Origin of the sequence: Caldicoprobacter faecalis (assembly GCF_900115765.1) — a bacterium.
GTDB lineage: Bacteria > Bacillota > Clostridia > Caldicoprobacterales > Caldicoprobacteraceae > Caldicoprobacter > Caldicoprobacter oshimai.
The window spans coordinates 1-52777 of the sequence record NZ_FOXR01000014.1; the positions used below are offsets into that span (position 1 = coordinate 1).

General features: G+C 44.1%; 42 protein-coding genes, 1 tRNA gene and 4 pseudogenes. 44 read left to right on the top strand and 3 right to left on the bottom strand.

Going from position 1 to position 52777, the window contains the following annotated elements; all coding sequences use genetic code 11:
- Positions 1–190: 190 nt before the first annotated feature.
- The 3 genes and pseudogenes from BM241_RS06800 to BM241_RS06815 all read left to right on the top strand — a co-directional run.
- A pseudogene (locus BM241_RS06800) lies at positions 191–382 on the top strand (ATP-binding protein); the annotation flags it as partial.
- Positions 383–822: 440 nt separating this feature from the next.
- Positions 823–1440, top strand: a complete 618-nt coding sequence (locus tag BM241_RS06810) for a hypothetical protein (RefSeq protein WP_025746771.1) — start codon at positions 823–825, stop codon at positions 1438–1440.
- A gap of 21 nt (positions 1441–1461) precedes the next feature.
- Positions 1462–1854, top strand: a complete 393-nt coding sequence (locus BM241_RS06815; RefSeq protein WP_025746770.1) for a hypothetical protein — start codon at positions 1462–1464, stop codon at positions 1852–1854.
- Positions 1855–1952: 98 nt separating this feature from the next.
- Here BM241_RS06815 and BM241_RS06820 read toward each other — a convergent pair.
- A tRNA-Arg gene (locus BM241_RS06820) sits at positions 1953–2028 on the bottom strand.
- A gap of 247 nt (positions 2029–2275) precedes the next feature.
- On the opposite strand from BM241_RS06820, the gene BM241_RS06825 reads away from it, so the two are divergent.
- The 26 genes from BM241_RS06825 (at position 2276) to BM241_RS06950 (ending at position 32054) form a co-directional block, all read left to right on the top strand.
- Positions 2276–5287, top strand: a complete 3012-nt coding sequence (locus tag BM241_RS06825) for a hypothetical protein (RefSeq protein WP_025746769.1) — start codon at positions 2276–2278, stop codon at positions 5285–5287.
- Positions 5288–5400: 113 nt separating this feature from the next.
- On the top strand, positions 5401–6792 hold the full coding sequence (locus BM241_RS06830) for an FtsW/RodA/SpoVE family cell cycle protein (protein ID WP_025746768.1): 1392 nt from the start codon (positions 5401–5403) through the stop codon (positions 6790–6792).
- On the top strand, positions 6773–8233 hold the full coding sequence (locus BM241_RS06835; RefSeq protein ID WP_025746767.1) for a peptidoglycan D,D-transpeptidase FtsI family protein: 1461 nt from the start codon (positions 6773–6775) through the stop codon (positions 8231–8233). The genes BM241_RS06830 and BM241_RS06835 overlap by 20 nt, the downstream gene beginning before the upstream one ends.
- A 187-nt stretch (positions 8234–8420) precedes the next feature.
- Complete coding sequence (locus BM241_RS06840) at positions 8421–8924, top strand: hypothetical protein (RefSeq protein ID WP_025746766.1); 504 nt, start codon at positions 8421–8423, stop codon at positions 8922–8924.
- A gap of 245 nt (positions 8925–9169) precedes the next feature.
- Positions 9170–11032 carry an excinuclease ABC subunit UvrC gene (uvrC, locus tag BM241_RS06845; protein WP_242948297.1) on the top strand — a complete coding sequence of 621 codons (1863 nt, stop codon included), beginning with the start codon at positions 9170–9172 and terminating at the stop codon, positions 11030–11032.
- Between the two features lie 59 nt (positions 11033–11091).
- Positions 11092–11292: a PspC domain-containing protein gene (locus BM241_RS06850; protein WP_025746764.1), complete on the top strand. Its 201-nt coding sequence runs from the start codon at positions 11092–11094 to the stop codon at positions 11290–11292.
- A gap of 81 nt (positions 11293–11373) precedes the next feature.
- Positions 11374–12213: a Cof-type HAD-IIB family hydrolase gene (locus tag BM241_RS06855; protein ID WP_025746763.1), complete on the top strand. Its 840-nt coding sequence runs from the start codon at positions 11374–11376 to the stop codon at positions 12211–12213.
- Positions 12182–13111: an HPr(Ser) kinase/phosphatase gene (gene hprK / locus BM241_RS06860; RefSeq protein ID WP_025746762.1), complete on the top strand. Its 930-nt coding sequence runs from the start codon at positions 12182–12184 to the stop codon at positions 13109–13111. Before BM241_RS06855 ends, hprK begins: the two co-directional genes overlap by 32 nt.
- A 204-nt stretch (positions 13112–13315) precedes the next feature.
- Complete coding sequence (locus tag BM241_RS06865; protein ID WP_025746761.1) at positions 13316–14566, top strand: ABC transporter substrate-binding protein; 1251 nt, start codon at positions 13316–13318, stop codon at positions 14564–14566.
- A gap of 106 nt (positions 14567–14672) precedes the next feature.
- Positions 14673–15581 (top strand): UDP-N-acetylmuramate dehydrogenase, encoded by a 909-nt coding sequence (gene murB / locus BM241_RS06870; protein WP_092282362.1) that lies wholly within the window; start codon positions 14673–14675, stop codon positions 15579–15581.
- 13 nt (positions 15582–15594) lie between these two features.
- The gene (locus BM241_RS06875) at positions 15595–16344 is read left to right on the top strand and encodes a PHP domain-containing protein (RefSeq protein ID WP_035145942.1); all 750 of its coding nucleotides are present in this window, start codon (positions 15595–15597) and stop codon (positions 16342–16344) included.
- 74 nt (positions 16345–16418) lie between these two features.
- Positions 16419–17282 (top strand): RNase adapter RapZ, encoded by an 864-nt coding sequence (gene rapZ, locus BM241_RS06880; RefSeq protein WP_025746758.1) that lies wholly within the window; start codon positions 16419–16421, stop codon positions 17280–17282.
- Positions 17239–18396, top strand: coding sequence for a gluconeogenesis factor YvcK family protein (locus BM241_RS06885; RefSeq protein ID WP_449240106.1), 1158 nt, complete (start codon positions 17239–17241; stop codon positions 18394–18396). Before rapZ ends, BM241_RS06885 begins: the two co-directional genes overlap by 44 nt.
- Before the next feature lie 25 nt (positions 18397–18421).
- Positions 18422–19387 (top strand): DNA-binding protein WhiA, encoded by a 966-nt coding sequence (whiA, locus tag BM241_RS06890; RefSeq protein ID WP_092282352.1) that lies wholly within the window; start codon positions 18422–18424, stop codon positions 19385–19387.
- Positions 19388–19681, top strand: coding sequence for an HPr family phosphocarrier protein (locus tag BM241_RS06895; protein ID WP_092282353.1), 294 nt, complete (start codon positions 19388–19390; stop codon positions 19679–19681). It begins immediately after the preceding gene.
- Between the two features lie 93 nt (positions 19682–19774).
- Positions 19775–21073, top strand: a complete 1299-nt coding sequence (locus BM241_RS06900; protein ID WP_025746755.1) for a DRTGG domain-containing protein — start codon at positions 19775–19777, stop codon at positions 21071–21073.
- A gap of 13 nt (positions 21074–21086) precedes the next feature.
- The gene (locus BM241_RS06905) at positions 21087–24578 is read left to right on the top strand and encodes a DNA polymerase III subunit alpha (protein WP_092282354.1); all 3492 of its coding nucleotides are present in this window, start codon (positions 21087–21089) and stop codon (positions 24576–24578) included.
- Positions 24579–24612: 34 nt separating this feature from the next.
- Positions 24613–24849 (top strand): trp RNA-binding attenuation protein MtrB, encoded by a 237-nt coding sequence (gene mtrB, locus BM241_RS06910; protein WP_025746753.1) that lies wholly within the window; start codon positions 24613–24615, stop codon positions 24847–24849.
- A 28-nt stretch (positions 24850–24877) separates the two neighbouring features.
- Complete coding sequence (locus BM241_RS06915; RefSeq protein ID WP_092282356.1) at positions 24878–25078, top strand: hypothetical protein; 201 nt, start codon at positions 24878–24880, stop codon at positions 25076–25078.
- A 74-nt stretch (positions 25079–25152) separates the two neighbouring features.
- Complete coding sequence (gene pfkA, locus BM241_RS06920; protein WP_177206115.1) at positions 25153–26112, top strand: 6-phosphofructokinase; 960 nt, start codon at positions 25153–25155, stop codon at positions 26110–26112.
- Between the two features lie 46 nt (positions 26113–26158).
- The gene (locus BM241_RS06925; RefSeq protein WP_025746749.1) at positions 26159–26578 is read left to right on the top strand and encodes an acyl-CoA thioesterase; all 420 of its coding nucleotides are present in this window, start codon (positions 26159–26161) and stop codon (positions 26576–26578) included.
- Positions 26575–27531, top strand: coding sequence for an asparaginase (locus BM241_RS06930; protein ID WP_394328175.1), 957 nt, complete (start codon positions 26575–26577; stop codon positions 27529–27531). The genes BM241_RS06925 and BM241_RS06930 overlap by 4 nt, the downstream gene beginning before the upstream one ends.
- A gap of 147 nt (positions 27532–27678) precedes the next feature.
- Complete coding sequence (locus BM241_RS06935) at positions 27679–28551, top strand: sugar phosphate isomerase/epimerase family protein (RefSeq protein ID WP_025746747.1); 873 nt, start codon at positions 27679–27681, stop codon at positions 28549–28551.
- A gap of 95 nt (positions 28552–28646) precedes the next feature.
- Positions 28647–29528: a LysM peptidoglycan-binding domain-containing protein gene (locus tag BM241_RS06940; RefSeq protein WP_242948299.1), complete on the top strand. Its 882-nt coding sequence runs from the start codon at positions 28647–28649 to the stop codon at positions 29526–29528.
- A 270-nt stretch (positions 29529–29798) separates the two neighbouring features.
- Positions 29799–31172: a 23S rRNA (uracil(1939)-C(5))-methyltransferase RlmD gene (rlmD, locus tag BM241_RS06945; protein ID WP_092282358.1), complete on the top strand. Its 1374-nt coding sequence runs from the start codon at positions 29799–29801 to the stop codon at positions 31170–31172.
- Positions 31173–31553: 381 nt separating this feature from the next.
- Entirely contained in the window at positions 31554–32054 is a 501-nt protein-coding gene (locus tag BM241_RS06950) for a hypothetical protein (RefSeq protein WP_025746744.1), read from the top strand.
- A 439-nt stretch (positions 32055–32493) separates the two neighbouring features.
- On the opposite strand, the gene BM241_RS06955 is transcribed toward BM241_RS06950, so the two are convergent.
- Positions 32494–34488: a right-handed parallel beta-helix repeat-containing protein gene (locus BM241_RS06955; protein WP_025746743.1), complete on the bottom strand. Its 1995-nt coding sequence runs from the start codon at positions 34486–34488 to the stop codon at positions 32494–32496.
- Between the two features lie 337 nt (positions 34489–34825).
- Between BM241_RS06955 and BM241_RS06960 the strand changes: the two genes are divergently transcribed.
- The 12 genes and pseudogenes from BM241_RS06960 to BM241_RS07005 all read left to right on the top strand — a co-directional run bounded on the left by BM241_RS06960 (position 34826) and on the right by BM241_RS07005 (position 48159).
- On the top strand, positions 34826–35584 hold the full coding sequence (locus tag BM241_RS06960; RefSeq protein ID WP_177206116.1) for an NADPH-dependent oxidoreductase: 759 nt from the start codon (positions 34826–34828) through the stop codon (positions 35582–35584).
- 282 nt (positions 35585–35866) lie between these two features.
- The gene (locus tag BM241_RS06965; protein WP_177206117.1) at positions 35867–37936 is read left to right on the top strand and encodes a methyl-accepting chemotaxis protein; all 2070 of its coding nucleotides are present in this window, start codon (positions 35867–35869) and stop codon (positions 37934–37936) included.
- A 101-nt stretch (positions 37937–38037) separates the two neighbouring features.
- Positions 38038–38763, top strand: coding sequence for a DUF554 domain-containing protein (locus BM241_RS06970; protein WP_025746740.1), 726 nt, complete (start codon positions 38038–38040; stop codon positions 38761–38763).
- Positions 38764–39002: 239 nt separating this feature from the next.
- Positions 39003–40463, top strand: a complete 1461-nt coding sequence (locus BM241_RS06975) for an MATE family efflux transporter (protein ID WP_025746739.1) — start codon at positions 39003–39005, stop codon at positions 40461–40463.
- Positions 40464–40807: 344 nt separating this feature from the next.
- Complete coding sequence (locus tag BM241_RS06980; RefSeq protein WP_025746738.1) at positions 40808–42160, top strand: MATE family efflux transporter; 1353 nt, start codon at positions 40808–40810, stop codon at positions 42158–42160.
- A 355-nt stretch (positions 42161–42515) separates the two neighbouring features.
- On the top strand, positions 42516–43634 hold the full coding sequence (locus BM241_RS06985) for a radical SAM protein (RefSeq protein WP_025746737.1): 1119 nt from the start codon (positions 42516–42518) through the stop codon (positions 43632–43634).
- Positions 43635–43749: 115 nt separating this feature from the next.
- Positions 43750–44408: pseudogene (locus tag BM241_RS13125) on the top strand (ABC transporter transmembrane domain-containing protein).
- A gap of 111 nt (positions 44409–44519) precedes the next feature.
- Positions 44520–45263 carry an ABC transporter ATP-binding protein gene (locus BM241_RS13005; RefSeq protein WP_340147907.1) on the top strand — a complete coding sequence of 248 codons (744 nt, stop codon included), beginning with the start codon at positions 44520–44522 and terminating at the stop codon, positions 45261–45263.
- Positions 45264–45813: 550 nt separating this feature from the next.
- Positions 45814–45906, top strand: a pseudogene (locus BM241_RS12210) (aminoglycoside 6-adenylyltransferase); the annotation flags it as partial.
- Positions 45907–45996: 90 nt separating this feature from the next.
- Positions 45997–46728, top strand: coding sequence for a class I SAM-dependent methyltransferase (locus BM241_RS06995; RefSeq protein WP_092282359.1), 732 nt, complete (start codon positions 45997–45999; stop codon positions 46726–46728).
- A 33-nt stretch (positions 46729–46761) separates the two neighbouring features.
- Positions 46762–47088 carry a nucleotidyltransferase domain-containing protein gene (locus BM241_RS07000; protein ID WP_092282360.1) on the top strand — a complete coding sequence of 109 codons (327 nt, stop codon included), beginning with the start codon at positions 46762–46764 and terminating at the stop codon, positions 47086–47088.
- A gap of 561 nt (positions 47089–47649) precedes the next feature.
- A complete protein-coding gene (locus BM241_RS07005) occupies positions 47650–48159 on the top strand; it encodes a hypothetical protein (protein WP_025746734.1) in 510 nt (169 codons plus the stop codon).
- A gap of 395 nt (positions 48160–48554) precedes the next feature.
- On the opposite strand, the gene BM241_RS07010 is transcribed toward BM241_RS07005, so the two are convergent.
- Positions 48555–50108: a multicopper oxidase family protein gene (locus tag BM241_RS07010; protein ID WP_278292386.1), complete on the bottom strand. Its 1554-nt coding sequence runs from the start codon at positions 50106–50108 to the stop codon at positions 48555–48557.
- 287 nt (positions 50109–50395) lie between these two features.
- Between BM241_RS07010 and BM241_RS07015 the strand changes: the two genes are divergently transcribed.
- The 3 genes and pseudogenes from BM241_RS07015 to BM241_RS07025 form a co-directional block, all read left to right on the top strand.
- Positions 50396–50785: a hypothetical protein gene (locus BM241_RS07015; protein WP_025746732.1), complete on the top strand. Its 390-nt coding sequence runs from the start codon at positions 50396–50398 to the stop codon at positions 50783–50785.
- A gap of 427 nt (positions 50786–51212) precedes the next feature.
- A complete protein-coding gene (locus BM241_RS07020) occupies positions 51213–52385 on the top strand; it encodes a two-component system regulatory protein YycI (protein WP_092282361.1) in 1173 nt (390 codons plus the stop codon).
- Between the two features lie 15 nt (positions 52386–52400).
- A pseudogene (locus tag BM241_RS07025) lies at positions 52401–52777 on the top strand (hypothetical protein); the annotation flags it as partial.

Here is a 52777-nt window from a genome sequence, read left to right on the forward strand (position 1 = left end):
AGGCCAGTCTCTTTAGCGATTGCACGAATGCTCTTGCCCTTTGCTTTTAATTCGTGTAACATGATAATAGATCCACTCCCTAGCATTTATTTCCCCCCGATTCTTTGTAGGATTAATCAGAGGGATAATTCGCCAGGGCGTGGGTCAATTCCTTTTCGTTGCTCCTGGGTCAATTATACACCGGCGGTGACAAGAGGATTTACCATATGTATGGGATAGATATTATAAAGTCGATAAAAATCACAAGCGGGCAGTAACAGGGACAGGCATAGGATTGTCAATTGTAAAATCCATTATGGAAATGCACGGTACCAAACACGGAGTAGTTTCAGAGGTCGATGAGGGTAGCACATTTTGGTTCAGTTTGAAAAGGTATAAGTAGATTAATGCCGGATTTATTGCTTTTAATGTGGTTTAATGGTATCATATTGGCTATAAAAATATGTCAACTGAACAAGGCAAAGGGCGTTTATACAAAGCCTTGGGAGTGAGCCGAGTGAGGTACCGAGGCCACTGGATGGAACAAGTCTTGGTGCCAGTAGCGGAAGCTACAGGCTGTGGCGAGTTCTCAAGGTAGCGGTGGTGATGCCACTCTCTTTCTCGAGAAGGTATTAAGAGATGTCTCTGTCCTGAGGAGGGTGATGTACTCAGGGCAAGTGGGGGGACCCGGATAAGGGCGCAAGTTCCTGCTTCTTGGGGCAGGGGCTATGGTTGTCCCAAATACCGCCTGCTGGGGATGGGACAACTTGAAAGGCGGTAAGAAATACCCCAGCCGTCTAAACTTGGTGGAGTTTTGAACAGTTTAGATGACCAGGAAAAACTATGATTGATAGGGAAGTAGAACTCATTATAAAGTATTCGTATCCAAAACTGGCAATGGAAGAGTATTTTGAGGCGCGATCATTAATTTTTAACAACCTTGCCGAAGCAGACATAAAAGTGCTGAAAGAGGAAAAGAAAAACGCTTTAAATAAAGTGATAAACAAGATATCGAAGCGAATTATTGGTACCCGACAGGTGATAGACGGGTCGTTAAAAGAGGATAGGGTAATGCCTGAAGAAATACAGGATATAATTACACGAATAAAGGTTACAAACCAGGTAGAGGGGCAGTCGATCCAGGATGGATTTTTTATAAACATCCCTGTGAAGGGATATTACTGCCTGCTTGTGCAGAAGCAGAGATTAGCAGTATTTGAGATGTATGTAAACATGGACGAAACAACGTTTATCAAGGTAAACAGGAAACTGGCGCTGTACAGTGAAGAGGACTATTCAATAGCATTGAAAAAGCCGGATAATTCTGAAGGAATAGCCATAGTGGACAGAGAATCCGCCACTGGGATCAAGGGAGAACGTTTGACGCTCGTTACGTATTTTAACAGGGATTATTACTATATAGACACTTTAGAAAAATATGGCATTAAACTATTGTATTAGCGATTTTTGGGGGAAGCAAAAGTGGATTATGATGAACTAAAAGGGCTGATAAGTGAAGCTAACATACAGATGCATGAAAATGAGGACTGCTCCGAGATAGCGGAAAAGGTGATGAAATTACTGGATAAATTGCCTGGGGAAAAGAAAAAGATAACGTTTATTGCGCCGAAAGAGGGGCACCGGCTGGCGTTTTTTAGAACGCCGGACAATAAATCCGAGGAGCTGTACATTTATCACGTAGTTGTGCAGTATGAAGGGTATATAATTGATTTGCAGTCAAGCAAAAAGGTATACAAAGCAGAAGATTATGTGGGAGAGATAACTGCTCTCAATGAGGGGGTATCAATAAAAGAGTACGATGAGGATATATCACCATATATAGACGTAACAAATATGAAGTTGATTCTTCCATAAGCAAAACGAAAAAATTACATTTTTTACTGTGGGAAAAGGGTGGGGAAAACCAATTTCCAGAAAATGAAAAGCCCTGTAACCGCTTTGTTACAGGGTTTTGGTGCGCCTGGCGGGACTCGAACCCGCGACCTTTCGATTCGGAGTCGAACACTCTATCCCCTGAGCTACAGGCGCCCGTCAAGGATAATTATAGCATACAAACAACGGCAAATCAATATTTGACTTAAACGGTGTGGAGTTGTTGAATATTTTTCCAATTAAGCTATAATTAAGACAAAGACTGTTCTTCTCTTTCTTTAAGGCCATGGCAGCAAACGTCAAAATAGAGTTTCCTCTGATGATGTAAGCAAGCACATTCGATTTTTACATCTTCAAGCAGATTAGATTGGCGTTCTTAAATTATAGCTTTGGGGGGATTTATATGGATTTACAGGAATTTAAAAATCCGGCACCTATTTATCGGCCTGCGCCTTTTTGGAGCTGGAACGATAAGCTGGACAAAGAAGAGCTGAAAAGGCAGATAAGCGAGATGGCTCAAAAAGGCTGGGGAGGGTATTTCATGCACTCCCGCGTGGGCCTTGTGACTGGATACCTCTCACAGCAGTGGATGGAAATGGTTCGCACGTGTGCGCAGCATGCGAGGGCCACCCAAACCTTTGCATGGCTGTACGACGAAGACAAATGGCCTTCGGGCTTTGCAGGCGGCGAAGTGCCTACCGCCAGTGAAGAGTACAGGAGCCGCACACTGGTGCTGCTCAAAAAGGAGGAGTTGACCGAGAACGATACGGTGCTTGCAGAATACGTCCATGAAGGCGATACCTATTACATATGCAAGAGGGTGTCAACGCTGGGGAACGCTTGGTTCAACGGTACGTGCTATGTGGACTTGATGAACCCTGAAGCGGTTAAAGCCTTCATTGACTGCACACATGAACGATACAAGGAAGCTTGCGGGGAATACTTTGGAAAAGAAATCCCAGGTATATTCACGGATGAACCATGCTACCTTATGGCAGGACACTACAACGTTCCAGCATTGCCCTGGTCAGAATGCCTTCCGCCGTTCTTCAAAGACCTGAAAGGCTACGATATTGAGGAGCACCTGCATGAGCTGTTCTTTGATGTAGATGATTACCGCAAAGTTCGTTTTGACTTTTTTGATGCCGCAACCCGCTTATTCCTTGAAAGTTTTACCAAAGAGTATTATACATGGTGCGAAAATAACAACCTGAAGATGACCGGCCACTTCATGGCTGAGGATACGCTGGTTTCCCAGCTTCAGTGGATCGGCGCTGCTATGCCGCATTACGAGTTTATGCACTGGCCTGGGATCGACAAGCTGGGAAGGCATGTTGACCAGCTGGTCACGGTAAAACAGGTCACATCTGTTGTCGATCAGCTGGGCAAGGAAAGGGCCTTTTGCGAGGTGTTTGGCTGCATAGGCCAGCAATCCAGCTTTTACCACAGGAAGTGGATAGCTGACTGGCAGGCTGCGCTGGGCATAAGCTTTGTAAACCACCATCTGTCGCTTTATTCGATGCGGGGTGAAAGGAAGAGGGACTATCCACCCAACTTCTACTACCAGCAGCCGTGGTGGGAAAATGAAAGGCAGTTCGGCGATTATATAGGCCGCCTGTGCTACGCCGTGTCCCAGGGCAAGAGGGATGTTGATATACTGGTTTTGCATCCCATCGCCAGCGTATGGAGCGAATATTCGCCATTGCACAGGTATAACAACTATGCGATAGAAAAGGGAGTATACGATGAGCCATTTACAAACCTTTCCAAAACGCTCATGGCTAATAAGCTGGATTTCCATTATGGCGATGAGATGATAATGGAGAAATATGCTAAGGTCGTAGATGGCAAGCTTGTAATAGGGCAGCATTCATATTCTACGGTGGTAGTTCCGCCGGCTCTGACACTGCGCTCATCCACCGTCAGGCTTTTGAAGGAGTTCGCACAGGCAGCCGGCCCAGACAGGCTGATATTCATGTATCCGATGCCCGAAAGGATCGATGGAAAGGTAGCTGCCATCGATTGGCCAGAGGGCATACACAGGGTGAAGACCGTAAGCGACGTGATTTTCATACTTGATGGTTATTACAAAGATAGAATTAAAATCATAGACGAGGCAACCGGTTCCAATGCCCATAAGGTTTTATGCCATCAACGTAGCTTGAGCCAGGGCAGGCTGCTGTTTTTGGCCAACACCGATGAGAAGCGAGAGGTTTGGGCCAAAGTTTCTGTGCCTGGTCAGGGTACGCCTCTCATTTTGGATTTGATGTCAGGGGAGGTATTCCGCCTGCCGGCGGTTTGGCGCGATGGCCGAATTGAATTCAAGGTCAGGTTCTATCCTGCTGGAAGCCTTCTCATTCTGCTGCCCAATGCCGAAATTCCAGCTAAACCAGCACCCGCCTATCTGGACAGCGGAGTGCAGCTGGTTGAGCAACCCCTTGCATTGCAGTTTGTACGTGATTGGGAGGTATCGGTTCTTGAACAAAACGTAATGCCCATTAACGACGTTACCCTGTATCTGGATGGCAAATTGGTGGCGCAGGATGAACCTGTTACCAAGGTGCTGCATCAGTGGTTTTACAAAGCGCCTGAGGGGACGCCGTTCAGAGCCGAATACATCTTTGAGGTACTGAACCTTCCAGAGGGTGAAGTATTTGCAGCCATAGAGGTGGCCGAAAACCTGGATAGGATTACCTGCAACGGGGTAGAGGTAAAGCCGCTCAAACGCAGGGGAGAGATGGGAGCCTTTGATCCGCAAAAGAGCTGGAAAGATGTGAATTTCACCAAGGTACCGCTGACCGGGACTTTGGTGAAGGGCAAAAACAAACTGGTGCTTGAAGGCAAGAAGTCCAACAACATAACCGGGCCGGGGACGCATTTGCGGGTTGAAGATTTTAAAAGCCATGCACCCACCGAGGTAGAAGCGGTGTACATCGTGGGAGACTTTGCGGTGGTGGATGATGATAAGGTGAAGTTTGCGATAGACGGATGCATCAGCGTGTCCAACTGTGGCAACCTTACTGTTTCCGGATATCCGTTCTATGCCGGTAAAGCCGAGTTCAAGTCGTGTGTGGACCTCAAGGCCGATGTCATTGAAGAAGGAAAGAGGATATACTTGAAGATAAACGATGTGGAGGCTGCCTGCATTGAGCTCTATGTCAATGGGGAATATTGTGGGGTAAAATACTGGCGTCCTTATGTATTCGATGTGACGGAATTTATAAGGGCGGGGCAGAATGAGATAAAGCTGGTGGCAGCTACTACGCTTTTTAACCTCATGGGCCCCAATCGTGTTGCAGGAATTGAGGATGCTTTGTTTGTGGGACCGCACACCTTTGTGGATTTCGCTAACTTTACAGAAAGGTATACAGTGCTTCCTTTTGGCATAGGGTCAGCCACCATAATGTTGGGCTGATCTCCTTTGGGCTTTATGGTAGCAGGCCTCCTATCTTTGTAAGCTTTACTTTTCCGTTAAAGAAGATTAAAATATGAAGAAGAAACTATATCGAACGGAAAGGCAGTGGGGAGATGCCTGCTAAAGAGTACGAGATACTTGCCCTTACCATGAGATACTGGTTTGTGCTGCTCATTTTATATATATTTGTGCGCAGCTTGGTTTCCACGGTGCGGTATTTGAGCAACGTCAAGGCAACAGCAGAGGAATCAACCGGCAACATCCCGTTTGTGCTGGTGCTGTTTGCCTTGACGGCTTTTGTCCTTTTGTCGCTAAATGGCAAATTGGATGTTTTGACTTTATTGATGGGCATACTGGTGTGCTCTACTTTTTTGTTTCAATATTTGTTATTGTGTTACCTGTTTGGCGGGATAGACAGATATTTGCTGCTGATGGTTGATACACTGTGTATAGTTGGTTTCATTATGCTTCAGAGGCTGCAGCCCGCTCTTGCATTTCGCCAGGTGGAATGGTTTGGGCTGGGCAGCATTTTTTTATTGCTCACCATCCTATATGTAAAATTCTTCAAGCACTGGGATAAGCTGAACTATCCTTTGATGATTATTGGCCTCGGAGTTTTGATATTGACCCTGGCCATAGGGAAGGAGATAGGCGGGGCAAAAAACTGGATACAAATTTGGAAGTACAACGTGCAGCCCTCAGAGTTTGTAAAGATTATCCTGGTGTTCGTTTTGAGCGCAGATCTGAAAACAAACAAGAACAGGTTAAGGCGCTTACCGGTATTGCTGTTTACGGCGTCCGTGATACTGCTTGTGGTGCTGCAAAAGGACCTTGGAGCAGCATTTCTTTATTTTTGCCTTTTCGTATTTCTTTATTATATAGCCACTTCCGATTGGTTGATAGCCGCTGGCGCTTCTTTCCTGGCTTCTCTGGGCGCCTTTATAAGCTATCATCTATTTGGGCATGTGCGTACCCGTATAGCAGCATGGCGCAATCCCTGGGCAGATGTGGAGAACAAAGGGTATCAAATTGCTCAATCGCTTATAGCCATTGCCAGCGGCGGCTGGGTAGGTTTGGGCTTGGGCTTGGGTTCGCCATATGTAATCCCGGCTTCCAAGACAGATTTTATATTTGCCGCAATTTGCGAAGAGATGGGGATACTAACCGGTGTATCAATAATAGGGCTTTATCTGTTGATAATGGTGAGAGGGGCTGTTATTGCTCTGAGAGCAAAAAAACCGGGAGACACGCTGCTGGCCATGGGAGCCACCATATCCCTTGCCATCCAAAGCTTCACTATCATAGGTGGGGTTGTCAAGTTGATCCCTCTGACGGGGGTTACCATGCCTTTTGTGAGCTATGGAGGTAGTTCCATGCTGGTGAGCTTCGGACTGCTGGGTATAATGCAGGGGATAGCCATTAAAAACAACCAGAAAAAGCAGGACAAGGACGCGCAGCAGCACGGTGAGGAGGATGAACGTTACGATGAGCAAGAGGAAGATTAAAAGAAACACCATCGGCGTGCTCCTGGTCCTTACTGCGCTTTATCTGTCATTGATTGCTTACTTTTGTTATGCCGTGTTGTTCTACGGAAGCAGGTGGTTTGCAGATTCCTATAATACCCGTGTGAAGATGGATGAAACAAATCCTCGGATTATACCCGGTAGTATCATGGATAGAAACGGCGTAGTGCTTGCGGAAACCAAAGACGAACTCGTAAAAAATCCCACAACCGGCAAAGACGAAAAATACTATTTCAGGGTTTATCACAATGAGGCTGCCAGCGTAGCCCACGTTGTCGGGGTCAATCACAGCAAATATGGGCGAATGGGTGTGGAGGCATTCTACATCTATTATCTTATGGGATACAACAACAGCCTCATAGAGAAGATATACCAGAAAGCCTTTTTGCCTCAGGAACGGGGAAACGACGTGGTTCTGACGGTGGACTTCAGGCTTCAGGATTATGTCAGCGGGCTTATGAGAAAGCAGGGTAAGAAAGGAAGCGTGGTATTGATAAATCCCAAAACCGGTGAAATACTTACTATGGTAAGCCATCCCACCTTCAATCCCAATGATATGGAAAGGGTTGACGATGATAGCCTGGTGAATCGAGCCACACAGGGGTTGTATCCGCCTGGCTCTATATTTAAACTGATTACAGCAGCTTCTGCTCTGGAAAACATAGAAGATATACGCCAAAGGAAGTTCAACTGCACTGGAGCCGTTGAGTTTGATGGTGAAAGGATACAGTGTTATAAGGGAGAAGCACATGGCGAGTTGGATTTAACGCAGGCGCTGGTGGTTTCGTGCAATACGACATTTGCAAGCCTGGGAATCGAGATCGAATGGAAGGATTTATTGAAAACAGGCAAAAGATTTGGATTCAACGACGATTTTTTGTTTTCGGATATAAAGGTGAAACCGAGCAGCCTTCCCATTGGCTACAGAACCAGCAAGCAGGAGATGGCCTGGACAGCTATAGGCCAGGGCAAAGTCCTGGTAACCCCCCTTCATATGGCCATGATAGCAGCCACCATAGCCAATGACGGGATTATGATGGAGCCGAAACTCCTGTACAAGGTAGTGGGGCGCAATGGTGATATCCAAAAACAGCTGGAACCCGATGTATACAGGAAAGTTTTGGATAAAGAAAATGCTGAAGCACTGAAAAATATGATGGTCAAGGTGGTCCTGGAGGGTACAGGCAAGCAAGCACAATCAAACAAAATAACAATTGCAGGGAAGACGGGTACGGCTGAAGAAGGCTCAAAGGATGAATCAAACAAGAACATTGCTTGGTTTGTCGGATTTGCTCCTGTTGACAATCCAACGCTGGCCATTGCCGTTTTGCTGGAAGATGTAGGCCAAGGCGAAACTGGGGGAACGCAGGCAGCGCCCCTGGCCAGGAAGGTTCTTGAAAAGGCCGTTGAATTGGGGTATTGATTCTCTTTCCCTCCCCAACTTACGCGAAGGCAACCTACAAACTTGACAAGACAACAGACTTTACTATTGACAAGACAACAGTTTAAGGAGTATAATATGTTAACAAATTGACGTTGCTAGTGCTCGTAAGTCCAAGCCGCTGAGCAAGTGGCATCATCTTAAAAGAGTGGGAGGGAGAGGATCCATGGTGAAAACCAGAGACATTGTTGTGGGAGGGTTGCTGGCCGCCGTTGCAATTTTAATTCCCCTGTTGTTTGCAAATACGCCTCTTATGGTGCATATTCCCCCTTTTTCTGCTACCATTGCTTCCCATGTTCCCATTTTATTGTCAATTACCATAAGCCCGGCAGTTGCAGTATTTACAGGTGTTGTATCGGGGTTAGGTTTTGTGCTTAAGACATCACCGGTCATTGGCGCTAGGGCCCTGATGCATGCCATATTTGGTGGGGTGGGGGCGTATGCGTACAAAAGGGGTATGCCATTTTATATGATACTTTTGATGACGGCGCCTCTTCACGGATTGCTGGAGGCATTGGTGGTGCTGCCCTTTGGATTCAGCTTGAACCAGGCATTTGTTGCCGTAGGAATAGGAACTGTGCTTCACCACCTGGTGGATTCAGCCATAACCTTGGTGGTATACAACGCGCTTACGCGGCTGTCGCTTGTAAAGGTGTCCCATCATCTGAGATGAACCTGCAGCTTATTTTAATAGGGTAACCAGGGCAATTTTTGTAAGTATACGCCTCTGGTTTTAATGAGCCTATACAAGGTTCAGCATAGGGAAAGGAGCCATACAAGGTGTGGCTTCTTTTTTTATAGCACAAACTCGAAGAGCGTTTAAAGTTTTAATTGAAAGGTGAATTGTAATGTGAAATGTGCTAAAATAGTTAGGAGACTCAGACTCAGAAAGGCAGTGCAAGGAGTATGGAGTACCTGATGGAAAAGCTGAAGAACCTTCCTGATCATCCGGGAGTATATCTGATGAAGGATGAGGCCGGCGACATCATTTACGTAGGCAAGGCCGTATCGCTCAAAAACAGGGTGAAACAGTATTTTCAGTCTTCCCGTAACCATTCGCCCAAAATCAGGGTGATGGTGAGCCAAATACGGGACTTTGAATATATATTGACCGACTCGGAGCTGGAAGCCCTCATACTGGAATGCAACTTGATAAAGAAGCACAGGCCAAAGTATAACGTTCTGCTCAAGGATGATAAAACCTATCCTTATATAATGGTTACCACTGAAGAGGAATATCCCAGGGTAATCATGACTCGCAGGGTAAAAAAAGACAAAAACAAATACTTTGGCCCTTATACAAGTGCAAAGGCGGTGCGGGAGACCATCGAGCTGCTGCGCAGGATATTCCCTGTAAGGTCGTGCAACAAAAACGTGAAGGAGGGTGTCAGGGAAGGACGGCCTTGTCTGTATTTTCACATAAACCAGTGCCAGGGTCCCTGCCAGGGTAACATCAGCAAAGAAGAGTATCAGGCAATGATCAAGGAGATATGTAAATTTCTTGACGGCAAGCACGACGATTTGCTGCAGGATTTGAGGACCAAGATGGCAGAGGCAGCCAACAACCTGGAATTTGAAAAGGCGGCGCGGTACAGGGATAGGATTGCCGCGATTGAACGCATAAGGGAAAACCAAAAGGTGGTGTACACCTCTTCGGTGGAGGATATGGACGTAATCGCTTTTGCCCAGGGGGATACCAATACTGTGGCCCAGGTGTTTTTCGTACGAAATGGCAAGCTGATCGGCACCGAGCAGTTTGTCCTGGATGATACGCGAGACACCGAACTTAAAGAGGTAATATCGTCGTTCATCAAGCAGTTTTATATTATGTCGTTGTACATCCCCAAGGTCATTTTGGTGCAGGAAGATATAGAGGATGCCGAGGTCATAATGAAGTGGCTGTCTGAGAAAAGGGGCAACCGGGTCTATATCCATGCTCCCAAGAAGGGCGATAAAAAAGAGCTGGTGGATATGGCCCTGCGCAATGCCGAGGATGCTTTGCGTAACCTGGAGGATAAGCTGAAAAGGGAGGAGGCCAGAACTGCGGGGGCTGTTAACCAATTGGCCGAGTATCTTGGGCTAGACAGGCCGCCCTACCGCATAGAGGCGTTTGACATATCCAACATCCAGGGAACTGAAACGGTGGCATCCATGGTTGTGTTCGAAGGAGGAAAACCTAAAAACAGCGACTACCGCAGGTTCAGGATAAAAACGGTTGAGGGACCCAACGACTTTGCCAGCATGGCCGAGGTGATAGAGAGGCGCTTCAGGCGCGGTATGGAAGAGATTGCAGAGCTAAGACAGCAGGGGAAATCTCCAGAGGATGGAAAGTTTTCGAGAATGCCGGATTTGGTGCTCATTGACGGAGGGAAAGGGCAGTTAAATGCTGCTGTTGAAGCCCTGCGGAAGCTTGGACTGGAAGATATACCGGTGATCAGCCTAGCCAAAAGGTTGGAAGAGGTATATGTAGAGGGAAAAAGCGATCCGGTCAACATTCCCAAGAATTCGGATGCCCTCCATCTCTTGCAGCGGGTGCGGGATGAGGCACATCGATTTGCTATAAGCTATCACCGTAGCCTGAGGGAGAAGAGCAGGCTGCATTCCGTGTTGGAGGATATCCCCGGAATTGGGCCCAAACGCAGGGCGGCTTTGCTCAAGCGCTTTGGTACGCTAGAGGCCATAAGAAACGCTACGGTAGAGGAGCTAGCCAGCGTGGAGGGTATGAACAGGCAGGCTGCTCAAAACGTCATTGAGTATTTACGCGGACATGAAGAAGCTTAAAAAAGGCTGGACATCGATTTGACTGGCATTATATACTTATTAGCGAGGGGGTGTTTGCATTGAAAAAGCTTTATCTTTCGGAGACCGATAAAAAGATCGCCGGCGTATGTGGCGGGATTGCTGAATACTTCGGCATTGATTCTACTCTCGTCAGGTTGGCGTGGGTGCTTGCGTCGATTTTTCTCACCGCTTTTATTGGAGGAGTTATCGCTTATCTGATTGCATGGGCGATTATTCCACCGCGCCAGCGAATAATGTAATTTGAAGTAAGCTAGGGCCAAATTATAGCATTTTGACCAGTTCGTAGGTCCTATCATTGAAATATTACGGGGTGACAGGATTTGAAGTACAGAATGATTGCAATCGACCTGGACGACTCGCTGCTGGACGATAACCTCACAATTAGCCAGGAAAACAAGCAAGCAGTGCGCCGTGCAATCGAGGAAGGGGTTATTGTGACCATAGCCACAGGCCGGATGTTCAAATCGGCACTTCCATATGTGCAACAGCTGGGAATCGATGCTCCTGTTATCACATATCAAGGGGCACTGGTAGTAAACGCCCTATCCCGTAATGTGCTTTTGCATTGTCCGGTGCCGCTGGACCTTTCCAGGGAAATCATTCGAGAGAGCAAGAAAAACAATATACACCTGCAGGTTTATATCGATGATGAATATTATTTCGAACAGCATAACAAGTATTCAGACCTGTATTTTAAGGTGAGCGGCATTCCAGGAAAAGCTGTAGGCTCCCTGGAAGATTTCCTGGTAAAAGAACCTACTAAGTTGATAATGATTGACGAGCCAGAAAACATTTTGAAATGGATGGAGCACTATAAGGAAAAATATAAAGGAAAATTGCAGGTTACTATCTCAAAAGCTCATTACTTGGAGTTTACCAACATAGAGGCTACCAAAGGAAATGCGGTAAGGTATCTCGCAGATATGTACGGCATTAAGCGCGAAGAGGTCATCGCAATTGGTGACAGTTTCAATGATATACCCATGCTTACCTATGCCGGGTTGGGCGTGGCCATGGGCAATGCGCCTGAAATTGTAAAGTCCCACGCTGATTATGTAACCTATTCAAACAATGACAATGGCGTTGCTCATGTGCTGGAGAAATTCGTCTTAGGGGGAGGAATGCCCTTTGAACTCTGTGCCAATAGAAGACATCGTTAAGGCTTTTGAGCTTGAAGTTATATATATGGGCGATAACCCAAAGATTGGTATCACCACCAGCGATATCAACAGGCCAGGGCTTCAGTTTGCCGGATTCTTTGATTATTTCGCCAGCGAAAGGGTCCAGGTAGTAGGGAAGACCGAGATGACATATCTTAATGGGTTGGATCCTCAAACCCGCTTTGAACGGCTATGCCAGTTCTTTAAATACGACATCCCATGCCTTATAGTGTCCCGCGGCATGGAGGTACCTGATTATCTGGTTGAAGCGGCAAAGAAATACGATCGCCCGGTGTTTCGTTCACAGCTGGTTACCACAAATCTAATCAGCAAGCTTACCAGCTATCTGTCCTCTGCGCTGGCGCCCAGAATAACTCGCCATGGAGTATTGGTGGATGTGTATGGTGTGGGAGTTTTCTTGATGGGCGAAAGCGGTATAGGTAAAAGCGAGACGGCGCTGGAGCTAATCAAGAGAGGGCATCGCCTTGTGGCAGATGACGCGGTTGAGATAAAAAAGGTGGCCGACAATCGCCTGATAGGTGAGGCCCCCGAGCTTATAAGGCATTTTATGGAGATAAGAGGGATAGGCATAATAGACATTAAAGCCATGTATGGGGTAGGGGCGGTTATAAACAACAAGCCTCTGGATTTGGTGATACAGATGGAACTGTGGGATGACAATAAGGAGTATGACCGACTGGGGCTGGATGAGGAGTACATCGAGATTTTGGGCGTTAAGCTGCCCAAAATCGTGTTGCCAGTTCGGCCGGGGAGAAACTTAGCCATCATAGTTGAGGTCGCCGCCCGCAATTTCCGGCTCAAAAATATGGGTTATCATGCTGCCCGCGAACTGGATAACAGGCTTAACGCTTTGATACAGATGAACAAGGAACGCTGACCTTTGACGTATGTCCGGGGTTCCTGAGGTTTTTGGGTGCTTTGAAATGGCGCCGGTCTGTCCGCGTTTTAGAGGGATCGATGTATTAAAGCAAAGGAATACTGTGTAGGTTATACAAATATAAATGGAGTAAAGGGTTTTACAGCAATTCTGAAAAAAGCCTCGTCCCTTGCAGGGCGGAAAGAACTCGACGGGAGGGGCAATATGAAGCTAAAGGTAAAACCATTTACTCTTTTTTTATATGCGGTATTATTGGTTATTCTTTTTGTAGGGTGGCCGGCGTTGTCCAAGAATTTAAGGAGCCTTCCCGATCCTGTGGACCCCCTTTTTAGAAAAAAACCTGAATGGACAGGCTTGATAACACTGTGGAATGTGAACTTCATAGACTGTGGAACGGGGAGCAATACCAGATGGCTAAACCTTCAGGTTGAAAAGTTCGAAAAGCAGAATCCCGGCGTCTTCATTGATGTCAGGAACATTACCCCCGACAGGATGAAGATGTATTTCCAGGGAAATGCAGGGGATAATGTTCTGCCCGATATCATTGCTTTGCCGGTATACGAGGATATAATACCCCATGACCTTTTGGTGGACTTGGACGAATTCTTCAGCCAAGAAGATTTAAGAAAGCTAAATCCCGTTGCCTATAAGCATGTTGTGAGGGACGGCAAGATGATAGGGGTGCCGTATATGATGGGGGCCTATGCCCTTGTGTTCAACGCTCAGTTGGCACACGAAAAGGAGGTCATCATCCCCGAAGGCCAGCTGGACTATGCATTTTTGGATTCAGCGGTGAGGACCATGACTTTTACAGAGAAAGAGGGCAAGGCTGAAAAACGATATTACGGCTTTTGTACATACTCCACGCCCTATAGCCGCCCTTTGTTGAGTATTATTCATGGTAGCCAGGGAAAAATAGTAGATGAACAGGTTTACAGCTATTTAATGCGATGGCACCAAGCCGGAGCTTTACCTCAAGGCATGTTGGGCTTTTCCTACAACAAGGCCTGGGACCTTTTCGCAGGTCAGGGCAGGGTTGGCATAATGCTTACAAATACCAGGGCTATATATCAGATGCGAGCTTTGCAGCAATCGGGCAATGGGTTTGAGATAGCCGTAAAAGGTTTACCAGCCGACAAAAAAGGCCTGTTTTTAGACCAAATAGCGGCTTTTGGGATACTCAGGACCGATAACCACATAAAGCTTGAGCTGTGCGTATCTTTTTTAAAGGGATTGCTTGAGGATGAAGCACAGCAGGAGCTCAAAAGCATAGGCATGTTTCCTGTAATCACTACTGTAGGCGACATATACGCCGATGACCCGCAAATGCATCAGCTGGAAATCTCTCTTAAAAATTATGTGTACGGGCCAGGTGATGAGAAAACTGTACGGCTTTTGGAAAACGAATACAACAAACTAAAACAGGAATTGGGAACTGAAGCCATAGACCATTAACGCTTGTCAATAAAATGAAAATGGTTTAAACTTAATGTTGTTGTATGAAAGATGATTGAAACTTTTAAACTATAAACTATAAAACAATAGGAGTTGTGCTATGAATATTCATGAAGTGTACAATGAATTGACGCATTTTATCCCAAAGGAACAACTTCTTATAGATGAGCCCATGAAGAACCATACTTCATTTCGCATCGGTGGCCCCGCTGACTTGATGGTCCTCCCCTCTGAAATTGAACATATTCGCAGTACTTTAGAAGTATGTCAAAAATGGAATGTGCCTTTTATAATCATGGGCAATGGCTCTAATCTGCTGGTGAGGGACAAAGGCATAAGGGGCGTGGTTATAAAGATTGCCAACACCTTCAACCGCATATGGGTTGAAGGTTGCTGTATAAAGGCCCAAGCAGGGGCGCTTCTTTCTACCCTTTCCAAAAAAGCTCTTCAAGCCGAACTCAAGGGATTAGAGTTTGCAAGCGGCATACCCGGAACGTTGGGCGGCGCTATCGTCATGAACGCAGGGGCTTATGGCGGCGAGATGAAGGACGTGGTGGATTGGGTTAAGGTCATGGATGCCCATGGAAGCGAGTTTTGCTTGGACAACGCTGAGCTTGAGTTTGGCTATCGTACCAGCTATGTTCAAAAAAGAGGGCTTATTGTGTTGGAGGCAAACCTGGCTTTAAGTCCGGGAAAGTATGCAGAGATAAAGGCGGTCATGGCCGATTTGACGCGCAAAAGGCAGGAGAAACAGCCTTTGTCCCTGCCCAGCGCAGGCAGCGTTTTCATGCGTCCGCCGGGTTATTTTGCGGGCAAACTCATAGAGGATGCCGGGCTCAAAGGATTTAGGATAGGCGATGCCCAGGTGTCTGAAAAGCACGCGGGGTTTATAGTCAACCTGGGGAACGCCACTGCTAATGATGTATTGTCGCTTATCGAAGTTATCCAGCAAAGAGTTAAAGAAAAATATGGGGTAGAGCTGAAACCGGAAATCAGGATAGTAGGCGAAGAATGAAGGAGTAATTATTATGGAATATCGCTTGACAGCTGACTATCATACGCATACGCGTTACAGCCACGGGAAAGGCACAATTGAACAGAACGTCATCGCAGCACGAAAGCGGGGGCTTAAGAGAATAGCCATAACCGATCACGGGTTTAACCACATCGGCATTGGCATGCGGCTTAAGGATATAGATAGGATGAGGCGAGAAATTGACGGTTTGAGAAAAAAGTATGATGACATAGAGATATTGTTTGGCATAGAGGCCAACCTGATAAGCATGGAAGGGGATATAGATATACCGCAGGAATATATAGGAGTCTTTGACATCATTTTGATGGGGTTTCACAAAGCGGTGATGCCGTTCTCGTTTAAGGATGGATGGAGGCTGTTGTTAAAAAATGCCCTGTGCTCGGCGGTGCCCCTTTGTGACCGTGATAGGCTCCGCTATGACAACACCATGGCTATGATACGGGCAATGGAGCGCTATCCCATTCACACCATAACTCACCCGGGAGCCAAGATAGATATAGATACCCGCCTTCTTGCAAAACATGCCGTTAAGTACAAGGTTTTTTTGGAAATAAACAGCAGCCATGGATTTATGACGGAGGAGTATGTCAGGATCGCAATGGAAGAGGGCGCCCTCTTTGTCATAAATAGCGATGCGCATACCCCTGAGAATGTAGGAAATATGGCGAGGGGTCTTATGATTGCCCAAAGGGCCGGGGTTCCTCCTGACAGGATTTTAAATTCACAAGATTTTTTGTATTAAATGTGTTATAATGTAATAGTAGAAGTTTTGATACAGACAGTATAACGCATACAAAGGAAGGTAGGTAGTAGGGCATGCGCTTTGTGATAGTCACCGGCCTGTCGGGTGCGGGCAAAACCCTCGCTATTCGGTATATGGAGGATATGGGCTTCTTTTGCGTTGACAATCTGCCGCCAAAGCTTATTCCTAAATTTGCCGAGCTGTGCTACCAGTCATCGGGCAAAATCGACAAGATTGCTATTGTGGTGGATATCCGTGGAGGAGGGTTTTTTGACGATCTGTTTGAGTGCCTGTATAATCTGAAGGAATTGGGATATGACTATGAAATTCTATTCCTTGATGCTGCCGATAACGTTTTGATAAAGCGCTATAAGGAAAGCAGGCGCATGCATCCCCTGGTAAAAGAGGGAAGAATAATTCAGGGGATAAATATGGAGCGCGAACGCTTAAAGAGCGTTAAGGAGAAGGCCACCTACGTCATAGATACCAGTTATATGCAGCCCAAACAGCTAAAAGAAACCCTTCTCAATCTGTTTGGTGACAGTCAAGCTTCCCAGAGCATGGTCATTTCGGTGGTCTCATTTGGATACAAAAACGGCATTTTGGTGGATGCTGACTTGGTGTTTGACGTGAGGTTTCTTCCAAACCCGTTTTATATAGATGAGCTCAAAAACCAAACGGGTAAAGACCCGGATGTCAGAAAGTATGTTTTTTCGTTTCCCGAAACGCAAATATTTTTAAATAAGCTGGAAGACATGCTGGATTTTTTGATTCCTTATTATATTAAAGAAGGCAAATCTCAGCTGGTGATAGGTATAGGGTGTACAGGTGGAAAGCACCGTTCAGTGGCTATAGCTGATTTCATCTACGAAATGCTTAGAAGTAAAGGGCATCGTGTCGATGTCTCGCATCGTGATATTCATAATAAGGAAGAGTGATGAGGGTATGGGATTTGTGACAGGTGTAGCTGTAGGAATGGCGTTGGGCGTTGGCCTTTTGCATATGGCTAAGCGATTGAAGCCCGTGCAATCGGGGAATGAAAAGTTTGAACAGCGGTTGCGCCATAAAAATGGATTATCTAAGGGGCCAAAAGTGGTTGCCATAGGCGGGGGTACCGGCCTTTCAACCCTGCTCAGAGGGCTCAAGCTGTATACTTCGAATATAACGGCTGTTGTGACGGTGGCCGATGATGGCGGCAGCTCCGGGATGCTGCGGCAGGATTTGGGGATATTGCCGCCAGGGGATATAAGGAACTGCATTCTAGCGCTTGCAGATGTAGAGCCCATTATGGAACAGCTGCTTCAGTACCGCTTCAAGGAAGGGTCTCTTAAGGGTCAAAATCTGGGCAACCTCCTCATAGCTGCCATGGTAGATATCGCCGATGGCTTTGTAAACGCTATAAAAGAGGTGAGCAGCGTACTGGCGGTTACCGGTCGCGTGCTGCCGGTGTCACTTGAAAACGTTCACCTGGTGGCCAAGCTGGAGGATGGCACTGTTATCCATGGAGAATCCAGGATTCCCGAGGAGCAGGTGAAGAAGAACAGCCCTATAAAGGAGGTCTCCATGGACAATCCCGAGTGCAGGGCGCTGCCCGAGGTAATAGAGGCCATTGAAGACGCCGATGTGGTAGTATTGGGGCCGGGCAGCTTGTATACCAGCATTATTCCAAATCTTATAGTAAAAGAAGTGGCTGAGGCTATACGGCGGAGCCGGGCTGTGAAGATATACGTATGCAACGTGATGACCCAGCCTGGAGAGACCACAGGCTACTCGGTCGTGGATCACGTCAAAGCACTTATAAAGCACGGCGGAGGGAATATAATTGATGTTGTATTGGTAAACCGTTCTGACTTCCCGGATGAGCTGCTAAAAAAATACAGGCAGGAAGGTGCATCGCCGGTCGACTGCTCTGATATACACAAGCTAAAAGAGATGGGAATTGAATATGTGCAGGCCGACCTGTCTGATTTTTCAAGTGGGCTTATTAGACATCATCCCCAGAAGTTGGCTTATGAAATCATCAAGATTGCCGAAGCTGCTGTAAAAAATTGAAAGGTTAAAGATGGAGTGAGCTTCCATGTTCTTTTCATCAACCGTAAAGAGCGAACTTTGCAGCATTCCGCTGGGCCAGAGCTGCTGCATAATGGCCGAGCTGGCTGCCTTTATTCACATAAACGGCACAATGTTATTTCTGGGGAATAATGAGGTAGGCTTGTATTTTAGCACAGAGAGCGCCCCGGTGGCTCGCCGTATATTTAAATTGATCAAAAGCAGGTATAAAGTGCAGCCCGAGATACTCATACGAAAGAATCAGAGATTGAAGAAGAACAACGTCTATATAGTAGCGGTTTTACGCCCTTCGGAAGCCAGAGCGCTTTTAGAGGATGCCCATGTGCTTTACAAGGACGAGATGGGCAACACCAATATCTATGCAGGAATCCACTCAGCTCTTGTCGAAAATGAATGCTGCAGGCGGGCTTATCTGCGTGCCACTTTCCTGGGGGGCGGCTATATAAGCGACCCAGAAAAAAACTACCACTTGGAAGTAGTAACGCATGATTTGGAGTATGCACAGGCCTTGAGCAGCTTAATAGCACGCTTCGGTTTACACGCCAAAATCGTTGAAAGAAAGGGCAACCATGTGCTGTACTTCAAGGAGGGAGAAAATATTTCTCATTTTCTCAATATTATAGGTGCTCACCAGGCGCTGCTTGAGTTGGAGAATATAAGGGCTTGCAAGGATATGCGCAACAACATCAACCGGATTGTGAACTGTGAAACGGCAAATCTGGACAAAACGGTGAATGCTGCTATCAGACAGATAGAGAACATAGAATATATACGCCAGAGTATTGGTCTGCACAGGCTTTCACCGCAGCTTCGTGAAATTGCGGAGCTACGGCTTAAGTACAGGGATGCTAGTTTGAAGGAATTGGGCAGCATGCTGGTTCCTCCCATCGGGAAGTCGGGGGTCAATCATCGTTTGCGAAAGCTGGACGAAATTGCCGATGCACTGAGAGAAAAGAAAAAGGGGGAGATGTAGGTGCTGGAGGCTAAGTTCACTATAGAACACCAGGCTGGACTGCAAGCGCGCCCGGCGGCTTTGTTTGTGCAGGTTGCCAGCAGGTTTGTGTCCCGCATATGGATTGCCAAAGGGCTTAAAAAGGTAAACGCCAAGAGCATCATGGGGGTTATGTCGCTGGGCGTACGGCAGGGAGATGAGGTCACCATCATCATCGAGGGCGAGGATGAAAGCAAGGCCATGTCAGCCATACGATTGCCTCCAACTTTTCGGAGGTACCGCACAACAATGCCTCATCGTGATTTTAATGTATAGTGCACTTTCGGCGAAAATGGGAGCATATTGTATATAGTGAGAGAAAGTGTTACAATAGTGTCGAGCCATGTAAATTTGTAGAAGGGTGAGGGCATGAGCACCAAGCACAACCTTATAATAGAGTATATTAAACAGCTGGAAGTTGGGACGCGCATTTCGGTTCGCAAGATCGCCCAGCAGATGGGGGTCAGTGAAGGTACCGCATACCGCGCCATAAAGGAAGCCGAGAGCCTGGAATACGTAAAGACCCTTCCACGGGTAGGTACAGTTCGTATAGAAAAGGTGGAAAAAAGGGACATCGAGCGGCTGACGTATGCAGAGGTTGTGTCCATAGTGGATGGCATGGTGCTGGGCGGTCGGAAAGGGCTGGACAAGACGTTGTCGCGCTTTGTCATAGGGGCTATGACCATCGATGCCATGAAAAAATACCTTTCATCCGGAAGCCTGCTGATCGTCGGGAACAGGGAAGAAGCGCATCGCCTTGCACTGGAGAATGATTGTGCCGTTCTCATCACCGGTGGTTTTTCGTGCAGCCAGGAAATACGTGATCTGGCTGATGCCAAGGAACTTCCGGTCATAACGTCGACATATGATACCTTCACCATCGCTACAATGATCAATAAGGCCATATCCGAGCGGATGATAAAGAAGGATATTTTGCTGGTAGAGGACATCATGGTGCCCAATCCTCACTACCTCAGTGTAAACGATACCATTGAAAAGTGGAGAATGCTCTTTTACACCACTGGCCACAGCAGATTCCCGGTGGTTGACCAGAACCACCATGTAGTAGGGATTGTCACTTCCAAAGACATAGCCGATGCCGAGGGGAAGTCCATACAGGAACTTATGACTCCCAACCCAATTACGGTAGGGCCCAAGACCACGATAGCCTATGCCGCGCACATAATGATCTGGGAAGGCATAGAGCTGCTGCCGGTGGTGGAGAACAAAAAGTTGGTGGGTATAGTCACCAACCAGGATGTAATAAAGGCGCTTCAGTATATGAGCAGCCAGCCGCAGGTGAGCGAAACGCTGGAGGATATGGTGCTGAAAGGGTTTCAAAATAAAAAGATAGAGGACGGCATGGTGTTTTACGGTTCGGTGTCTCCGATGCTGTTGAGCCAGATAGGCACCGCCAGCTGGAGCGCCATGACCATGCTCATGGCCACGGTGGGTAACGTTGCCTTGAGAAAGTACAAGCAGCTGGATATAATACTGGATAGCTTTACTGTATACTTTGTAAAGCCGGTACAGCTGGATGACGAGCTGGAGGTCACGGCCAGGGTGATTGAGGAAAGCAGGCATTTCAATAAAGTTGAAGTCACCTGCTGCCATGATAAGGAACTGGTGGGCAAAGCGTTGTTGTCTGCCAAGAGCATGAAAAGATGAGGAGGCTGGCAAGATGGGCGATTTCGTGCATCTGCACGTCCATACCGAATACAGCCTGCTGGACGGAGCGGCGCGAATACCTCAATTGCTTGACAGGTGCAAAGAGCTGGGAATGTCCAGCATCGCCATAACCGACCACGGTGCGATGTACGGTGTGGTAGATTTTTACAGGGAGGCAAAAGATCGCGGCATACATCCGGTAATAGGGTGTGAGGTCTATATAGCGCCCCGTTCCATGTATTACAAAGAAGCCCATACCGATAGCAATTATGCCCATCTGGTACTGCTGGCCGAGAATCAGAGAGGCTACCAAAACCTGGTCAAACTGGTTTCAATGGGATTTTTGGAGGGGTTTTATTACAAGCCGCGAATCGACTATGATGTGCTGGAGCAGTACAGCGATGGACTGATTGGCCTCAGCAGCTGTATGGCCGGTGATATCCCAAGGTTATTGCTCGGTGGCCAGTATAATCAGGCAAAAGAGCTGGCTGTGCGCCTTGAAGGAATTTTCGGAAAAGGAAATTTTTATTTGGAGCTGCAAAATCACGGGATAGAGCAGCAGCGCATTGTCAACGAAGGCCTTTTGGCCTTAAGCAGGGACACCGGGATTCCCGTTGTGGTTACCAACGATGTCCATTATATTGACAGAGAAGACGCTGAGGTTCACGATATACTGCTGTGCATACAGACGGGCAGCACCGTCGATGAACCGAATCGCATGAGGTTTGAGACTGATCAATTTTATCTTAAATCCCCCGACGAGATGATGAATCTGTTTAAGGATTGTCCGGAGGGCATCGCCAACACGGTTGCCATAGCACAGCGCTGTAAAGTGGATTTCGATTTCAATACCATACATTTGCCAAAGTACGACGTGCCAGAAGGGTATACGGCGGCCGAGTATTTGAGGCATCTCTGCTATGAGGGGTTGAAGAGAAAGTATTCGCCGGTAACTCAGGAAGCCAAGGAGCGCCTTGAGTATGAGCTTAGCGTTATCGAGCAGATGGGCTATGTGGATTATTTTTTGATAGTATGGGACTTCATAAAATTTGCGCGGGAGAGGGGAATTATAGTAGGGCCCGGTCGTGGGAGCGCGGCCGGCAGCATTGTGGCCTATGTTTTGGACATCACGCAGATCGATCCCCTGCGCTACAACCTGCTTTTTGAGCGCTTTTTAAATCCCGAACGGGTTACCATGCCTGACATAGACGTGGATTTTTGCTTTGAAAGGCGCCAAGAGGTAATAGACTACGTAACCGAGAAATACGGCAAGGATAAGGTGGCGCAAATCATCACCTTTGGTACCATGGCAGCGCGGGCTGCAATAAGGGATGTGGGCAGGGCACTCAATTTTTCCTATGCGGAAGTGGACAGGATCGCGAAGATGGTGCCTTTTGAGCTGGGCATGACAATCCAGCGGGCTTTAGAGATCAACCCCGAACTGAGGAGGCTTTACGAACAGGACTCGCGCGTTAAAAAACTCATTGACACTTCGAGAAAGCTTGAAGGCCTGCCGCGGCACGCTTCAACCCATGCGGCAGGCGTGGTGATATCCAAGGAGCCTTTGACGAAATACGTTCCCTTACAAAAGAACGACGATTGTATAACCACGCAGTTTGCCATGGGTACGCTGGAGCAGCTGGGGCTTTTAAAGATGGACTTCCTTGGCCTGCGCACCCTGACGGTTATAAGGGATACTCTGGAGCTTATCAAGGCCAATACGGGGAAAGAAGTGGACATCGAGAACATCCCCCTGGATGACAAGGGGGTTTATGATATGCTGTCGGAAGGGGATACCGACGGCGTGTTCCAGCTGGAAAGCGCCGGGATGAGGCAGTTTCTTAAAGAGCTAAAGCCCAGCACTTTTGAAGATGTAATCGCAGGCATATCGCTTTATCGTCCTGGCCCCATGGACCAGATACCACAGTATATCTATAACAAAAACCATCCAGAGGCCATAGAGTATATACACGAATCGCTGGCTTCCGTGCTTGGCGTCACCTATGGTTGCATAGTATATCAGGAGCAGGTTATGCAGATCGTAAGGGACCTGGCTGGGTATTCGCTGGGGCGTTCCGACCTGGTCAGGCGGGCTATGGCCAAAAAGAAAGCCGAGATCATGGAAGAAGAAAGGCGCAACTTTATATACGGCCTTGAGGATGAAAATGGCAATGTGATAATACCTGGGGCTGTCAGAAGAGGTATCCCTGAAGACAAGGCCAACCGCATTTTTGATACCATGGCCGAGTTTGCAAAATATGCCTTCAACAAGTCGCATGCGGCTGCCTATGCGCTGGTTGCTTACAGGACGGCGTGGCTTAAATACCATTATCCGGTTGAGTACATGGCTGCCCTGATGACCAGCGTGATGAACAATACCGACAAGGTGGCTGCATATATTCAATATTGTAGGAAAAAGGGCATTGAGGTGCTGCCACCCGACGTAAACGAAAGCCATGCCAAATTCACAGTGGTGGGAAACAAGATAAGGTTTGGACTGGCGGCTGTAAAAAACGTGGGCCTGTCGGCCATCGATGCCATTATAGAGGCAAGGGAAAAGAAAGGCAAGTTCAAGAGCTTTACCGACTTCTGCAGGAAGGTAGACGGCAGCGCAATCAACAAGAAGATGATAGAGAGCCTTATAAAATGCGGTGCGTTTGACTCTTTGAATGTCTACCGCTCGCAGTTGATGGCGGTTTATGAAAAGATACTGGACAGCATAAACCAGGAGCGCAGGAAAAACGTCGAGGGACAGCTTTCACTGTTTGAAACCAGTTATGAGGCTGAAATTGAAAAGTTGAACCAGGACCCATTGCCGCAGATAGAGGAATTTCCTTTAAAGGTCCGCCTCAATATGGAAAAAGAGGTGACGGGCGTATATATAAGCGGACATCCCTTAAGCGAGTTTAAGGATATACTGGATAACATGAATACCACCCTGGAATTGCGAGGGCTGAAGGTGTCAGAAGGCGAATCCGAACACGAGTCTGTTGTGATGAACAGCGAACTTACCGATGGTTCGCCGTTCACAATAGGCGGAATTATCGTGAGCAGAAAGTTGAAAACCACCCGCAACGATGAGATAATGGCGTTTATCACGCTGGAGGATTTATATGGCAGCGTGGAGGTCATAGTTTTCCCGAGTGCATATGAAAAATACCGACCGTTGCTTGAAGAGGACAGTGCGGTGATAATAAATGGTAGGCTCAGCATCAGGGAAGATGAAGAGCCCAAAATTATATTGAATGAAGTACAGCCCCTTGTCAGTACCTCAAAGAATAAGAGGCTGTATTTGAAGATTGAAAAAGGAAGCAAAATAGACATAAACCGGCAGATATGCCCCATTTTGCGTCGATATCGCGGGAATATTCCTGTCTACCTCTTTATAGAGGCGACGGGGAAAAAATTTCTGGCAAACAGGGACCTATGGGTCGAAGGGCACCCTGAACTGTTAAAAGTTTTATCGGATGTTTTGGGGCAAAACTGCGTAAAATTAATAGGATAATGTTTAAAACCATCGAGCTTAAGGAGGGATAGCTATGGATGACCAGGCTGTTCTGGGCGACTATATATGCGTTTTGGCGCAGGAAGACGGGGTGAGCATCATTGGAATGACCAGAGGCAAAGATACCAAGTTCCATCACACCGAGAAGCTGGATAAAGGCGAGGTGATGATAGCACAGTTTACCGAGAACACCTCGGCTATTAAGATAAGGGGCAAAGCGAGAATTTTGACAAAATACGGAGAACTGATATCCGGCAGGGACCAGGATTGACTGTCTCCCCAAGAAGGAGGACCTTGCAATGTGGGTGGTAGTGTATATGGCCCAGGGTAAGGAGATGTCCGAAAAGATAGGGGATCTCTTGACAAAAGAAGGGTTTTTGATTAAGATAAAACCCATATACAAAAATGTTGCGCCCGAGGACAATTATTATAAGATAATGGTTCCGAAATCTGAAGCAAGCGAAGCTCATAAGGTATTGATGGAAAATAAGTATTTATAAGGTGTGTTGCATATAGAGACCTGCGAAAGAAATTGTATATTTCTTCCATTCCATGAATAGGGGGAATAAGATACATGAAAACGATAGGCGTTTTGACCAGCGGTGGAGATGCTCCAGGGATGAACGCTGCCATCCGTGCGGTTGTGAGAACGGCAATTTATAACAAAGTACGCGTTTTGGGAATAAAGAGGGGTTTTAATGGATTGATTCGCGGTGAAATCGAAGAGATGGATGTGGCATCGGTGGGCGAGATCATACACCGCGGTGGGACCATATTGCATACCGCTCGATGCGAAGAGTTTAAAACGGAGGAAGGCTTGAAAAAGGCATACAACATTATTAAAATCTTTGGCATCGATGGGATAATAGTCATAGGTGGTGACGGTTCCTTTAGAGGTGCAAGGGATTTAAGCAAGTTTGGCGTGCCTGTGGTAGGCATTCCCGGCACCATCGACAACGATATAGCCTGCACAGATTTTACCATTGGATTCGATACGGCCGTGAATACTGTTCTCGATGCCCTAAACAAGATTCGCGATACCGTAACGTCCCACGAGAGGGTCAATATCATTGAGGTCATGGGGCGTAATGCTGGCGACATAGCGTTATATGCGGGGCTATCTGGCGGAGCGGAGGATATAATCGTGCCCGAGATACCTTTTAACGTTGATAATGTATGCAGGATTCTCATCGAAGGGAAAAACAGAGGGAAGGTATCCTATATCTTGATTGTGGCCGAGGGCACAAAGAATTCATTCCAGCTGGCCAAGGAGGTAGAAGAGAAGACAGGTCTTGAGGTAAGAGTTACCGTACTTGGGCATATCCAGCGCGGAGGCAGTCCTACGGCTGCAGACCGAATACTTGCCAGCCGAATGGGTGCACATGCCGTAAAGTTGTTGCTCAGCGGTAAGAGCAACAGGGTGGTTGCGATACGCGGCTCTCAGATAGTGGACTATGACATCGATGAAGCGCTGTCGATGAAAAAAGAGTTTGATCATGAGATGTATGAGCTGGCAAAGATATTGTCCATTTAATTTGCACTAATTTATAATGTTATCTGCGTTTTTTGGAGATGATACGATGCCTGCAGTTGATACAAAGATTAGAGTTCGGTATAAAGAGACTGATAGAATGGGTGTGGTTCATCATTCAAATTATTACACCTGGTTTGAGATTGGGAGAGGCGAATACATGCGTGCGAGAGGCATGACCTACCGCAGCATGGAAGAAAAAGGGTGGATGTTGCCGGTTATAGAAACCCGATGTTTTTACAAGCAACCGGCCAAGTATGACGATACCGTTATCGTACGCACACGCATGGCTGAATTTAAAGGTGTAAGGCTGAAGATGGAATATGAAGTGATAAGGGAAGAGGATGGGGCATTACTGGCAAAAGGCTATACGGTGCACGCCATCACTGACAGCAATCTCAAGCCTGTTAATATAAAGAAAGCAGACCCTGAGCTGTATAGATTTTTTATGGAATGTTTGGAGAGGTGAATGATTTGAGCGAGGTATTGGTTGAAGAATACAGAGGGGAAATAGTGGAAAACGTGCACAGGGGGTTTATATGCGGCATTTCGGATAGCGGCGAGGTGGTCTATTCAGTAGGGGAACCTGAGCGGGTAACATTTATGCGCTCTACTGCTAAACCCATTCAGGCCATTCCGGTATTTAAGCTGGGTTTGATTGAAAAGTACGGGCTGGAGGGCAGGGAAGCTGCAATACTCTGCGCATCTCATATGGCTGAACCCTTCCATATAGAGGTGCTTGAATCCATAATGAATAAGACAGGCATTCCGGAGGACCTGTTGATATGCAGCGCCGAGCCCAGGAGAATATATCACAACTGCGCGGGCAAGCATTTGGGGATATTAATGCTGTGCAAAGAGCTGGGATATAAAATGGAGGATTACTGGAGCATCGATCACCCCGTTCAGCAGCTCATTAGGGAGCACATCGCTATAATCTCCGGTTATCCTGAAGAGGATATCCAGATTGGAGTCGATGGTTGCGGCGTTCCGGTGTTTGCTATGCCCCTTATTTTCATTGCCAATGCATATCTCAGACTGGCCTGTCCTGACCTTATTAGGGATGCGCAGATTAGATCCGCTGTGGAAAAGATAACCAGGCTTATGAATGCTTATCCCGAAATGATAGCCGGTACCAATCGCGTTTGTTCTCTGCTGCTGCAGGACGACAACATAGTGGCCAAAGGGGGAGCCATGGGGGTTTATTGTTTTGGCCTTAAGAAAGAGAGGCTGGGCTTTGTGCTTAAAATTGAGGATGGCTCTTCTGACGAGTGGGGTATCATCATTGCAGCCATACTTGAGCAAATCGGCTATGACAACAAGGATACCATTCAGAGGCTAAGGGAAGCCTTCCCCGACGAGATCAAAAATGATAACTGCAGGATAGTTGGGACTCGCAAGGTGAAATTTCGACTGGGATAAATAGTATGGCTTCAGGCGGCTAAAGATTATATGAAGATGGCTTTAAACAGCTCCATAATTTTATCATATGGTGGTTGGTAGTTCACGTGGGGCTGTTTGGAGGAAATGAACAAAATCATTTTTAATTAAAGATGGGGGGTAAATAACATGAAGCTGGGGGTCAGTTCCTACAGCTACAGCCGCTGTAAGTTAGATTCGCTAGAGGTGTTAAAAAAAGCGAAGGAAATGGGGTTCGAGGCGGTAGAGTTTGCCGGCTTATCTGCTCCACCGGAAGGCGAGACTTTGCTTACATATGCCGCGAGGGTAAAAGAGGAGGCTGAAAAGCTCGGTATCAAAATTATTAACTATGCCGTGTCCGCCGATTTTATCAACGGTTCAAACGGTGACCTCGAGAAGGAAATAGAAAGGGTAAAGGAAGAGGTCAGGGTTGCAAAGGCGCTGGGAGTGCCATGCATGCGCCATGATGCCACCTGGGGATTTCCAAAAGAATACCGTGGTGCCAGAGGATTTGACGATGCTTTGCCCAGGTTGGCAGAGGGTTGTCGAGCGGTTACGGAGTTTGCCCAGGAGCTCGGGATTAAGACTACGGTGGAAAACCACGGATTTTTCTGCCAGGACAGCGATCGAGTTGAGAAGTTGATAAATGCCGTCAATCACCCTAACTTTGGGGTGCTATTGGATATCGGGAATTTCCTGTGTGCAGATGAGGATCCGGTGAAAGCAGTTGGAAGGCTGCTTCCCTACGTCTTTCACGTACATGTGAAGGACTTCCATGTAAAGTCAGGCATGCTTCCAAATCCAGGGAAAGGATGGTTTAAATCCAGAGGTGGCAATTATCTTCGCGGTGCTATCATAGGGCATGGGGATGTGCCGGTTGTTCAGTGCCTGAATCTATTGAAAAATGCAGGGTATAATGGATTTTTGTCCATTGAATTTGAGGGTATTGAAGACCCCATTACCGGCATTGCAATAGGAGCGGAAAATCTGAAGCGTTATGTTGAAAATATAATGAGAGCATAAATGATTGCAAAAGTAAGCCTGATGGGTAACAGTTCCTTACTTCCCTGAATATATTGTAGTAAAGTAGTAACGCAAAAGGGGGAGGTAATGGAACGATGGAATACCCTATGGACTATTATGCTTTGCAGCAATGTCCTCCTGGTACTATGCCTTATATCATTAGGCCGGGAGATACTTTCTTTTCTCTTGCGAGAAGGTTTAATACAACGGTGGCTGCGATTATTTCTGCAAATCCCGGGGTTGACCCTAACCGTTTGCAGATTGGCCAGAGAATATGCATACCTATGCAGCCGCAATTCCCGCCCTGTCCCGAAGGGAATTTCTACACCATCAGGCCGGGTGATACCCTGTTTGCGATTGCACGCCGTTTCAATGTTTCGGTAGACGATCTCATTGAAGCCAACCCGGGTATTGATCCTCAGAATTTGAGGGTAGGGCAGGTTATCTGTATACCGTTGGCTGTTCCCCAGCCCGTATGTCCACCTGGGACGTTTGTGTATACCGTCAGGGCTGGAGACACATTTTTCTCTCTTGCAAGGAGATTCAATACCACTGTTGAAGCTTTGATGGCAGCCAATCCGGGTGTAGATCCACAAGGCCTGCTGATTGGTCAGAGGATATGCATACCGACCGCTGTATCACCTGTATGCCCAGCCGGTACCACGCCATATATAATAAGAGCAGGTGATGCCTTCTTCAACCTTGCCAGGAGGTTTAATACTACTGTAGAAGCCATCATGGCAGCCAATCCGGGTGTGGATCCCAACAGGCTGCAGATAGGTCAAAGGATATGTATACCGATAGATGCACCGTCCGGATGCCCTGCTGGCACTATGCCGTATATAATAAGGGCAGGTGACACATTTTTCAACCTTGCCAGGAGGTTTAACACCACGGTAGAGGCCATTATGGCGGCCAATCCGGGTGTAAATCCCAACAGGCTGCAGATAGGTCAAAGGATCTGCATACCTGTATGAACATTTTAAATGTTGATAAAAGGGGCCAGCATGTTTATGTTAGGCCCCTTTTTGTATCTTATTTTTGGCGTTTAAGGAATTCTATGTTTTTAGCACGGTAAGCTCTATCTTGTGCTAAAATTTTGTGATAAAGGATGAATTTATACGATAGGATGTGCTAAAATAAGTTAAGGTTGATGCCAGTTTTCTTTGGTATTTTTCTTGCATTACTATTGCAGCAACATAACAATAACTAAGTACTCAATTATAGAAGTAGGGTGAAAGTAATAGATGAAACAAAAAAGGATTCCAGTTAAAGAAAACCAGGAATATGAAATGAATGTTGACGATATAAGCGTCGATGGAGAGGGCATAGGACGCATAGATGGATTTACCATGTTTGTAGAAGGCGCGCTGCCTGGTGAGAGAGTCAGGATCAGAGCTGTGAAAGCAGGCAGGAACTATGGATATGGTGAGCTATTGAAGATAATCATTCCCTCTCCGGATAGGATGCTTCCACCATGCCCTTATGCAAAAAGATGCGGTGGGTGTTCTCTTCAGCACCTTTCATACAATCGCCAGCTTGAGTTTAAAACCCGTAGGGTGCGTGATGCTTTGGAGCGCATAGGGAAAATTACAGGCGTAAAAATACATGACACTATAGGCATGCAGCAATCCTGGAGATACCGCAATAAGGCCCAGTTTCCTGTAGGAATGACTGGCGGTTCACTATCTATTGGTTTCTTTGTACCTAGAAGCCATGATATTGTTGATATAGATAGGTGCATCATTAATCATCAAGTTAACGATAAGGTTATCGAGATTACAAGAAAATTCATAGAAAAGTATAATGTCCCTGTATATGATGAAAATGCTCACCATGGAATTATCCGCCATGTTGTAACTAAGGTGGGATTTAAAACCGGACAGCTTATGGTGATTATTGTAACAAACGGGAGATACCTGCCCTACAAGGACAAGCTGGTTGAGCTTTTAAGGAACAATATACCAGGTATAACCGGCATTGTACAGAATATAAATTCTAAGAAGACCAATGTAATATTGGGCGATGAGAATATTACTCTGTGGGGACAAGGATATATAGTTGATATATTGGCCGGGTTAACCTTTAAGATATCGCCGCTTTCATTTTTTCAGGTAAATCCGGCACAAACAGAGATTTTGTACAGCAAAGCACTGGAATACGCCGGTTTAACGGGTAGGGAGACTGTTATAGACCTGTACAGCGGAATAGGGACCATTTCGCTCTTTCTGGCGCGCAGTGCTGCAAAGGTGTATGGTATAGAGGAAGTGCCCCAGGCGGTACAGGATGCATGGGAAAATGCCAGAATAAACGGTATTGCAAACGTTGAGTTTATAACCGGAAAGGCTGAAGAAGTCATCCCGAAGCTGGTGGATTCTGGTTTGCGTGCCGATGTGGTGGTGCTCGACCCACCCAGAAAAGGATGTGAGGCAGGGGTATTGGAAGCATTAATCCGTATGGCACCGCAGAGAATTGTGTATGTTTCATGCAATCCAGCAACCCTTGCAAGGGATTTGAAGCTTTTAACTGAGCAGGAATATCGGGTGATTGAGGTGCAGCCGGTGGACATGTTCCCGCATACGACGCATGTGGAGTGCGTGACGTTGATGTCAAGGGTGTAAGTCTTGATTTTACTGGATTTGCTGGATTACATTCAACTTATCTACTCGAACTATAGCGCCTAAATGCGTACATGGGAACATATCGAGGGTATATTTTTGTGTGAAATTTTAATTCAAAATTAGGCAGGGTTGAGTTGACAGGGTAGATAAACGATTATATATGTATAGGTTGAAGAGACAGAATGGATGTACATTCTATGTAAGCATTCTTACACTAGAATATACTCTAAAAGAGAAGATTGTAGAAGCCATAAAATAGTTGTCAGCGCAGAAGAAACTCTTTTCAGGCCATACTGGAAAAGAATATAGAAACCCCGTATTAAACGAGAATTTAGACGAGTGTAAGGCAAAAATCGGCAATTTGGAAGTTACTTAGTATGCATGTTTCTAGCATTTGGCTTTGTGATGATGTTAGCCGGATTTCATGCTGAAAGCGATGAAGAACATAAAGTTGCTGCGAATACTGCTATGGTATTATCCGGGGTTTATGCTGTTTTGATTCTGTTGGTGTATTTTGCACAGGCAACGGCAGTCAGACTTGATTCATTAGGGGATGAGGCATTAAGAATCATTGATTATAAACGATTGGGATTATTCTTCAGCTATGATCTGTTAGGGTATGGAGTTATGTCTTTAGCAACTTTTTTCATTGGTCTCACGATTAACGCCAAATCCAGGTCGGATAAGTGGCTAAAAGGGCTGTTAATGGTTCATGGAGCCTTTTTTATAGGTTGTTTTCTTACACCCATGCTTGGGGTGTTTAATTCGAAACAGAGTGGCGTTGATTGGATTGGAACGTTGATTTTAGAAGTGTGGTGTTGCTACTTCCTGCCGATATGCATACTGTCATACCTTCATTTTGCAAATAAGAGTAATAAGTGAAAATTGAGTTTGCTGTAGCTTTGATACGTTTCGTGCAACAAGCAAGGGGAGTGATTAAATGAATACCAAAGCCCTACTTATCGCATTAAAAATAGTGGTATCCTTACTAAATCAGAATGTGTGTGGTAATTCTTTTTTCTGTAAATAAATATGGAGCGAGTATCGTGTTAACTGTAACAGCGATAGTTATTTGGCTTCCGGCAGGCAAATCCAAGCGGCACAAATGTGGTCGTATTGCTTTTTTGGTGCTTGCGCTCGCGTTTGTGATACGAAATATTTCTACAACCGAATTACTTAAGAGCTTTTGTACGTGGAGTAAGTGGTGTTAAGGACGATGATAAAAAAGGACGTCTCCCTCCGGCATTGATAAAGCTTTTTCGTTAATATCCCGGAGATGAGACGTCCACTTATTTATTACATATAACGCTTGTATCGATGATTATAATACTTTAATCTCGTTAGAAGGCGATGCAAAGGGACCCGGGATGACTTGCAGGCCACGATGATTTCCAAAGTAGTCTGTATCAAAGCGTATCGGCGTTCCATCAGGGTTTTCAAAATATTGTTCCGGTTCGAACGCTTTGCCGAGCACCTGAGTGTTGATCATCCGTACGTTGAAATCTTTTATGTAATCGAATATATTTGTGACCAGATAATAGTGGCCGTCCCTTTCCACCAGTTCGACCTTAATCTCCCCATCGCCTTTTTCAACCAGCAGGTAATTCTTTTCCTTTTTCCATGGTTGGGCACCATTCAAGTATGCATTTCCTTCACTCCAGATCGGCAAATGACCAAAGTGTACAGGTTCTAAAGCTCTCATGTCTGGAGGCTTAGAAAAGTCGAACTGCGCAATCCATTCATCATAGGTGGGGTACTCGTCGAAAACGTGGGTGCCGACCTGCCTGTTTTCCCGGATGGTCTGTTGTGAGTCATGATCGTTATGGTCCCTATGGTCTTCAGCTGGCCACTTCTGGACAAATATGTTGTTGTAGAAACGGTTGTCGCCGTGAAGGATGGTCATCCAGCCCATCACTTCCGTACGGTGTGGTATGTGGTATGGCGTGTAACGCCAACCGGTTCCCCTGCCAACTGAGGTAAATGCACCACAGATGAGATTGTGAACCAAAGCCACGCCTTGGGTTGCAAAGCGAAGGCTGACCTCTGAAAGCAGTATATTGTTATCGATCAGCGTTGGACCATGGCTGACTTCAACAAATATATCTTGGCACTCCATATTTCCTTCAAGCTTTTTGATATGCGGCGGCCGCTGGTTATCATGGAGCAGGTTCTGTGTAATGCGCGTGCCCTGTGCTTCCCAGTCGCACCAGATCCCCATTGTGCAATGGTGGATATGGTTGCGGCGTATGATCACATCGATGGCCGCATGCAATTTTATCCCGGCAATTTCTGCACCGCCCAGCTCTTGCATATTATTTATATGGTGGATATGGTTGTCCTCAATGATGCTGAATGCACCGCCCATCCTGCCAATGATGCCGCCCTGTTCACAGTGGTGGATGTTGCAGCGGCGAATTATATGGCTGCCGACTTTTTCTTTCAGCCAACCGTGATATTGGCCGCGGCAAACCGCGTCGCGTTCCATCTGTGTAGGACTTTTTACGTGTTTCTTTGTGAAATAATGGTCGTTGTCAGGATCATAGTATTTACCCAGGGAAATGCCCGCACACCTGCTGTTTGAAATTTCGCAGTCTTCTATGATCCAGCCCTTGCTCCAGTGAGGGCCGATCATGCCGTCTTGAAAGGCTGCTGGCGGTGCCCAGGTGGTAGCTGCTTTATCGATCTTGAATCCTCTGACGGTGATATAGCTGACGCCTGGCTTAGATGGCATAAAGCACCTGCGGCGTACTGTGATCTCTACATTTTCCTCATTTGGATTCAGCCCTTGGAAATTGGCATAAATGATTGTCTCATCGGTTTCTGGGTCCTGTTCTGTATACCACTTATAAATGGATTCTTCCGGTACCCAGCTGTACTCATAAACTTCGCCTTTGAGACATTCTTCCAAAGTGGAGGCTTCATACATCGCTTTGTCATTTAAGAAAACGCAGCCAGTATGTTTAAGTGGCCTAGCGAAATACCAGTCTCCAAATACAAAGGTAGTATAGGGATTGTAATCGCCGAAGAAGCTGTTTGGGATGCGGCATACCCAGACATTTCCTTCGTAATGCTTCCAAGTTTTTACCTGTTCTGCTCCGGTAATCACAGCACCGAGAGGTACAATACTAGTATAAGTGATACGGGCATCTTCGGTGCCGGAATGAACCGGGTCTACATACTCCCGGTAAATCCCAGGAGCTACCAATATTTCATCTCCGGGAAGCGCCACCTTTGCAGCATCGTTGATGCGTTTAAATGGCCTTTCCTTGGAACCGTCACCGTCTCTCTCGGCATTTACGTCTACATAATATTTCATGACAAAATTCCCCTTTATTTGGTATTTGTGTATACTGCACTTGCTTAAATTATATCACAATGAATTTACAAAATGTAGTTTTATTTTCCTGTTTTATAAAAATTATTGGGAAAAATCCTAACACGCATTTTATACAGGGGAGATTATGCCAACAATGCTATTACAATTACGAGATACATTTGGTAGCGCGAGCATAATATCGGATTGCATGGTGTGTAGATCCAACATGTTGACATTGAGCGCATTGTGTTGCTAAAAAACAAGAGTTTTTACCTGCGAAAAGAGGATTATATTATATATATATAGCAACAGACAAAAAGAAGAGGAGGATTATGAGATGGACATAAATGAAACCATTCGAACGCAACTTGCGCATCGTACTATCAGGGAGTTTAAGGATCAGAAGATTCCCCGAGAGATTTTTGAACTGTTAATGGAAGTCGCAAGGCGCACGGCGACATCTACCGGCATGCAAGCCTGTTCCATTATCCACGTCACGGATCCGGAAATCAAAAGCAGGATTGCCGAAGTTTGCAAGCAGGAGTATGGGGCAAGAGTCCCTGAACTCCTCATTTTTATCGTGGATCAATACAGAAACGATCAAATAGCAAAAGAGAAGGGCTGCTTCGTAGAAACCGCCAGGGATATGGATCGCTTTTTTGCAGCGTTCACCGATGCGTGTATAATGGCTCAAAATGTTGTAATAGCTGCAGAATCCATGGGGCTGGGGACGGTATATTTAGGGAGCATTCTCAACGATTCTGAGAAAATCTGTGAGCTTTTAAAACTGCCAGAGTTGACATTCCCGGTTATAGGCCTTGGTTTGGGATATCCAAATCAAAATCCGCAGCTTAAACCTAGAATGGAAATGCGGCTTAGGGTTTTTGAAAATACCTATACAGTTTTTGAAAACTATCTAGATGAGATCAAAGAATACGATGAAGAAATGCGTACCTACTACGATCTAAGGGAGCCCGGCAGGCCGGTTGATAGTTTCAGCAACCAGGTGGTTGTCAGGCTTAAACAGTATAATCCCAAACGCCAGGAAATACTGAACGTTATCCGCAAACAAGGCTTTGATCTTATGATAAAATAAGTCAATTTAAGCCATTTTTTTGATATATCGACCTTGATTACAGGTAAATAACTTATATGAGGCTATAAATTCAAGGAGGATGGGTATGAGGAAGTTATAAATTGCAAACGCAGCGGTATAATTTGTGCTGTAACACGATATAGACGACGTTACATTATAGTGCATGGCATATAAATCTAGGTAGTTAAAATGTACAAGCATGAAATCAAAGATTGGGCCAATAAGGTAGGCAACAATAATAGCCCTATAATGACAAAAATTGAGCTAATAGGAGGTGTAACGGTGAAGATTAAACATAAGATAAGTTTAGTTGCTATAATAATGTGCGTAGTATGCGTTGGAACAATGTGGGGATTGAATAATTTTATATCGCTGAAGTATTTAGAAAACACTATACAAGATAAGGTGATAGCTGAGGTAAAACTAAAAGCCGGCGATATAGATGCATGGATATTCAAAGAAAAGCAAAACTTGGAAATCGTAGCTGAAAGGGTAATACTGGCCAAAAATTATGAAAAAGATACATTGTATAAAGTCTTAGAAGAAACGGGTAAGATGGGCTTTGAAAACCTATATTACCTAGCATTTGAGGATGGAACATTTATTGACGCATCCGGGCGGGTGCCGGATGATTATAATCCTTTAACTAGGGAGTGGTATGTCAAGGCAAGAGAGAATAGTGGGCAGATTTATGTGTGTGACCCATATGTAGATGCCAAGACAAAGAATCTGGTCTTAACGTTGTCTAAAGAAATTACGCTAAACGATGGCAGAAAAGCGGTGTTGGGAGTAGACATGCAAATATCGCATATAGACCAATATATAAATTCTATTGGAAAATATACAGTGGATGCTGAATCTTCGGCTACTCTGAGCAATGCGAGCTATGAAAGCACATTGGATAAGGCTAAAGAATCGTATTACATATTTTTAATAGATAGACGAGGCAATATAATCAGCCATCCAAATCCGGATTTTTCAGCCAAACCCAATAAAATAACCAGAGCAGCAGAGATATTAGAAGGGAAACTTGATAACTTAATAAAGTTATCAAGTGTATCATTATATCAAAGAATAATAAAGGATTACGACGGGAAAGAAAGGGCCTTTTTCTTTGATAAAGTAGATGAAACGGGTTGGGCTATAGGGATAGCAGTCGATAAAGGCGCAATACTTGAGGCAAAAGATAAGTTTGAAAAGATTACCTTATTTATATCCATAATATTCTTGTGCGCATGCATAGGAGTTTCTTTCGTTATAGCAAATGGTATAGCTAGACCGATTATGATGACCAGGACGATGGCAGATAATATATCCAATTTAAAATTGAACATAGATGTAGACGATAAATATTTAAATAGAAAAGATGAAGTAGGCGAGATATTTAGAGCTTTTAAGGTGATCATAGAGAAGTTAAGGGACTTTACGGCTAATCTAAAAGAGCTATCGACTATAAATAATAAAATTTATAACACTACCTTGGAGAAGATAACTACGCTATTAAGCCTTTCGGAAGAAGTATCAGCTACTACGCAAGAGCTATCAGCCGGTATGCAAGAGACCAGTGCGACGGCTGAATCTATATCTCAGTCAGCCACTGACTTAAATAGAGCAATGTCCATGTTTGCCAGCAAAGCGGAAGAAGGAGCAAAGACTGCCAATGAAATAGCCAGAAAGGCAGCAGAGTTGGATGAACAGTTTAAAGAGTCTAAAGATAATACGATGAATATTTTGGGTGTGGCTAAAAATGAAGTTGAGTCTGCCGTAGAGTCTGCGAAGAGTGCGGAACAGGTTAGAATGTTAGCGGAGACAATTTTAAGCATAGCGGCAAAAACGAATATATTGTCCTTAAATGCTTCTATAGAAGCAGCTAGAGCAGGTGAGGGAGGTAGAGGGTTTGCAGTTGTAGCAGAGGAAATAAGGAGATTAGCAGAAGATTCTAATAGATCGGCGGGAAGAATAAAGCAGTTTGCGGAGGACATAGATACATCGGTAAATAGGCTGATTTCAGCTACAAACAACCTATTAAAGTTCCTTGATGAAAATGTTTTAAAGGATTATAACTCGATGTTAAATGCAATAGAAAATTATAGAAATGACGGGGCCGTCTTAAGTGGAGTTTTAGGGGAATTGTCAAGTACGGTAGAGCAACTTAAGGCAACCGTAAACTCTGTGGCAACGGCAATAAATGATGTGTCTTCAACAATGCAACAGGCAACAGCAGCTATAGCTAACATTGCCGAGCAGAATAGCGAAATGGTAAGTGCAGTACGGGATATAGATAACGCTATGAAGATGAATACGGAATCATCCAATAAATTAGCAAGCATGATAGCGCAGGTTGAGCTGTAGCTAGCTACCCATCGTTTAAAGAAGCCAAAGCTTGCAAATGCCTTTTGTTGAATGTGTGGAAAAGACGTTAAGTGAGATAAAGAATTTCACGGGGGTGGAAGATGATCGGGTTAGGAACCATAGTCAATACGTTAGGAATAATCGGTGGCGGCTTATCGGGGATGCTTTTCGGTAAGCTGTTAAAGGATCGCCATCAGGAGTCTTTAAAAATAGCCTGTGGAATCAGCGTTATATTTATAGGGATTGCCGGAGCTATGGAAGGGATGTTAACCATAACTGATGGAGCTATCAATAGCGGTCAGGCTATGATGGTGACTCTTTGCCTTGCACTTGGTGCGCTGATAGGCGAAATCATCGATATTGAACATTTTTTTGAAAAGTTTGGCGAATGGTTGAAGTTTAAGACCGGGAATTCAAGAGACAGCAAGTTCGTGAACGCCTTTGTAACGGCGTCATTGACCGTTTGTATCGGGGCTATGGCCATTGTCGGTGCTATTGAGGATGGACTAACCGGCGACTGGTCCATACTTGCAACTAAAGCAATACTCGACTTCGTCATCATCATGGTGATGACCTGTTCCCTTGGGAAAGGGTGTATCTTTTCTGCCATTCCGGTTTTAATATTCGAAGGGCTGATAACGGTCCTTGCATCGTTATTAAAACCGGTAATGACGGATTTAGCTATGAATTACCTTTCACTTGTTGGTTCCATTCTTATTTTCTGTGTGGGGATAAACCTTGTATGGAGTAAAAGGATCAAAGTTGCGAATATGCTCCCTGCAATTGTGCTTGCTGTAATTGCCGCCTTTTGGCCGGCTTTATTTTGACAAAACTAGAGTTTGTGTAGACAAAACCCCGTCCAAAGGTACCAAGCATGGACGGGATTTTTACTACCATAGCCAGAAAATCCTTCCACAAATTCAAGCTTTATATAAAGGCATGCAGCAATTCACACGTGAAAAATAAATTCACGACTGCTGGATTGTCTGTGTATGCAAGCCTAGACTACGTTTTGCCTTTATGGTAGAATGATACTTGTTGAAAAAAGCAGGGTTGGGGGTTATATATGAAGCAACGTGCATCATCAAGCGCTTTTAACAAGTTTCGCAACACATTTATAGGGGATCGTGAGTTTTACATTACAGTATTTGCGTTAGTGTTACCGCTTATTGTACAGAATGCCATCTCAAATTTCGTAAACCTTCTGGACAACCTAATGATAGGCCGGCTAGGTACGCCTCAAATGTCGGGAATCGCCATTGCCAACCAGCTTATATTTGTATTTAATCTGGCTATTTTTGGCGTCCTTTCTGGGCCAGGTATATTCGGTGCCCAGTTTTTTGGTGCAGGAGATAATGAGGGCTTGCGTCATACGGTGCGCTTCAAATTGTGGACTGTTGCTATTACTTTGGTGGTTTCAATAGCTGTATTTTTGACCTGTGGAGATCAATTGATTGCCCTGTATCTGACTGGTGAAGGGGATGCCATCGAAAGAGCAGCTACCCTCGAGTACAGCAGGAGTTACCTTCACATAATGCTATGGGGACTACTACCGTTTGCCCTATCTCAGGTATATGGCGGAACGCTCCGCGAGATGGGAGAAACAATGCTTCCGATGAAGGCCAGCATGGCTGGCATAATTACCAATCTCTTCCTGAATTACATGCTGATCTATGGAAAGCTTGGATTCCCGGCTTTAGGCGTTGACGGGGCAGCCATAGCAACGGTTATTTCACGCTTTGTGGAAGTTGCTATTATCATAGTATACACGCATAGGCATCTTGAAAGATTTCAATTTGTTGAAGATTTGTATCGAACGGTAAAGATTCCTAAAGGCCTTGCTTTTAATATAATCAAGAAGGGGATGCCACTCTTTATAAATGAGCTGTTGTGGTCATTGGGCATGACCACTTTGATGCAGATATTCTCAACTCGGGGACTAAATGTAGTTGCTGCCCTCAATATAACTAGCACCATAACGAATTTGTTCAATGTGGTCGTTTTTTCTATGGGCACTGCCGTTGCTGTTATGGTTGGCCAGGCTCTTGGGGCCAACGATATTCCGCGCGCAAAGCAAACCGCATGGAGGCTTATATTTTTCAACGTTTGTGTTTGTATTGTTGTTGGCAGCCTGCTTGCTGTTTTGTCGCCGGTCATTCCGTATATATACAATACTACCGATGATGTGCGCAGGCTGGCTACCCGTTTCATGCAAACAAGTGCCATGTATATGGCAGTTAATGCGGTGAGTCACTGCGCGTACTTTACCATACGATCAGGGGGTAAAACATTCTTAACGTTCCTCTTTGACAGCGTCTATACATGGACTGTCTTAGTTCCATTCACCTATGTACTTACACATTTTACAAGACTGACCATTTCGGTGCTTTATCCGATTTGCTGTTTGGCTGACGTTATAAAGTGCATAATCGGGATAATCGTTGTTAAAGACGGGCGTTGGGCACAGAATATGGTTTCGGATGCCGTTTATGATAGATGTATTGAACCCTATGTTGATGCTGTGTAGATGGTTAGATTAGCCTTTTTACGTTAGACTTGCTTTGTCATTTCAACGATTCATATGATTACGCGTAGGATGGGGCAATAAAGATAGTAAATTCATAAATTTCAGTTTATTTTCGACAAGGCAACCACTAATAACGGTTGCTTTGTTGTTTGATTGTGCTATAATACTTACTATTGGATGCAAGATAGACCCTGCTTGTATTGGGGCCATATGATTGAATAAGTGAAGATTGGTGCCATTTAAAGAAGTAGAAGAATAGGCGAGGGGAAATACAGCTTAAGTCAAAATAATGAATATAATAAGTAAAAGGAAGAGAATGCTGTTATGTTATCCAAGAAACACGAATGGACATGTGCAGCGGACCGCTGTTCAGCAAGATATTGATTTTCGCATTGCCCATCATGGCAATGAATATATTGCAGCTGCTGTTTAATGCTGCAGACATGATAGTTGTCGGGCGCTTCTCGGGCAGAGAAGCACTGGCTGCGGTAGGTGCTACGGGTGCTCTTATAAACCTTATAGTTAACACGTTTATGGGATTATCGGTAGGTACAGTTGTCGTTGTGGCGCAGGACTATGGGGCTGGCCGAATGTCGCGATTGAGAGACTCTGTTCATACCTCCATAGCTATCAGCATAATAAGTGGCTTGCTTGTTATGGTAATAGGATTAGTTTTCTGCAAGCCGATGCTAATCCTAATGGGCACTCCGGAGGATATATTGGATTTGGCGGTACTGTATATGAAAATCTACTTTCTAGGAGTTCCTGCCATGATGGTATATAACTTTGGTGCTGCCATATTGCGAGCTGTGGGGGACAGCCGACGACCGATGTACTACCTTACCATTTCGGGAATGGTGAACGTAATACTCAATCTGTTCTTTGTAATTGTGCTGCACATGACTGTCGATGGAGTAGCTTGGGCTACGGTCATATCCCAGTTCCTCTCGATGGCGCTAGTTATGATCTGCCTGCTGCGGAGCAATAGGGGCATACGCTTTATACCGCGCCAAATGCGTATTGAAAGGCATAAATTGAAGGAAATTGTGAGAATTGGATTGCCCGCGGGGTTACAGAGCCTATTGTTCTCCATTTCCAATGTAATGATCCAGTCAGCAGTCAATTCCTTCGGCTCCATTATGGTGGCAGCCAGCTCTGCTGCAGGTAATGTAGAAGGGTTTGTTGGCACCACAATGAATGCCTATTATAATGCTGCCATTACTTTTACCGGACAAAACATGGGTGCCAAGAAATATGATAGAATTGATACCATTGCAAAGATATGTACGGTTCTAATCTTTGCTACATGGATTCTCCTGAGTGGCTCCATATTGCTTTTCGGTAGGTGGCTGCTTGGCATGTTCACGTCCGATCCTGAGGTCATCGAACTTGGCATGTTGCGTATGAAAGTTTTAATGGTTGCATACTTTACCTGTGGCATTATGAACGTATTTCCGGGTCTGACCCGTGGCATGGGCTATTCTGTATCGCCTATGATTTGCACGCTGTTAGGAGCCTGTCTGCTACGTATCGTTTGGCTGAAAACTGTCTTTGCCTGGTATCCCACGGTGGTTATGCTTTTTGCCTGTTATCCGGTTACCTGGGGATTGGCAGGGCTTGGCCAGGTAGGTATCTTCCTTTATGCACGGTATCGGATTCGGAAAAATGCCGCAATTACAGCTGAGTCCGATATATAGTGCTTTTGCCGCTTTCAGATTTGCTGGAAGAAGGCTTTTCAATGATATTCAGTTGCTCCAGCATTTCACTGACTTCTTCTGATATTATACCACTAAGCTATTCTAGCTTAGCATAAATTATAAAATATAGCAGGTATTCATAGAAAACTTTTTTGGAAGGTATATTGACTTACTATAAAAATCAGAGAAGTACGATTTATACCCAGGAGATTCATTGCATATTCGCTCTAATGAAATGCACAATTGGGAGAATAATACGAATAAGGCAAATACGGTTCAAAAACCGTTGCGTTTCATGTATTTAGATGATACAATTTAAATTCATGAAAGCAAGATGCACTAGAGGGGGACAATCATGAAGATTTCAAAGAAAGATGCGTTGATGTGGTTTGAGTTTTTTGCGCAGCTGCCGGAAGATGAGGAGATAAGCGCAAAACATCAAGAAATAATCAATTCTACTTTTGCACAGATTGAGGCTGCAGTCGAACACAGGAATAGTTTATTGATGTCTCAAATTAAAGGTTTAAAGACTTTAAAAAACAGGACTTATTTTGTGGGAAACGACGATAAATTTCCAAAAGGATGTATTTCCTGCTTGTTTGGCACCGGCCTTAATGCGATTCGAAAGACCAATAAATGCAATTTAAACTGCAAGTTCTGCTACGATTATGGGCAGCTGGATGATATCCCACCGGTAGGTGAAGATGTGTGGGAAATAGGGGGCACTAAATTTTATGAGAAGGATATCGACTTGCTACTTTCCATCTACCAAAAGCCCACCGGCGTCTCGTATGTTTATTTAGAGCCATTTATGGAAATAGAAAAGTATTATTCGGTTATAAAGAAATTTAGCGATGCTGGAATTTACCAGCATCTATACACAAATGGCACTTTGGCTACCGAAGAGACATTGAAAGCACTGGGGGAAGCAGGTCTTGACGAAATACGCTTTAACCTGGCGGCTTCTAACTGTTCGGATAAGGTTATTGAAAATATTGCTATAGCCAAAAAATATATTAAGAGCGTAGGCATCGAAAGTCCGATGACGCCAGAATTCTTTGAAGCGTTTTTGAAGAAAAAGCAGATGATCCTGGAAACAAAGCTGGATTTCATCAACTGTGCAGAACTGCATTTAAATGAGAACAATATATACAACTATTATGGTGAAAATATGTATATTTCCAGGTTTGGCTATATTTCACCCATTTGGAGCCGCGAACTGACCCTGAAGCTCATGAAAATAGCCGATGAGGAAAAATGGGATTTGGTGGTCCATGATTGTTCCAATTATACGAAGTTTGCCAGGGGGTTAAACTGGGGCAGCAAAGCGGGTATGGCGTTTGGGGCCAGCAATTATGGCTGTGAGTTTTCCAGGATTCCGTACGAATTTTTTATACCAATATTAAGTGATGACAGTTTTAAATTTCTAAGTGAAGAAGAACTGCCTGATGATTATAAACCGGAATTAATTTAGTTCATAAGGTGATAATACGGAAGTTCTGTACTTTGAGGATGCAACAGCTACCTTGTTGTTTTTCAGTTGTTGGTTGATCATGTTAAATGATTCTTTCATTAAAGTTGGTGTTATAATGCTTGGATTAGTTGCTGTGCAAACTGCTTGTAATTTTTTTGTCGATTATCAAGGTCATGCAATGGGGGCTATGGTGGAAAGTGATATGCGCAGCGAATTATTTGAATATTATCTAAAATTATTCTTTAGTTTCTATGATGAGCGAAAAAATGGACAACTAATGTCTGGAATTACCAATGATTTATTATCATTAGCAGAATTATACCATCATGGTCCTGAAGATTATATAATATATTTAATAAGATTTATTGGTGCATTTGTTATCTTAATCAATATAAACGCTAAATTAACTTTAGCAGTTTTTATCTTTTTACCAATAATGGCTATTTATATAAAAAATTAAAAGCTGAGTTAAAAAGAAATTATGATAGAATTGGAGATATCAATGCACAAGTTGAAGATACCCTTTCAGGTATAAGGGTTGTAAAATCATTTGCAAATGAAGAAATTGAAAAAGAAAAAAGTCGGTTTCTTGGTAGCAGGAAAAATATTTACAGAAATGAAGCATACTTGTATAATGGAGTAAATACTTTTATACAACTTATCACAATTACTGTTATTGTTTTTGGTGGTGCCAGTATTGTTAATGCTACTTTAGATCTGGCTGATTTGATAACATTTTTATTATATATTGGCTACTTTATTGAACCCATTTAAAAATTAAATCATATTACTACACAATTCCAGCAAGGGATTGCTGCTTTTGAGCAATTTATGGAAATATAGGAAATAGAACCAGATATAGAAGATTCGGAAAATGCTATTGAATTGAAAGACGTACAAGGAAATGTAAAGTTTAAAAATGTGTGGTTTAAATATACTGGGAGCACTGATTATGTCTTGAAAAATATATCCCTCAACGTAAAGGCTGGAGAATGTATTGCATTAGTAGGATATTCCGGTGCTGGCAAAACAACATTATGTTCACTAATTCCTCGTTTTTATGAAGTAAGCGAGGGAGAAGTATTAATCGATGGCATAAATATCAGGGATATTAAGCTGAAATCTTTAAGGGAGAATATTGGTATTGTACAACAAGATGTTTATTTGTTTTCTGGGACAGTATTGGATAATATCCGATATGGGAAGCCTAATGCAAGTAAAGATGAAGTCATTGAAGCAGCTAAAAAGGCCAATGCCCATGATTTTATCATGGAATTACCGGATGGTTATGAAACATATATTGGACCACGGGGTGTTAAATTATCTGGAGGTCAAAAACAAAGGTTGAGTATTGCACGGGTTTTCTTGAAAGATCCACCTATTTTAATTTTTGATGAGGCAACTAGTGCACTGGACAGTGAAAGTGAAAAAGTTATTCAGGATTCATTGGAGCTTCTAGCTAAAAATCGTACAACATTTGTCATAGCTCATCGTTTATCAACAATCAGGAATGCAAAAAGGATCGTTGTATTAACAGACAATGGTATTGCTGAACAGGGAACTCATGAAGAATTAATGGCATTGAATGGCACCTATGCACATCTGTATAATATGCAATTTAGAATTTAAGAGGATTTAAAATAGGTTTAATCGGTAATACGTACAGTATTACCGATTTTTTATAAAAGCGTTATCACTCGCAATATAAATGGTTGTTATGAGGATTTATTTACATAATTGGTAAACTAAATTTGAGTAAAGTCGCTTTTCTCAAGCTTTAAATCATCATCGGATACTTTTATTACGATAGTATTTCCCGATGTGCTTACTTTCCTTTAAAAACAGGACATCTTAGGGATTCGAACCCTGCATTGAGTTACCAAACCACTCCGAGCTTTGCATAATCCGGCTTTTTTCATGGGAGTATAGAAGAGCAACTATGCTATCTATTATTTGGTTGATATTAACTGGATGGATACGAGAGCCGAGTGGGCAGGCTTAAGAGGTATTGGTATAGTTATTTGTAGATGTGAAAAAGGTGGGAAGAGGAGTAAACCAGTATTGATATGGGGCAGATATTGACATAAAATATACTTATCAGGGAATATAAACTTCGATAAAATTTGTCTTTGGGAAGACTATATAAAAACTGAACAAGAAATGATAAATCTAATACTTTCAGGACATTGTTCCGACTGATATTGATTACCATGTAAAAAAACCGACTATGCGGGAGTATGATGATTGTTGCATTGAATTTTGGAATGTAACAGGTAAAACATAACACGGTATACTCTGGACATGTATAAAAAATATGTAGTAGAATGATGTATAATGCTTTCCACAAAGAGGTGAAGGAAACATGAAAGAAAACAAATATGATGACATACAATTTTTTAATAAATACAAGCAGATGGCACGTTCTATCGGTGGCCTTGAGGCGGCCGGTGAATGGCATGAATTCCAGAAAATGATGCCCGATTTTCAAGGCAAACGAGTTCTGGATCTGGGGTGCGGCTTTGGCTGGCACTGCCGCTATGCTGTTGAACACGGAGCGAAGTTGGTGGTTGGAGTGGATATTTCGGAAAGGATGTTGCAAGTGGCAAGAGAAAGAACAACCTCGCCACTTATTAAATATGTACGCATGCCCATAGAAGATATCGATTATCCGGAAAACTCTTTTGATGTTGTTATCAGTTCATTGGTATTTCACTATATTGAATCGTTTGAAGATATTTGCAAGAAGATAAGCCGATGGCTGATACAGGGTGGTGACTTTGTTTTTTCCGTCGAACACCCGATTTTTACTGCACAGGGCAGTCAGCAGTGGTGTTGTGATGCAAATGGGAAACCCCTTCACTGGCCTGTGGACCGGTACTTCGAAGAAGGAATTCGAAAAGCGGTCTTTCTGGGAGAGGAAGTCACGAAGTATCATAGAACCCTTACCACCTATGTAAATACACTTATTCAGTGTGGCTTTGAGATCATTAAGCTTGTAGAGCCCAAACCAGCTGATTACCTTATGAATGAGCCTGGAATGAAGGATGAACTCCGCCGACCGATGATGCTGCTGATAGCAGCACGTAAGAAATGAGAAGATTTAGATCGAGGATGGTGATTAATTTTTATGTTGGCTAATGTGAGACAACAAATAGATAAAATAATTGCTGATATAAATAAAGTTGCTCCAGTAGAAAAAATATATTTATTCGGTTCTTATGCTTATGGAAAACCAACAGAAGATAGTGATATAGATTTATGTGTAATTGTTAAAGAAAATCCTATAAGGAAAAGAGATTTAATGAAACTTATAAGGAAATCCATAGTAAATGTAGCAGACGTACCAATTGATATATTGGTTTACTTTAAAGATGAATTTGATGCAAGGTCGAAATTGAATTCAACTATAGAGTATAAAATTGTACGTGAAGGGGAATGTATATATGAACAATAAAGATATCGCTAAGGAATAGTTTACAAATTTCACTTAATAATGCTGGTTATTTTAAAATATTTGATGAACAAACTGCACATAAAGCTTTTATGATAAAGATTCTCGATCATATGAGTCCTATTGCAAGTTATTGTAAAAAAGTTGAAACGGGCATGATAAAGCCCGGTATTATTGTTTTTCCTGCGATGTTTGACGTGGGTGATGGGAGGACTTAATAAATGCTCACAAATCCTGAGTTATTTGACTTTTTTTGCCCAAAGTTTATAACAACTGGTACGGTTTATTGGAGGGGTAAAATGAGCTGTCCATTACCAAGTCAACTCCCCAACGCCTAAAGAAGCGGGGGCTCGTAAAAAGCCTTGGTTGACTAGCCTCAGTTGCCAGCACAAAGCTGACGGAGTTTCGTTAGGTAGGCTATGATACTCTAGAGTGTTGCTCCTCAAGCTCCAGGCTCTGTCGTACAGGTTTAAACAGTCCTGAAGGGTAGGGACAGTGGCTTGTGCATGACAAGCCTATTTAATGTTGGTGATGAGCACCTAACTCTGATAGGAGGTTTATAAAATGGAACAGCAGAAAACAAAAAACAACAAATATCAAATGCTAATGTTTATAATAAATGCGATTATAGGTTTGGTAGTTATAATAGGTTTAGTAGTAATAAGAGTAAAAAAAGAAAAAGCAGCAGATACATATGTAAGGAATATCATTGAAATAAATAATGAACTTGATCTGATGGTTAACGATATTGATCAAAATATACGTTTAGCGATAGATAAAGAAACGAAAGCGATATTTATAGAGAAAATAGAATCATATATGGATGAGTGGTCTATCATTGCAGATAAAATAGAAAAAATAGAGCCTCCATCAAGGTTAACAAATTATCATTTACTAACGATACAAAAGACCAAACTAGTTTATGATGTATTAAAAAATGCATATGAAGTGGCACTTTCTTACAGGTCAGAAACATTAGAATATTTAAATAACTACGAAGATACAATCCTTCAATTTAGAAAGTTGAAAGAAAAGCAAACTCAAGAACTAGAAAAGTTAGCTAGACGTAATTAGTATGAACATACGTTACATAACGTGTAAAAATCCCCAAACGAAATAGAATTAGTGAATATGAAACTATTTGGGGGAAAAAGGTTAAAAATAAAAGCTGTAATATAAGGAGGCGGGCTGGCAAATTGCTGAAGATTCCTGGTTTTCTGAACGCTATAATTGTCCGCGTTTCACAACACCCGATGAAAAAGGTAAAGTAGTTCTGGATTATTGTTTCTATTTAAAAGATGAATAACCGTTGATAAGATAGTTTTATTGAAGTTATATAAGGTTTTAGATAGTGTCATAGAAACAATAATATTTGTAGAATACAAAATAACCTTCACAAGCCCCCATACGAAGAATGAACCAACAGATAACAAACCTCCGGATACATTCCGGAGGCTCGTTGCTGTTTTTTATGAGAAGTAACTCTTAATTACCCTAAACGGACGCATCATGTCATGGTCTTCATGTTCCAGAATGTGGCAATGCCACACATAGTCACCCGTATAGCCATCGAATTTTGCGATAATCCTTGTAACCTGCCCAGGCGTAACCCTTACGGTATCCTTCCAGCCCAATTCGTTTGCGTCAGGTGGAATAGGGTCTCCCGTGTATATGATTTCGCCTGTGCTTCTGTAGTGCTGTACATCAAACGGCCTGCGGTCCAAAATTTGAAACTGCACCAGATGCACATGGATGGGGTGCGGGAAAGCTATCAGGTTCAACAAATTCCATATTTCGATGCTGCCCAGTTCGGGCATCTCGGTAACAGGATCACGCCACATCTTTCCATCAAGCTGGAACGATGGACGACCATATCTGTCTGGTACCGTATCAAGGGTCAGATTTCTGACCTTGGTAGCCATATTTTCATTTAGTCGCTCGAAAGGATACAGTATTTCGGGTATTGTGCTGGTGTCTTTACCCTTAAGCGTAAGCACTACCCTAAACTGCATGACATTACTTGTATTTTCATCCGTATCATCATTTGTCAGTATAATATATTCGCCTTTCGAGCCCGAAAAATCAATGATGACATCTGCCCTCTCTGCAGGCATAATTGTCAGTGCATCGAGCTCTACAGGACTTTCTAAAAGCCCTCCGTCGGTTCCTATTTGATAGAATTTCTGGCCATTTGATAGCCTCAGTGTATATGTCCGGGAATTTGATCCATTCAAAATTCTGAAACGGTACTTCCTCGGCTCTACATTGAGGTAAGGCCATACCTTGCCGTTAACTAGGATTGTATTTCCCAAGAATATCGGTACCACTGATGGAAAAACTCCCGGCACTGGTTGAGGCGGTTCAGCGGGGTAAAACAGGGAACCGTCTTTATTAAACGACCTGTCCTGGATCAGCAGAGGGATTTCATACTCGCCTGATGGCAAATTGAGCCTCTGCTCCAGGTGATCGCGTATAATATAAAAACCTGCAAGGCCTGCATATACGTTCAACCTGGTTATTCCCATTGCATGGTCATGATACCATAAGGTTGCAGCTTGCTGGTGATTGGTATACTTGTATACTTCAGTGGCAAAAAATGGGCCCGTCTCTTTATAGCCTTTTGTGAACCAGGCTTCAGGATGTCCATCGCTCTCAGGCGAGACCCGTGCGCCGTGAAGGTGGACAACGGTGCGTACTTCGGGTGTGTCAACAGCCCCATGCAAGGTACGGTCTACCGGTAATAAATGCTTTTTTGGCAGGCAGTTAATCCATTTGACCATGACGGTACGATCCTTTAGTGTTTCAATAGTAGGACCGGGGTATGTGCCGTTATACCCCCAGACCGTAGTTTCAGGAAAATATTTGTGCAGCTTTTGTTTTACCTGCAACATTTTCACTTCATAGTATGCTCCGTCTTTTAGTCTTTTTGTAGGCTGCAGTACCTCGGGAATCGGCAGTTCGTCAACAAACTTGGGAATTTGAATTCGGGTCCGATGGATCAACTTTGTATTCGTAATATTCATTATCATTCAAGTCATATGACATAGAATATCACCTCTTTTATTTCTCTCGTTATATATTATGTAATATATTATGCAGATGACATCTCAAGAGTGCAATGCTTTAATAACCATAGTTAAAATTTAACCGCAAGGGTCGCAAGTGGACGTTTAGTGTGAAAATAAATTACGTGGTATTTGGGCAATCTTAAAATGACGCATGTAAGCTGTTCTCCAATTCAACTTGTTTCATGCGAGTTCCTGGCAAGTTGGAAGGGAGTCTCTATAATTAAAAAAGGGGGTATCTTCGGATGAGAAAACGTATTATCATTCTGATTGCCGTCCTTTGCCTGTTTGCCGTATCTGGCACTGCGCTTGCTGCAGAGTATAGCTATAGTTTTACATTCAATCCACCTTTTGTCGGTAGCTTAAGATATACAGAGCCAAGGATAAGAAGAGTAGGAGATACGCCTTATGTGTGGCCCAATTATTCAACAACACCTACAAATTATGTCCTAGTTACAGAACATAGTGTTACTACACCAGCAACAAATACTCTTAAGGAGATATATACAGCAGGGAAACGTTATTTTACTTATCTTCCTAATTACGGTGGGTATGATGAAGCGTATCGTCTGGCTGGCTATCCGACATATACTGACTTTGACACATATACCATAAGCGGGAAATGGTCTCCATAAGTCTGATAAGGGTAGTTATCACCGATTGAAAAATGCAGGTGTACTCGCCACCTGCATTTTTTAAATTCGGCGTTTTTTATCTAACGAATCATATTCAGACAAATTCACCGACTTAAGCAGCAACATATAGTTAATACAGTTGAATTAAACCTTTATTGACAACTGTCTTCTATTGCGATAGAATACTATTGTAGGCATTCTATTATAATAGAAAAATATATGTAAATGAGGTACATATTGATATTAAGCTGTTTTGCTTGAATCCAAAAAGAGAGGATAGAAACTTGACCTGAGCCGGATAGCCGTTCTTGCTGTTAACGGTGTGACATATGTGTCGACAAAAAAGAAGGGTAGGAGGATTTAGTAATAAAATTCCAGGAAAAAATTTGTTATTACCTAAACAAATAGGGAAGAAAGGAGATTTGCAATGAAGAAAACCCTTATACTGCTGCTTTGTCTTGTGCTATTGACATCAGCTCCGGCCTGCGGAAAACTTCAGGTGAATGAAGAACGTCTTGAGGAACTGCTGGAAATTATGGATTTGGGAACCTTCCTGCAAACGGTGGATTTGCCGGATAATTTCTCCATTGGATTTAACGCAGCAGATGTCAAATCCGTAGATTCTGCCAAAATATATAAAGCAGTGCCCCTGGAGCTTGATGCTGACGAAGTCGCTAAAAAACTGCTGAAGAGAGAAATTGTATCGACCAAGGTATATGCCGAGGGACCGCAATTTGAAACCAGCGATAATGAATTGAAGGAATATCTTACCGTTTTTGACGGAGGCAAAAGCGCGGGAGTTGATTCCGGAGTTGTAGGTGGTCTTAATTATTCCGTGATTATAAATGGGGAGTGGCTAGACAGTAAGCAGGGGATGGTTATAGCAGGTGACCCGGGACCGCCGGATAGCATCGCACAGAAATGGGGTTATAACTTAAAAAGCGACTATGCATCCTTTGCAGACCTTTCTTTTATGAGCTACAAAGATGCCCTTGCAGCAGTAGAAGAGCTTTTATACGATACCCTGGGATTTCCCGAGCTTGAGGTTGCGGAAGCCTATTCGATGGATTTGGAAACCATGCTAAAGCATTATGAGCTTTATAAAGCAGCAGGCGGAAAAGAAGAAATCACTTTCTCTAAGGAAGACGAGTGTTATGTGTTCTTCTTCCGGCAGGTAATCGATGGTATCCCCTTAGCAAACGTTAGGTGGCAAAAAATAACTATCAGTAGGAAAATAGCACCAGTACCCACTGTTAAAGTCTATTATACCAGGGACGGCGTAAGACGTATTTCCGCTGGAGGTCTGTACGATATCATTGAGGGCGGAGAGGATAAACCACTGATCAGCGCGGCTGCCGCTCTGAAAAAGGTGATTGATGATTACTCAGAAGTTTTCCTGGAAAACCAAACCAGGGTAATAGCCATGGAGCTCTGTTATGTGGGAGTGATGGCACAAGACGGATATGAACTGATTCCTGCGTGGATCTTCTGTATTGCTGAAGCTATTAAAGTTAAAGATCCGGTGGATGGCACGGAGAATTCATACGATTTATACACCTACTATGTGGTAAACGCCATTACTGGCGATAGAATAGAGTAGCAAAGGCGGGGAGATATGATGAAACAGTTTTTCTATCTTTTAGCCGCTGATTTACGCCGGGCAATACTTTCAATACGATTTCTTCTCAGCGCCTGCGGTGTTGCATTGGTGTTGTTTATAGCTTCCTGGGGTCAGATAAAATTTGCCCGGGATGTGTTATACCTTCTTGGACTGGGTATAAGTGGAACCGCAAGCATGCTTCTGATAGCAGGTATTTTACCGCTGTTCCCCTTTGCGACAACCTTTGCCACAGAATGGCAGGAACGTGCCGTCAGATTCTGGATTGTGCGGACGGGTATACGGAACTATTCGATGTCCAAAGTTCTGGTGAGCGCTATATCCGGCTTTTTGACTACGGCCGTCGGTATGCTTATGTTCGTGCTTGCTTTGCG

Excerpts from the sequence above, each read along its gene's own strand:
- BM241_RS07000 (WP_092282360.1), top strand. The coding sequence starts at position 46,762 with ATGTTGGCTAATGTGAGACAACAAATAGATAAAATAATTGCTGATATA.
- BM241_RS06975 (WP_025746739.1), top strand. The coding sequence starts at position 39,003 with ATGAAGCAACGTGCATCATCAAGCGCTTTTAACAAGTTTCGCAACACA.
- BM241_RS06830 (WP_025746768.1), top strand. The coding sequence starts at position 5,401 with ATGCCTGCTAAAGAGTACGAGATACTTGCCCTTACCATGAGATACTGG.
- BM241_RS06915 (WP_092282356.1), top strand. The coding sequence starts at position 24,878 with ATGTGGGTGGTAGTGTATATGGCCCAGGGTAAGGAGATGTCCGAAAAG.
- BM241_RS07010 (WP_278292386.1), bottom strand. The coding sequence starts at position 50,108 with ATGAATATTACGAATACAAAGTTGATCCATCGGACCCGAATTCAAATT.
- BM241_RS06980 (WP_025746738.1), top strand. The coding sequence starts at position 40,808 with ATGGACATGTGCAGCGGACCGCTGTTCAGCAAGATATTGATTTTCGCA.
- BM241_RS07020 (WP_092282361.1), top strand. The coding sequence starts at position 51,213 with ATGAAGAAAACCCTTATACTGCTGCTTTGTCTTGTGCTATTGACATCA.
- BM241_RS06950 (WP_025746744.1), top strand. The coding sequence starts at position 31,554 with ATGTTTCTAGCATTTGGCTTTGTGATGATGTTAGCCGGATTTCATGCT.
- BM241_RS06995 (WP_092282359.1), top strand. The coding sequence starts at position 45,997 with ATGAAAGAAAACAAATATGATGACATACAATTTTTTAATAAATACAAG.
- whiA (WP_092282352.1), top strand. The coding sequence starts at position 18,422 with ATGTTCTTTTCATCAACCGTAAAGAGCGAACTTTGCAGCATTCCGCTG.
- mtrB (WP_025746753.1), top strand. The coding sequence starts at position 24,613 with ATGGATGACCAGGCTGTTCTGGGCGACTATATATGCGTTTTGGCGCAG.
- BM241_RS06810 (WP_025746771.1), top strand. The coding sequence starts at position 823 with ATGATTGATAGGGAAGTAGAACTCATTATAAAGTATTCGTATCCAAAA.
- BM241_RS06835 (WP_025746767.1), top strand. The coding sequence starts at position 6,773 with ATGAGCAAGAGGAAGATTAAAAGAAACACCATCGGCGTGCTCCTGGTC.
- BM241_RS06960 (WP_177206116.1), top strand. The coding sequence starts at position 34,826 with ATGGACATAAATGAAACCATTCGAACGCAACTTGCGCATCGTACTATC.
- BM241_RS06905 (WP_092282354.1), top strand. The coding sequence starts at position 21,087 with ATGGGCGATTTCGTGCATCTGCACGTCCATACCGAATACAGCCTGCTG.
- BM241_RS06955 (WP_025746743.1), bottom strand. The coding sequence starts at position 34,488 with ATGAAATATTATGTAGACGTAAATGCCGAGAGAGACGGTGACGGTTCC.
- BM241_RS06875 (WP_035145942.1), top strand. The coding sequence starts at position 15,595 with ATGGAATATCGCTTGACAGCTGACTATCATACGCATACGCGTTACAGC.
- BM241_RS06970 (WP_025746740.1), top strand. The coding sequence starts at position 38,038 with ATGATCGGGTTAGGAACCATAGTCAATACGTTAGGAATAATCGGTGGC.
- BM241_RS06940 (WP_242948299.1), top strand. The coding sequence starts at position 28,647 with ATGGAATACCCTATGGACTATTATGCTTTGCAGCAATGTCCTCCTGGT.
- BM241_RS07005 (WP_025746734.1), top strand. The coding sequence starts at position 47,650 with ATGGAACAGCAGAAAACAAAAAACAACAAATATCAAATGCTAATGTTT.
- rapZ (WP_025746758.1), top strand. The coding sequence starts at position 16,419 with ATGCGCTTTGTGATAGTCACCGGCCTGTCGGGTGCGGGCAAAACCCTC.
- uvrC (WP_242948297.1), top strand. The coding sequence starts at position 9,170 with ATGGAAAAGCTGAAGAACCTTCCTGATCATCCGGGAGTATATCTGATG.
- BM241_RS06925 (WP_025746749.1), top strand. The coding sequence starts at position 26,159 with ATGCCTGCAGTTGATACAAAGATTAGAGTTCGGTATAAAGAGACTGAT.
- BM241_RS06985 (WP_025746737.1), top strand. The coding sequence starts at position 42,516 with ATGAAGATTTCAAAGAAAGATGCGTTGATGTGGTTTGAGTTTTTTGCG.
- rlmD (WP_092282358.1), top strand. The coding sequence starts at position 29,799 with ATGAAACAAAAAAGGATTCCAGTTAAAGAAAACCAGGAATATGAAATG.
- BM241_RS06825 (WP_025746769.1), top strand. The coding sequence starts at position 2,276 with ATGGATTTACAGGAATTTAAAAATCCGGCACCTATTTATCGGCCTGCG.
- BM241_RS07015 (WP_025746732.1), top strand. The coding sequence starts at position 50,396 with ATGAGAAAACGTATTATCATTCTGATTGCCGTCCTTTGCCTGTTTGCC.
- BM241_RS06900 (WP_025746755.1), top strand. The coding sequence starts at position 19,775 with ATGAGCACCAAGCACAACCTTATAATAGAGTATATTAAACAGCTGGAA.
- BM241_RS06935 (WP_025746747.1), top strand. The coding sequence starts at position 27,679 with ATGAAGCTGGGGGTCAGTTCCTACAGCTACAGCCGCTGTAAGTTAGAT.
- pfkA (WP_177206115.1), top strand. The coding sequence starts at position 25,153 with ATGAAAACGATAGGCGTTTTGACCAGCGGTGGAGATGCTCCAGGGATG.
- BM241_RS06865 (WP_025746761.1), top strand. The coding sequence starts at position 13,316 with ATGAAGCTAAAGGTAAAACCATTTACTCTTTTTTTATATGCGGTATTA.